General features: G+C 68.8%; 50 protein-coding genes and 2 tRNA genes. 35 read left to right on the top strand and 17 right to left on the bottom strand.

Features of this window, described 5'->3' with window-relative positions; all coding sequences use genetic code 11:
• Window positions 1–3: 3 nt before the first annotated feature.
• Both EZE58_RS17135 and EZE58_RS17130 read right to left on the bottom strand, forming a co-directional pair.
• Window positions 4–1,317 carry an ISL3 family transposase gene (locus tag EZE58_RS17135; RefSeq protein ID WP_167560186.1) on the bottom strand — a complete coding sequence of 438 codons (1,314 nt, stop codon included), beginning with the start codon at window positions 1,315–1,317 and terminating at the stop codon, window positions 4–6.
• Between the two features lie 674 nt (window positions 1,318–1,991).
• Entirely contained in the window at window positions 1,992–2,669 is a 678-nt protein-coding gene (locus EZE58_RS17130; RefSeq protein WP_131247559.1) for a DUF998 domain-containing protein, read from the bottom strand.
• Between the two features lie 222 nt (window positions 2,670–2,891).
• Between EZE58_RS17130 and EZE58_RS17125 the strand changes: the two genes are divergently transcribed.
• On the top strand, window positions 2,892–3,296 hold the full coding sequence (locus EZE58_RS17125) for a hypothetical protein (protein ID WP_167560974.1): 405 nt from the start codon (window positions 2,892–2,894) through the stop codon (window positions 3,294–3,296).
• 251 nt (window positions 3,297–3,547) lie between these two features.
• Here the strand turns inward: EZE58_RS17125 and EZE58_RS17120 are convergent, their stop codons facing one another.
• Window positions 3,548–4,081, bottom strand: a complete 534-nt coding sequence (locus tag EZE58_RS17120) for a YdeI/OmpD-associated family protein (RefSeq protein WP_131247561.1) — start codon at window positions 4,079–4,081, stop codon at window positions 3,548–3,550.
• 212 nt (window positions 4,082–4,293) lie between these two features.
• On the opposite strand from EZE58_RS17120, the gene bioB reads away from it, so the two are divergent.
• From bioB to bioD, 4 genes are read left to right on the top strand one after another with little or no spacing between them, the layout of a single operon-like run.
• Window positions 4,294–5,487 carry a biotin synthase BioB gene (bioB, locus tag EZE58_RS17115; RefSeq protein WP_131247563.1) on the top strand — a complete coding sequence of 398 codons (1,194 nt, stop codon included), beginning with the start codon at window positions 4,294–4,296 and terminating at the stop codon, window positions 5,485–5,487.
• On the top strand, window positions 5,480–6,802 hold the full coding sequence (locus tag EZE58_RS17110; protein ID WP_131247565.1) for an adenosylmethionine--8-amino-7-oxononanoate transaminase: 1,323 nt from the start codon (window positions 5,480–5,482) through the stop codon (window positions 6,800–6,802). The genes bioB and EZE58_RS17110 overlap by 8 nt, the downstream gene beginning before the upstream one ends.
• Window positions 6,799–7,968 carry an 8-amino-7-oxononanoate synthase gene (locus EZE58_RS17105; protein WP_131247567.1) on the top strand — a complete coding sequence of 390 codons (1,170 nt, stop codon included), beginning with the start codon at window positions 6,799–6,801 and terminating at the stop codon, window positions 7,966–7,968. The genes EZE58_RS17110 and EZE58_RS17105 overlap by 4 nt, the downstream gene beginning before the upstream one ends.
• Window positions 7,965–8,777 (top strand): ATP-dependent dethiobiotin synthetase BioD, encoded by an 813-nt coding sequence (bioD, locus tag EZE58_RS17100; RefSeq protein WP_131247569.1) that lies wholly within the window; start codon window positions 7,965–7,967, stop codon window positions 8,775–8,777. The genes EZE58_RS17105 and bioD overlap by 4 nt, the downstream gene beginning before the upstream one ends.
• A 31-nt stretch (window positions 8,778–8,808) precedes the next feature.
• Here the strand turns inward: bioD and EZE58_RS17790 are convergent, their stop codons facing one another.
• The 3 genes from EZE58_RS17790 to EZE58_RS17085 are packed head-to-tail and all read right to left on the bottom strand — an operon-like array spanning window position 8,809 to window position 12,065.
• Window positions 8,809–10,287: a 3-hydroxyacyl-CoA dehydrogenase NAD-binding domain-containing protein gene (locus EZE58_RS17790; protein WP_131247571.1), complete on the bottom strand. Its 1,479-nt coding sequence runs from the start codon at window positions 10,285–10,287 to the stop codon at window positions 8,809–8,811.
• A complete protein-coding gene (locus EZE58_RS17090; RefSeq protein WP_131247573.1) occupies window positions 10,284–11,195 on the bottom strand; it encodes a 3-keto-5-aminohexanoate cleavage protein in 912 nt (303 codons plus the stop codon). Before EZE58_RS17090 ends, EZE58_RS17790 begins: the two co-directional genes overlap by 4 nt.
• 12 nt (window positions 11,196–11,207) lie before the next feature.
• Window positions 11,208–12,065, bottom strand: coding sequence for a TetR family transcriptional regulator (locus EZE58_RS17085; RefSeq protein ID WP_009375514.1), 858 nt, complete (start codon window positions 12,063–12,065; stop codon window positions 11,208–11,210).
• Between the two features lie 166 nt (window positions 12,066–12,231).
• Here EZE58_RS17085 and EZE58_RS17080 point away from each other — a divergent pair, with 166 nt between their 5' ends.
• A complete protein-coding gene (locus EZE58_RS17080; RefSeq protein ID WP_040340985.1) occupies window positions 12,232–13,638 on the top strand; it encodes an aminotransferase class V-fold PLP-dependent enzyme in 1,407 nt (468 codons plus the stop codon).
• 77 nt (window positions 13,639–13,715) lie between these two features.
• Here the strand turns inward: EZE58_RS17080 and EZE58_RS17075 are convergent, their stop codons facing one another.
• The gene (locus tag EZE58_RS17075) at window positions 13,716–14,393 is read right to left on the bottom strand and encodes a hypothetical protein (RefSeq protein WP_063250621.1); all 678 of its coding nucleotides are present in this window, start codon (window positions 14,391–14,393) and stop codon (window positions 13,716–13,718) included.
• Window positions 14,394–14,486: 93 nt separating this feature from the next.
• On the opposite strand from EZE58_RS17075, the gene EZE58_RS17070 reads away from it, so the two are divergent.
• The 4 genes from EZE58_RS17070 (at window position 14,487) to EZE58_RS17055 (ending at window position 18,998) form a co-directional block, all read left to right on the top strand.
• The gene (locus tag EZE58_RS17070) at window positions 14,487–15,932 is read left to right on the top strand and encodes a PLP-dependent aminotransferase family protein (protein ID WP_227007049.1); all 1,446 of its coding nucleotides are present in this window, start codon (window positions 14,487–14,489) and stop codon (window positions 15,930–15,932) included.
• Window positions 15,929–16,918 carry a bile acid:sodium symporter gene (locus EZE58_RS17065; RefSeq protein ID WP_063250622.1) on the top strand — a complete coding sequence of 330 codons (990 nt, stop codon included), beginning with the start codon at window positions 15,929–15,931 and terminating at the stop codon, window positions 16,916–16,918. Before EZE58_RS17070 ends, EZE58_RS17065 begins: the two co-directional genes overlap by 4 nt.
• A 32-nt stretch (window positions 16,919–16,950) precedes the next feature.
• Window positions 16,951–18,387, top strand: coding sequence for an Ada metal-binding domain-containing protein (locus EZE58_RS17060; RefSeq protein WP_063250623.1), 1,437 nt, complete (start codon window positions 16,951–16,953; stop codon window positions 18,385–18,387).
• Between the two features lie 80 nt (window positions 18,388–18,467).
• Entirely contained in the window at window positions 18,468–18,998 is a 531-nt protein-coding gene (locus EZE58_RS17055) for a methylated-DNA--[protein]-cysteine S-methyltransferase (RefSeq protein WP_131247575.1), read from the top strand.
• A gap of 206 nt (window positions 18,999–19,204) precedes the next feature.
• Here the strand turns inward: EZE58_RS17055 and EZE58_RS17050 are convergent.
• Window positions 19,205–19,277, bottom strand: a tRNA-Ala gene (locus EZE58_RS17050).
• A gap of 80 nt (window positions 19,278–19,357) precedes the next feature.
• Window positions 19,358–19,582 carry a hypothetical protein gene (locus tag EZE58_RS17045; RefSeq protein WP_162909017.1) on the bottom strand — a complete coding sequence of 75 codons (225 nt, stop codon included), beginning with the start codon at window positions 19,580–19,582 and terminating at the stop codon, window positions 19,358–19,360.
• A gap of 656 nt (window positions 19,583–20,238) precedes the next feature.
• Between EZE58_RS17045 and EZE58_RS17040 the strand changes: the two genes are divergently transcribed.
• Together EZE58_RS17040 and EZE58_RS17035 are read left to right on the top strand one after the other, a co-directional pair.
• Entirely contained in the window at window positions 20,239–21,198 is a 960-nt protein-coding gene (locus EZE58_RS17040; RefSeq protein ID WP_009375530.1) for a universal stress protein, read from the top strand.
• Between the two features lie 2 nt (window positions 21,199–21,200).
• A complete protein-coding gene (locus tag EZE58_RS17035) occupies window positions 21,201–22,064 on the top strand; it encodes an alpha/beta hydrolase (protein WP_009375531.1) in 864 nt (287 codons plus the stop codon).
• A gap of 75 nt (window positions 22,065–22,139) precedes the next feature.
• Here EZE58_RS17035 and EZE58_RS17030 read toward each other — a convergent pair whose 3' ends face one another.
• The gene (locus EZE58_RS17030; RefSeq protein ID WP_167560970.1) at window positions 22,140–22,367 is read right to left on the bottom strand and encodes a hypothetical protein; all 228 of its coding nucleotides are present in this window, start codon (window positions 22,365–22,367) and stop codon (window positions 22,140–22,142) included.
• 97 nt (window positions 22,368–22,464) lie between these two features.
• On the bottom strand, window positions 22,465–22,878 hold the full coding sequence (locus tag EZE58_RS17025; RefSeq protein ID WP_063250628.1) for a phage holin family protein: 414 nt from the start codon (window positions 22,876–22,878) through the stop codon (window positions 22,465–22,467).
• 251 nt (window positions 22,879–23,129) lie between these two features.
• Between EZE58_RS17025 and EZE58_RS17020 the strand changes: the two genes are divergently transcribed.
• Both EZE58_RS17020 and EZE58_RS17015 read left to right on the top strand, forming a co-directional pair.
• A complete protein-coding gene (locus EZE58_RS17020; RefSeq protein ID WP_167560968.1) occupies window positions 23,130–24,461 on the top strand; it encodes an MFS transporter in 1,332 nt (443 codons plus the stop codon).
• A gap of 137 nt (window positions 24,462–24,598) precedes the next feature.
• Window positions 24,599–26,068 carry an oligopeptide:H+ symporter gene (locus tag EZE58_RS17015; RefSeq protein WP_063250630.1) on the top strand — a complete coding sequence of 490 codons (1,470 nt, stop codon included), beginning with the start codon at window positions 24,599–24,601 and terminating at the stop codon, window positions 26,066–26,068.
• A 63-nt stretch (window positions 26,069–26,131) separates the two neighbouring features.
• Here the strand turns inward: EZE58_RS17015 and EZE58_RS17010 are convergent, their stop codons facing one another.
• Window positions 26,132–26,890 carry a winged helix-turn-helix domain-containing protein gene (locus EZE58_RS17010; protein ID WP_082835002.1) on the bottom strand — a complete coding sequence of 253 codons (759 nt, stop codon included), beginning with the start codon at window positions 26,888–26,890 and terminating at the stop codon, window positions 26,132–26,134.
• A 135-nt stretch (window positions 26,891–27,025) separates the two neighbouring features.
• On the opposite strand from EZE58_RS17010, the gene EZE58_RS17005 reads away from it, so the two are divergent.
• Entirely contained in the window at window positions 27,026–28,138 is a 1,113-nt protein-coding gene (locus EZE58_RS17005) for an MFS transporter (RefSeq protein WP_236586986.1), read from the top strand.
• 6 nt (window positions 28,139–28,144) lie between these two features.
• On the opposite strand, the gene EZE58_RS17000 is transcribed toward EZE58_RS17005, so the two are convergent.
• Window positions 28,145–28,990 carry a CPBP family intramembrane glutamic endopeptidase gene (locus tag EZE58_RS17000; RefSeq protein WP_167560964.1) on the bottom strand — a complete coding sequence of 282 codons (846 nt, stop codon included), beginning with the start codon at window positions 28,988–28,990 and terminating at the stop codon, window positions 28,145–28,147.
• A gap of 92 nt (window positions 28,991–29,082) precedes the next feature.
• Between EZE58_RS17000 and EZE58_RS17785 the strand changes: the two genes are divergently transcribed.
• Window positions 29,083–30,264 carry a molybdopterin molybdotransferase MoeA gene (locus tag EZE58_RS17785; RefSeq protein ID WP_009375541.1) on the top strand — a complete coding sequence of 394 codons (1,182 nt, stop codon included), beginning with the start codon at window positions 29,083–29,085 and terminating at the stop codon, window positions 30,262–30,264.
• A gap of 10 nt (window positions 30,265–30,274) precedes the next feature.
• Window positions 30,275–31,390, top strand: a complete 1,116-nt coding sequence (locus EZE58_RS16990) for a ThiF family adenylyltransferase (RefSeq protein ID WP_009375543.1) — start codon at window positions 30,275–30,277, stop codon at window positions 31,388–31,390.
• 13 nt (window positions 31,391–31,403) lie between these two features.
• On the opposite strand, the gene EZE58_RS16985 is transcribed toward EZE58_RS16990, so the two are convergent.
• Entirely contained in the window at window positions 31,404–31,649 is a 246-nt protein-coding gene (locus EZE58_RS16985) for a MoaD/ThiS family protein (RefSeq protein ID WP_009375545.1), read from the bottom strand.
• A gap of 8 nt (window positions 31,650–31,657) precedes the next feature.
• Window positions 31,658–32,746 carry a GTP 3',8-cyclase MoaA gene (gene moaA / locus EZE58_RS16980; RefSeq protein ID WP_009375547.1) on the bottom strand — a complete coding sequence of 363 codons (1,089 nt, stop codon included), beginning with the start codon at window positions 32,744–32,746 and terminating at the stop codon, window positions 31,658–31,660.
• 38 nt (window positions 32,747–32,784) lie between these two features.
• Between moaA and EZE58_RS16975 the strand changes: the two genes are divergently transcribed.
• From EZE58_RS16975 to gluQRS, 13 genes are all read left to right on the top strand, one after another.
• Window positions 32,785–33,999: a molybdopterin molybdotransferase MoeA gene (locus EZE58_RS16975; RefSeq protein WP_009375549.1), complete on the top strand. Its 1,215-nt coding sequence runs from the start codon at window positions 32,785–32,787 to the stop codon at window positions 33,997–33,999.
• The gene (gene moaC, locus EZE58_RS16970; RefSeq protein WP_009375553.1) at window positions 33,984–34,466 is read left to right on the top strand and encodes a cyclic pyranopterin monophosphate synthase MoaC; all 483 of its coding nucleotides are present in this window, start codon (window positions 33,984–33,986) and stop codon (window positions 34,464–34,466) included. The genes EZE58_RS16975 and moaC overlap by 16 nt, the downstream gene beginning before the upstream one ends.
• Window positions 34,463–34,885, top strand: coding sequence for a molybdenum cofactor biosynthesis protein MoaE (locus tag EZE58_RS16965; protein WP_009375554.1), 423 nt, complete (start codon window positions 34,463–34,465; stop codon window positions 34,883–34,885). Before moaC ends, EZE58_RS16965 begins: the two co-directional genes overlap by 4 nt.
• The gene (locus EZE58_RS16960) at window positions 34,882–35,283 is read left to right on the top strand and encodes a TOBE domain-containing protein (RefSeq protein WP_009375555.1); all 402 of its coding nucleotides are present in this window, start codon (window positions 34,882–34,884) and stop codon (window positions 35,281–35,283) included. Before EZE58_RS16965 ends, EZE58_RS16960 begins: the two co-directional genes overlap by 4 nt.
• Window positions 35,284–35,355: 72 nt before the next feature.
• Window positions 35,356–36,117, top strand: a complete 762-nt coding sequence (modA, locus tag EZE58_RS16955; protein WP_009375556.1) for a molybdate ABC transporter substrate-binding protein — start codon at window positions 35,356–35,358, stop codon at window positions 36,115–36,117.
• Window positions 36,114–37,796 (top strand): ABC transporter permease, encoded by a 1,683-nt coding sequence (locus EZE58_RS16950; RefSeq protein WP_009375557.1) that lies wholly within the window; start codon window positions 36,114–36,116, stop codon window positions 37,794–37,796. The genes modA and EZE58_RS16950 overlap by 4 nt, the downstream gene beginning before the upstream one ends.
• Window positions 37,797–37,820: 24 nt before the next feature.
• On the top strand, window positions 37,821–39,506 hold the full coding sequence (locus EZE58_RS16945; RefSeq protein ID WP_009375559.1) for an AMP-binding protein: 1,686 nt from the start codon (window positions 37,821–37,823) through the stop codon (window positions 39,504–39,506).
• A 99-nt stretch (window positions 39,507–39,605) separates the two neighbouring features.
• Window positions 39,606–40,334 carry an amino acid ABC transporter ATP-binding protein gene (locus EZE58_RS16940; protein ID WP_009375560.1) on the top strand — a complete coding sequence of 243 codons (729 nt, stop codon included), beginning with the start codon at window positions 39,606–39,608 and terminating at the stop codon, window positions 40,332–40,334.
• Window positions 40,335–40,370: 36 nt separating this feature from the next.
• Entirely contained in the window at window positions 40,371–41,267 is an 897-nt protein-coding gene (locus EZE58_RS16935) for a glutamate ABC transporter substrate-binding protein (protein ID WP_009375561.1), read from the top strand.
• A gap of 67 nt (window positions 41,268–41,334) precedes the next feature.
• A complete protein-coding gene (locus EZE58_RS16930; protein WP_009375562.1) occupies window positions 41,335–41,997 on the top strand; it encodes an amino acid ABC transporter permease in 663 nt (220 codons plus the stop codon).
• Window positions 41,994–42,836, top strand: a complete 843-nt coding sequence (locus EZE58_RS16925) for an amino acid ABC transporter permease (protein ID WP_009375563.1) — start codon at window positions 41,994–41,996, stop codon at window positions 42,834–42,836. The genes EZE58_RS16930 and EZE58_RS16925 overlap by 4 nt, the downstream gene beginning before the upstream one ends.
• A gap of 13 nt (window positions 42,837–42,849) precedes the next feature.
• Window positions 42,850–43,164, top strand: a complete 315-nt coding sequence (locus EZE58_RS16920) for a GNAT family N-acetyltransferase (RefSeq protein WP_009375564.1) — start codon at window positions 42,850–42,852, stop codon at window positions 43,162–43,164.
• Window positions 43,161–44,132, top strand: coding sequence for a tRNA glutamyl-Q(34) synthetase GluQRS (gluQRS, locus tag EZE58_RS16915; RefSeq protein WP_009375565.1), 972 nt, complete (start codon window positions 43,161–43,163; stop codon window positions 44,130–44,132). The genes EZE58_RS16920 and gluQRS overlap by 4 nt, the downstream gene beginning before the upstream one ends.
• 33 nt (window positions 44,133–44,165) lie before the next feature.
• Here gluQRS and EZE58_RS16910 read toward each other — a convergent pair whose 3' ends face one another.
• Together EZE58_RS16910 and EZE58_RS16905 are read right to left on the bottom strand one after the other, a co-directional pair.
• Entirely contained in the window at window positions 44,166–45,338 is a 1,173-nt protein-coding gene (locus EZE58_RS16910; protein WP_259824173.1) for a glycosyltransferase, read from the bottom strand.
• A gap of 42 nt (window positions 45,339–45,380) precedes the next feature.
• The gene (locus EZE58_RS16905) at window positions 45,381–46,292 is read right to left on the bottom strand and encodes a DMT family transporter (RefSeq protein WP_223289865.1); all 912 of its coding nucleotides are present in this window, start codon (window positions 46,290–46,292) and stop codon (window positions 45,381–45,383) included.
• Between the two features lie 267 nt (window positions 46,293–46,559).
• Between EZE58_RS16905 and EZE58_RS16900 the strand changes: the two genes are divergently transcribed.
• The 5 genes from EZE58_RS16900 (at window position 46,560) to EZE58_RS16880 (ending at window position 49,130) form a co-directional block, all read left to right on the top strand.
• Window positions 46,560–46,632, top strand: a tRNA-Asn gene (locus EZE58_RS16900).
• A 118-nt stretch (window positions 46,633–46,750) separates the two neighbouring features.
• Window positions 46,751–47,041 (top strand): LLM class flavin-dependent oxidoreductase, encoded by a 291-nt coding sequence (locus EZE58_RS16895; RefSeq protein WP_009375570.1) that lies wholly within the window; start codon window positions 46,751–46,753, stop codon window positions 47,039–47,041.
• A 10-nt stretch (window positions 47,042–47,051) separates the two neighbouring features.
• A complete protein-coding gene (locus tag EZE58_RS16890; protein ID WP_006358979.1) occupies window positions 47,052–48,488 on the top strand; it encodes a recombinase family protein in 1,437 nt (478 codons plus the stop codon).
• Window positions 48,489–48,669: 181 nt separating this feature from the next.
• Window positions 48,670–48,882 (top strand): hypothetical protein, encoded by a 213-nt coding sequence (locus EZE58_RS16885; RefSeq protein ID WP_006215449.1) that lies wholly within the window; start codon window positions 48,670–48,672, stop codon window positions 48,880–48,882.
• Window positions 48,882–49,130: a hypothetical protein gene (locus tag EZE58_RS16880; protein ID WP_006215448.1), complete on the top strand. Its 249-nt coding sequence runs from the start codon at window positions 48,882–48,884 to the stop codon at window positions 49,128–49,130. Before EZE58_RS16885 ends, EZE58_RS16880 begins: the two co-directional genes overlap by 1 nt.
• Window positions 49,131–49,292: the final 162 nt, after the last annotated feature.

The following is a 49,292-nucleotide window of genomic DNA, read 5'->3' as shown; positions in this document are numbered from 1 at the left end:
GGCTCATCGTGTTTGAGGGTGTAGTAGTGGCCTGAATCCGCCGGTCTCGAGCAAGCTTCTCGCGATGTAGTGGGTCAGGTTCCTGAAGCCCAGGGCAGACCCGCGGAGGTGCTCGAGGCGGCCGTTGATGGCCTCCGATGGCCCGTTGGACGTGCCGGGGCGGTCGAAGAACGCGAGGATGTCGGCCGCGCGGCGCTTGATCGTCCGGCCGAGGGTGATCAGCTCGGGCAGATCCTTGGGGACGCCTGCGGAGAGTTCCGCGATCACGCGTTCGAAGATCTTCCTCCCGCGGGCGGGATCCTTGTGTCGGTAGGCGGCGACCGCGCGCTGGTAGACGTCCCAGGTGACCTCGACGGCGACATGATCGGGATGCTGGTCGAACACTGCCTCGAGCGTCGCGAGTTGGTGCTGCTTCAACAGTCCGAGCCCCGTCCTGAGCAGACGGCGGCAGCCGTAGAGCGGGTCGCCGGTCCGGCCGCGATGCCCGAGAGTCTCCTGCTGGACGCGCTGCCTGGTCTTGTCGAGCGCATCGCCGAACAGCTGAACGACATGGAAGGGATCCATCACGGCCGTCGCGTCGGGGATCTCTTCGCCGGCGGCGGTCTTGTAGCCGGTGAAGCCGTCCATCGCGACGACATCGATGCCATCGCGCCAGGCCTTGGGGCGTCCGGCGAGCCAGGTCTTGAAGGCGTGCTTCGAGCGGCCTGGGACCATGTCGAGCAGCCGGGCGGGGCCGGTCTTCTCGCGGGCCGGGGTGAGGTCGATGATCACGGTCACGTATTTGTCGCCGAGGCGCGTGTGGCGCCAGACGTGTTCGTCGACGCCGATCGTGGTCACCCCGTCGAACCTGCGGGGGTTGTCGATCAGGACGCGCCGGCCCTCGACGAGCACGGCGTCGTTGGCGGCATGCCAGGACACGTCGAGGGACTCCGCGACCCGCGCGACGGGCAGGTGCTGGCAGACGACAGCTTCCAGGGCCCACCGGATCGCGGCGCGAGTGAGTTTCCCCCGCGGCTCGGCCGCCGCCGTGGTGTCCTCGCGCCAGATCGTCCCACAGTCGGAGCATGCGAAGCGGCGGACGCGGACGAGGAGCGTCGTCGGCCGCCAACCCAGCGGGACATGCGCCAGCCGGCGGGCCTGTGTCCCGCGGGCGATGCCTTCGGCGCCGCAACCGCGACAGAACGGGTCGCGGTCAGTGACGCGGCATTCGAGTACCGCCTTGTCAGGATCGATCTGCTGGCCCGTGACGGTGAGGCCGTGCTCATCGAGGAGGCAGAACGCAGACAGGTCAGGGGCGGCGAAGGTACCGTGGAACATCGTCGAGGTCTTCCTGATGGACAGCGTGAGAACTTCCATCATCGGAAGGCCTCGACCTCGTCTCCGCGACCGCCACGCCGCCGGCTCGTCAACCGACGGCTACACCCTCATCCGCGAAGAGCCATGTAATCGCCCAACCTAATACCAAGGGTTACCAGCAGGGCGAATGGTGCCACCGGAGGCGATTACGGCCGACCGCGCAACGTCGTAGCTGATCCGCGAGTGCTGGGCGACGTGAGCAGACGACGTCCCCACCATGGAGAGACGACTCATCTGCTGATGCACCTCGTCTCCGCATTGTCTTTCTCAATACCGGGAGCCGTGGTAGCCTCCCAGATCGTCGTACGATGGATTCCGAACCGGTCCGCTAGCACTTGATTAGTCACTCCAGCGGCGTATTTGGCGAGCAGTCCAGCCCGATTGGAGGCGTTCAAACGGGTTTGAGACTGAAAAGAATTCTTCGGAACCGAGCCACGCTCATCGCGTCTGGTAGAGCCGGTGGGCGACCCGAAGGGTGGCGAGACCTCTTGAGAACACAGGAAAGCAGCGATTTGAGCGGTCGCCGGAAATTTAGAAAGCACGTCCTTAGTCCACCCCTACGAAGGCGCCGCGCGACCGCGGCGTTTTTCGCTTGTCTGCAGCGTCAAAGTGGCCCAAGCCCCGGCGTGCAAGTCTCAATGATGTCCACCCGATTCGGTGTGCTCTCGACGAGAATCGGTGAGACCGCGACCAGCGAGAACGGCGACGCCCACCGCGACGGTCCATACGGTCAGTGTGTCGAAGGAGAGGCGTTCGGCGATGCCGAAGCTCAGACCCGGAATCGCGGCCCCGTCGAGCGCGAGAAGGAACGCTGCGAACCCGATGACGGAGATGATGACGGTCGCGATCGTCAGCCCCCTGAAGAGTCCGCGGCCGGCCGAGACGGCGAGGAGGATCATCGCCACCCACTGCGCCAGGGCCTGGACAGCGGCAGCACTGTCGTGGAGGCCCGGCTGAAGATCCCACGGGGCGAATCCGACGACCACGACGCAGACACCGACGACGGCCATGAGGATCGTCCCTGCGCGACCGGACCGGTTGGACCAGCGTCCGTGGAGGAGCACGGCGCCGAGCGCCGTGAGGACACCGGAGACGACCATGCCGATGTTGAACACGGCGAACCACGGTGAGCACACCTCCCGAGGCTGGCCGCCTTCGGTGAACAGGCCGCAGACGGTGACTCCGAGATCGCTGATCGCATTCGCCGTCACGGAGTAGCCCTGTGGCCACTGCACGGCGACGACGAGCTGGATCGGCAGAAGCACGGCACTGGCCACCCACAGTGCGGCTCCGATGCGCCATCGCTGAGTCATCACGTCCCACCCTTCCGCCGGAGCATCCGAACCATCGCGCCGTGCTCGCCGGTGCGGCCCGACTGACCGTGGGGCTCCAAAGGGTTCATCGTAGGACACCGATCGGCAGCGGCACCCTTCCGACGCAGCCGGTGCGTGTCGTGTGGTGTCCGGTTCCGGCAAGGTGACTCGCCGGCGGGGAGGAGCGCGGAACATCGGCGGATCTCGGGCACAATCGTGTCCATGACCTTTTCACCAGGCAAGCGAGCGCGCGGCTCCTCGGCGACTCCGCGCACCCTCTTCATGAGCGGTCTTCTCGGCTTCGCCGGGACCATGCACTTCATCCGGCCGAAGACCTTCGATTCGATCGTGCCGCCCAGCCTCGGCAACCGGCGCGCCTGGACCTATGCCAGCGGCGTCGCCGAGATCGGCTGCGCGGCACTCCTGGCCGTTCCCGCCACGCGGCGCATCGGGGGCGCGGCGACGGCGGCACTCATGGTCGCTGTGTACCCGGCCAACATCTACACCGTGGTCAAACACTGGAAGTCACCGAAGGGCCGCGCGTTCGCGCTGGCCAGGCTGCCCCTGCAGATCCCGCTCGTGCAGATGTCGTGGGCGATCGCCCAAGGAGCAGATTCGCGCAGCTGAGCCCGAGGTGCCGTGGCTCGATGACACAGTGTGAACAGGCGCGTACTCGTGTGAACACACAGCACCAGGGCCGCCGATCACGGTGATAGGCATGAGGTCATGGATGTCGAGATCATCGCCGAGGACGCGGACATCGTGTGTGCCCAGCGCAATGTCATCGGCCGATTCCGGTTCGAATGCTGGGGCGAGCGGGACGGCAGGCGTCCGTGATCTCCGTGTACTGAGCCCCTGCGTACTGCCCTGCCGCGGGCTCAGCTCAGACCGATGAGCTTCCCGCTCTTCGACAGCTCGGGATCCGTGCAGGACGACAGGTCGAAGCAGCACGGCCGACGCTTCCCGTTCTCGAGCTTGTCGATGGCAACGCCGACCCGCTTGGCGCGGGTCGCCTCGCTCTTCGTCGCCTTGATCCAGCGGACCCACTCCCAGCGGGCCATCGGGGTGAGGCTCTCCCAGGTCTCATCGAGATCGCCGGCCTCATCGAGCGCCGACCGCAGATCCTCGGGAACGACGACCTCCGGCCATACCTTGGTCGGGGTGAGCGAGACGTGCACGGACTGACCGTCGCTCAGCCCCGTCCGGTCGCCGAGGTTGAGCCAGTGCCCCCTCATCCCATCGGGTTCGACGACGGTGGGGAACTCCGCCCCGTCGACGACCGCCTCGGCGGCCACCTGACCGCGTGAGGGCAGCTCCTGGCTGGCCTCGGCCGGCAAGCGGACGAGGGTGCGGTCGCCGAGGGTCTCCACCTCGGCGTCGAACGTGATCTCTGCCTGCTTCGTCGTCGTCATGACTCTCCTCATCCTGGACCGGACACGGGGATCAGCCACCCGAAAGCGGGCGGCCCTGTGGACTCCAGGATAGCCTCGGCGGATCAGCGGGGACTTCTCGATTCCTGACGGATGCGGTCGGGCGCACGAGTGGTCGGGCCGGGGCGCGGCAACGGCATCGGAGGCGCGAACGGTGAATTGACTTTTCCTGAACACTGTTCAATGATCTGGGCATGACGATGATGACGACTCTGGCCGAACGCGCCTGTGCCGGTGACCCTGCGACCGCCGAGGAAGCTCTGACGATCCTCCGCTCCGCCGACGACGAACTCCTCGACCTCGTCGCCGCCGCCGGTCGGGTCCGAAGGCACTTCTTCGGCCGATCGGTCAAGGTCAACTACCTCGTCAACCTCAAGTCGGGGCTCTGCCCCGAGGACTGCGGCTACTGCTCGCAGCGTCTGGGCTCGGACACCGAGATCCTCAAGTACTCGTGGCTGCCGGGCGACGAAGCCCGCCGGCAGGCGGAGTTCGGGCTGGCCGGAGGCGCCTCCCGCGTCTGCCTCGTCGCCAGCGGCCGCGGCCCCTCGAACCGGGACGTCGACCGTGTCGCGGCGATGACCGAGGACATCAAGGCGAACAACCCCGACGTCGAGGTCTGTGCGTGCCTCGGCTTCCTCAAGGACGGTCAGGCCGAGCGCCTGCGCACCGCCGGGGTCGACGCCTACAACCACAACCTCAACACCGCCGAGTCGAACTACGCGGAGATCTGCTCGACCCACACCTTCGCCGACCGCGTCGACACCGTGCAGCAGGCGCGCACGGCCGGACTCTCCCCGTGCTCGGGACTCATCGTCGGGATGGGGGAGTCGGATGAGCAGATCGTCGAGGCGATCCTCGCCCTGCGCGACCTCGACGCCGATTCGATCCCCGTCAACTTCCTCATCCCCTTCGAAGGCACGCCGTTGGCCGGCACCTACGAGCTCACCCCGCAGCACTGCCTCCGCATCCTCTGCGCCGTGCGACTGATGTGCCCCGACAGCGAGCTGCGCATCGCCGGCGGTCGGGAGATGCACCTGCGCACCCTCCAGCCGCTCGCCCTCCACGTCGCGAACTCCCTCTTCCTCGGCGACTACCTCACGAGCGAGGGACAGGACGCCGAAGCCGACCTCGACATGATCGTCGACGGCGGATTCTCCATCATCGGACACGAGAGCGCCGAGGCGCTGCGCGACCGGGTGCGCGCCGAGAAGGCCGCGCACACCGCCGCCTTCGGCGCACCGGAGCCAGCCGACGGGGCCGCACCCGCCTCGACCCTGCCGTGCGGGAAGACCGTCCCGAGTGGAGCCTCCGACGACGGCCGGGAGAACGTCCTCGTCCCGACCATTCGCCGTCGCGGCGCCGGCACCACGGTCTCACCGAATGCGTGAGACCGAGGAGGCGGCGAGCCTGCACTCGCGAGAGCAGGGACTGCTCTGGCATCCATACGGGGCCCTGGCCGACGGGTCGCACTTCGCCGTCTCCGGTGCCTCCGGCCCCCGCGTCGACCTCGTCGACCGGGACGGGGCGACGCTCACTGCCCTCGACGGGATGAGCTCGTGGTGGTCCGTCGTCCACGGATACCGCAACCCGGTGATCGACGACGCCCTCGCCCGGCAGCTGCAGACCTTCTCCCATGTGATGTTCGGCGGGCTCACCCACGCCCCGGCCGTCGAACTCGCCGAACGCCTCGTCGCTGTCACCCCGAGCCGCCTCGACCACGTCTTCCTCGCCGACTCCGGTTCCGTGTCGATCGAGGTCGCCCTCAAACTCGCCGTCCAATATCAGCAGGCACGCGGTCGTGACCGCGGCCGCTTCCTCGCCCTGCGCGGGGCCTACCACGGCGACACCACCGGCGCGATGAGCGTGTGCGATCCCATCGCGAGCATGCACGCGGACTTCCATGCCATGCTCCGACCCCAGGTCTTCGCCCCGCTGCCTCCGGCACCCGGCGCCGACGATGCCGAGGTCGACCAGTGGTGCGCGGCCGTCGACGCCCTCTGCGACAGGCACGGCGACGAACTCGCCGGGGTCATCGTCGAACCTCTGTTCCAAGGGGCCGGCGGGATGCGGCCCTACCATGTCCGTGCCCTCCAGCATCTCCACGCCCGGGCCCGCGACCTCGGCGCGGTCTTCATCGCCGACGAGATCGCGACGGGATTCGGGCGCACCGGGACCGCGTTCGCGTGCGATCGGGCAGGGATCACCCCGGACATCATGTGCCTGGGCAAGGCCCTCACCGGCGGATACATGACCCTCGCTGCGCTCATGTGCACCGGGGAGGTCGCCGAGGTGATCTCGGAGTCGAGCCGGCGCGCCCTCATGCACGGTCCGACCTTCATGGCCAACCCTCTGGCGTGCACCGCGGCCAGCGCCTCCCTCGACCTCCTCTTCGGCGAGAACGAGGACGGTGAGCCCGCGTGGGCGCAGGCGATCGCCCGCCTCAACGAGGGGTTGCGCACCCATCTGCGCCCCGCCGAGGCGTTGCCCGGGGTCGCCGATGTGCGCGTCGTCGGCGGCATCGGAGTCCTCGAGATGCACGAGCCCGTCGACATCGACACGGTCACCCGCACCGCCGCCGCCCACGGGGTGTGGCTTCGGCCCTTCCGCACGCACATCTACACGATGCCGCCCTACATCGCGACGAGCGCCGACGTCGCACAGATCGGCGCCGCGATGGTCGCCGCCGCAGGAGGCCGCCCATGACCGCAGCCCCGACCGTCACCGTCCCCACCGGCACCGCCCCCTCGGACAACCGGATCCTCGACCGTCTGCGCGAGCAGTCCGCGCAGCGCCGTGCTCAGGGCCTCGACCGCATCGACGCCGGCCCGTGCGGTCTCGACCTCGCCTCGAACGACTACCTCGGCCTCGCCGACCATCCCCGGGTCCGCACCGCCGCCCACGAGGCGATCACCGCGCTCGGCACCTCGGCGCGGGCCTCCCGGCTCGTCACCGGAACCACGCAGGCCCACCGCGACGCCGAGGCGGCACTGGCCGAGCTCACGGGCCGCGAGTCCGGGCTCGTCCTCTCCTCCGGATATGCGGCCAACCTCGCCGCCGTCACGGCGCTCAGCGGCCCCGACTGCCTCATCGTCTCCGACGCCCACAACCACGCCTCCCTCATCGACGCGTGCCGCCTCTCCCGGGCGTCCGTCCACCGGACACCGCATCTCGACCTGGCATCGACCGAACGGGCACTTGCGGAACGGTCCTGCCCCGAGGCGATCGTCCTCGTCGAATCCGTCTACTCCGTCCTCGGCGACGCCCCCGACCTCCCCGCACTCCTCGAACTGTGTCGGACCCACGACGCCCTCCTCATCATCGACGAGGCGCACGGCCTCGGCGTCGTCGGCGAGGGACGCGGCGCTTCCCGGTCGCTCGGCGAGGACGATCGCGTCATCGTCACGGCCACCCTGTCGAAGGCGCTCGGATCCCAGGGCGGAGCGGTGCTCGGACCCGCGACCGTGCGCGACGCGCTCGTCAACACCGCGCGGACGTTCATCTTCGACACCGGACTCGCCCCGGCGGCCGCGGCCGCCGCGACGGCGGCGCTCCGCCTCATCGCTGCGGGCGAGGCTCCGGTCGAGGGCCTGGCCGAGAACCGGCGCCGGCTCACCGCAGCCCTGGGAATCGCCGAACCGGTCGGAGCGGTCGCCTCCCTGCCGATGCCGTCGGCATCGACCGCCGTCGCTGCCCGAGACGAGCTCGCCCGCCGCGATGTCAGCGTCGGCTGCTTCCGGCCCCCATCCGTGCCCGACGGCATCTCCCGGCTGCGCATCACGTGCCGGGGAGACCTGAGCACGGAGCAGATCGATGACGCGGCTGCCCTCATCCGCACCGTCGCCGACGCCGCGGCAGCAGAACCCCGATGAACCGCTACGTCGTCGTCACCGGCACCGACACTGGGGTGGGCAAGACCGTGGCCACCGCCGCCCTCGCGGTGCGTCTGCGCCGGGCCGGACACCGGGTGCACATCCGCAAACCCGCCCAGACCGGACTCGTCGCCGACACCGATCCGCGCCGCAGTGCCCTCGAAGCCTCGTACACCGACGTCGTCACCCAGGGGGACGCCGAGATCGCCGGACGCCTCTCCGGAACACCGTCGTCGACGGCGGTGAGCCTCACCCTGCCCATGGCTCCTGCGGCGGCCGCGGAGCACGAAGGCGTGGACTTGCCGACGCCGCGAGCCCACGCCGAGGCGATCGTCGCGCTCGCACACCGGATGACCGAGGAGGCGGAGGTGGGGGAGACCGTTTCAGGGGCGGCTGCCGTCGTGTCCGGACGGCCCGAGCCATCCGTGCCCGGGGACAGCGTCATTCTCGTCGAAGGGGCCGGAGGTCTGCTCGTCGACCTCGGCGGGGGAGGCACCCTGGCCGACATCGCCGCAGAACTCGCCGACCTCGACCCGGCGTCGGGCCTGGCCGTCATCGTCGTCGTCCGGTCGGGACTCGGCACCCTCAACCACACGGCGCTCACCTGTGAGGCGCTGCGCACCCGGGGCCTGCCCGTGAGCGGCATCGTCCTCGGCGCCTGGCCGGGGGATCCCACCCCGGTCGAGGTCGACAACCGGCGTCGACTCGGCGAGTGCGGGCCGGTCGTCGGCGCCGTCCCGGAAGGCGCGGGCACTCTCGACCCGGAGACGTTCGCCGCCGCGGCCCCGGCCTGGACGGCGTTCGACTGACCGTCACCGGCCGGTCGAACGCCGTCACCGGTCAGCCGACGCTGCGCCCGCTCCACTCCGGGGTGGAGCGGGCCACCTCGGCGATGCGCTCAGCGATCTCCGTCGGGAACCCGACGGCCCGGTCCGCGTTCTGATCGACGTGGAGGGCGAGGATCTCCTCGGTCGCGACGACCCGGTCGTCGACGAGCATCTCGTAGGCGAGGTGGAGCTTCTTGGACCCCGCGGACACGAGCCGCGGACGCACGGTCAGCGTCGCCCCGAGCGAGACCTCGTCGAGGTAGCGGACATGCGACTCGACGGTGTAGAGGGAGCAGCCGCTCGCCGCACGATAGGCGGCGTCGAGACCGAGCTCGTCCATGACCTGATCGGTCGCGAAGCCGAAGACGAGGACGTAGAACGCCTCGGAGAGGTGCCCGTTGTAGTCGATCCACTCCTCACGCACCGGCGTCGAATAGTCGGCGAGCTGCCGGCCCTCCGCCGTCGCCGAGGCGGCGGGTGCAGAGGCCGTCGCAGAGGCCGTCGCTGAGGATTCGTCTGCCGACTGCGGGGTCGCGTCACCGGCGAGGGAGGCCGTAAGCCTGCGCAGGGCGACGATGCCGGCATCCCGTTCGGCGACGAGATCGGCGATCGAGCGCCCGTCCGCCTCGTCCTCGCAACCGGCGACGACGGCATCGCGCAGATCCGTCGTCAGCTCCGGGGCCTCGAGGCGGGTCCAGGGGGACTTGAGCGAGGGCCCGAAGTGATCGAGCATATGCCCCATCCCGCCGGGCCCGCCGGCGAGGTGGAAGGTGAGCATCGGCCCGTGGAAGGGCCAGCGCAGGCCCGGTCCGTCCGTGATCGACCGGTCGATCTGCTCGACGCTCGCCTCACCCTCGGCGACCATGTGCAGGGCCTCGCGCCACTGCGCCTCCTGGAGGCGGTTGGCGATGAACCCGGGCACCTCACGGTCCATGCGGATGACGGACTTCCCAATGAGGTCGTAGAACTCCGCGGCCCAGTCGACGGCCGCCGGCGCGGTCGCCTCCCCGCCGACCACCTCGACGAGGGGGATGAGATAGGGCGGATTGAACGGATGCCCGACGACGAAGCGTTCGGGGCGGGCCACCTCGGTGGCCATCTCCGTCATCGCGTACCCCGACGTTGAGGAGCCGACGACCACCGAGGCGGGGGTGAGGGCGTCGATGTCGGTCAGCAGCTGCCGTTTGAGGTCGAGGTTCTCCGGGGCCGACTCCTGGACGAAGTCGGTGCCGGCCAGCGCCTCGGCGAGGTCGGTGTGGATCGTCCATGCCGCCTTGTCGGCGCCGTCGACCATATCGAGTTCGGCCAGGGCGGGCCAGGCGGCGTTGATGAGCTGGGTGAGCCTGACCCCGGCGTTCGGGTCGGGGTCCCACACCTTGACAGTGAAGCCGCGGGCGAGGAAGTACGCGGCCCACCCGCCGCCGATCGTGCCCGCTCCGATGCATGTGATCGTGCGGACGGAGCCCGGGTCGGGGAAGGAGGTGTCAGTCACAGATCGGCTCCCTTCGCGGTCGGGGTCTGCACACGGAGATCGAGGATCTCGCGCGCCTCGGCGGGGGTGGCGACCTCGGCCCCGAGGTCCTCGATGATCGAGACGGCACGGTCGGTGAGCGCCTCGTTCGTCGCCTTGACGCCCTTGGAGATGTAGAGGTTGTCCTCGAGGCCGACGCGGGCGTGACCGCCGGCGAGGACGGACTGCGCGACCCACGGAAGCTGGTTGCGTCCGATTGCGAACGACGTGAACTCGGCCCCCTTGGGCAGGAGGTGGACCATCGCCTGGAGGAGGCCGGCATCGACCGGGGCGCCGTAGGGGATGCCCATGCACAGCTGGTAGAGCGGCGGCGGATCGATGAGCCCCTCCTCGACGAGGACGTTGGCGAACCAGAGGTTGCCGGTATCGAAGATCTCGAGCTCGGGGCGGACGCCGAGCGTCTGGATCTTCTTCGACCCCTCGCGAAGCATGTCGGGGGTCGAGACGTAGATGTTCGAGCCCTCACCGAAGTTGAGCGAACCGCAGTCGAGGGTGCAGATCTCGGGCAGGAGCTCCTCGACGTGGGGGAGACGCTCGAGGGCATTGACGAGATCGGTGCCGGGCATGTGCGTCGTCGGATCCTGCGGGTCGATGACGAGGTCACCGCCCATGCCGGCGGTGAGGTTGATGACCGGGTCGACGTCGGAGGCGCGGATGAGGCGGACGACCTCCCGGTAGTAGGCGACCTCCCGCGAGCCCTGCTTGGTCTCGAGGTCGCGGACGTGGATGTGGACGACCGACGCGCCCGCGCGGGCGGCGGCGATCGCATCGGCGGCGATCTCCTCGGGGGTGACCGGCACGTGCTCACTCTTGCCCGTCGTATCGCCGGCGCCGGTGACGGCGCACGTGAGGATGACCTTGCGATTCATGATGACTCCTCGTCAGTCGGTGGATGGGTCGGTTGTGCCGGGCGCGATGATCGCCCGCTGTACGTAGTCCTCGAGACGGTCACGGAACGTCGGGACGTCCATGATCCCGGTGACGACCTTGATGCCGAGTCCGTCGAGGACGGAGGTGAGCTCGTCGGTCATCGGTCCGGAGTCTCCGGGACGGAACACTCCGCGGGCCTGGCCGTCCTCGATCGTCGCCCGCACCGTGCGCGACCACCGGTCGTAGCCGGCCGGATAGGCCGATTCGTCGGGATCCTCGACGGCGAGGCGACTCCACGTCTGGATCCAGATCGACCACTCGCTGCGGGCGCGGGGACCGATCGGGGACTGCAGCTCGAGGAGCCGCTCGAGGCGACGCCTGGGGGAGACGATCTCATCGAGCCACGCGACCTGCCGGTCGAAGGCGAGCTTGACCGAGAACTCGAGGGTGGCGTCGAAGAGTTCGGACTTGCCGTCGAAGTGGTAGTGCACGGCCGCGCTCGAGACTCCGGCCGCCTCGGCGATGTCGGCGATGCGCACCGCGTCGTAGCCGCGGCGGGCGAAGAGATCCCAGGCGGTTTCGACGATGAGACGCCGCGGCGAATCCGGATCGACGGCGGCGGCCGGGGCCGCGTCGCGCAGCCCGGTCGGCACGGCCGAGACCGTCGATTCGTCTCCGAGCAGCCAGCGCACCGTCACCCCGGTCGCCGTGGCGAGGCCGAGGAGCTCTTCGGCGGTGAACCTGCGCCGACCCGAGAGCGACTTCGACAGCTTCGTCTCGTCGATGCCGATGACTCGAGCGAGATGACGCTGGGACAGTCCGCTCTCGGCGACGGACTCCCGTGCTCGAGCGGCGATCGTGGCAGCCATGCTTCGAACCTACCCGAGCCCCTGCGGGAATCGCAAGCATATGTGATGAGAAGTCAGAACTTGCGATCGGTGGATTCGGGAATCGCCGGGCGGTCGCGGTCCGGTGGTCGGTCGTTCCGGGTTGCGTTCGCCCCGCCGACCTCCCGCAGCGGATATCCTCGAACGGATGAACACCACGCACTCACCCTCGGAGGCACCCATGGACACCGATCTCCACTCCCGCATGCACGTCGTCTCCGATGAGACCCAGAACCTCGTCAACCTCGTCCTCGACTACTCCCGACGCCGGACCCTGTCCGTCGACACCCCGCTCGACCATCCGATGAAGGATTCCGAGCTCACCCGCCTCGCCGGTCCGACGATCAGCGAGGAGGGCGTGGGATCGGCGCGGGCGCTGGCGATCTTCGAGCACATCTTCGCTCCTGCCTGCATCACCACCGACCACCCGAAGTACCTCTCCTTCATCCCCAGCGCACCGACGAAGGCCGCTGTCGCCTTCGACCTGGTCGTCTCCGCCAGTGCCCTCTACGGCGGCTCGTGGCTCGAGGGCGCGGGAGTCGTCCACGCCGAGAACGAGGTCCTCTCGTGGCTCGCCGCCGAGTTCGGTCTGCCGAAGACGGCAGGCGGCGTCTTCGTCCAGGGCGGGACGATCGGCAATCTCTCCGCCCTCGTGGCCGCCCGTGAGGCCCAGAAGGCGAAACTCGGGGACAAGCGCCCCGGCCGCTGGGTCATCGTCTGCAGCGCCGAGGCGCATTCCTCCGTCGCCTCGGCCGCCGCCGTCATGGACGTCGACGTCGCCCCCGTTCCCACCGACGACGACGGCATCCTCCGTCCCGACGGGGTGCGTGCGGCCCTCGAGGAGCACGGCGACGCCGTCATCGCCGTCGTCGCGACCTCGGGCACGACGAACTTCGGCACGATCGACGACATCGCCGGGATTGCCGCCTTGAAGAAGGAGTTCGACTTCTGGCTCCACATCGACGGCGCCTACGGCCTCGCGGCGATGCTCTCTCCGCTGGCCAAGCACAAGTTCGCCGGCGTCGAGGATGCCGACTCGGTCATCGTCGACCCGCACAAGTGGCTCTTCGCCCCCTTCGATGCCTGTGCGCTCATCTACCGCGACCCGCGCAACGGGCGCCGTGCGCACACCCAGCACGCTGAGTACCTCGACACGCTCACCGAATCCGACGAGTGGAGCCCCTCGGACTACGCGATCCAGCTCACCCGCCGGCCCCGCGGCCTGCCGCTGTGGTTCTCCCTGGCCAGTTACGGGGCGGAGACCTACCGGGCGGCGATCAGCCATTCGATCGAGCTTGCCCGCGAGATCAGCACCGAGATCAGGAAGCGGCCCAACCTCCGCCTCGTCCGCGACCCCGAGCTCTCGGTCGTCGTCTTCGAACGCGTCGGCTGGGAGCGCGCGGACTACGACGCGTGGTCGGACCGGCTTCTCGAAGAGCAGCGGGCCTTCGTCGTGCCCAGCTCGCACAAGGGCAAGCCGAATGCGCGGTTTGCGATCGTCAATCCGCTGACAACCTTCGACGACCTCGTCGACATCCTCGACACGATGGAATGAGGCTCATCGGCACCGTGCGTGCCCGATGACGACGGCGACCGGCCGGGTGCCCGCAACGGGCACCCGGCCGGTGCCGTTCACTCGTCGGGCGAGGCCGTGCGGCGGGGGCGGAGTGCGACGGTGAAGAAGGGCAGCAGCGCCTGGGTGATCGGTCCGATGCTCACGGCGTAGAGGGCGGTGCCGATGCCGACGACGCCGCCGAGCGCCCAGCCGACGGCGACGACGGTGACCTCGATGAGTGTGCGCACGAGGCGGATCGAGCGTCCCGTGACACGGGAGAGGCCGGTCATAAGCCCGTCGCGGGGTCCGGGCCCGAGCTGTGAGCCGATGTACATCGCCGAGGCGACGCCGTTGAGGACGACGCCTGCGACGAGGAGGACGATGTTCCACCCCAGCGCCTCTGGGCGGGGGAGGAAGAGGAGCGTGAGGTCGAGCGCGGGACCGATGCTCAGCGCATTGAGCACGGTGCCGAGCCCCGGCTGCTGTCGCAGCGGGATCCAGGCGAGGAGGACGAGCACCGAGGTGATCGTGATGATCGTGCCGAAGGTGAGCGGGACGTGGCGGAGGATCCCCGAGTGGAGGACGTCCCAGGGGATCATGCCGAGACCGGAGACGACGACCATCGCCATCGACGCGCCGTAGAGGTAGAGGCCGACGACGAGCTGGAGAAGCCGGCGGGGGAGTCGGCCGCCTCGGAGCTGTTCGAGGGGACCGGCGTTCGCCAGTTCCCGGCGCTGCGGTGGAGTCGTGGGCATGGAGTGCTCTTTCGGTGGGGTCTGTGTTGTCGTCACCCCATCATGGACCGGATTGGCATTGCGAAAAAGAGCCAATTGCAGGAAAGTGGTTCTATGACGACGATGAGCGCCCGACGACTCGCAGCCATCATCGGCACGGGACCGTGGCCCGCCCCGGCCTACGACTCCCTGGCCGGGACGATCGCCCACGCCATCACCGACGGCCGCGTTCCCGTCGGCGTGCGCCTGCCGAGCGAACGGGAACTCGCCGCAGCGCTCGGCCTGTCGCGGACGACGTCGACGCGGGCCTATGCGCAGCTGCGCGAACTCGGCTACGTGCGCACCCGCCGCGGTTCGGGCAGTCTCGTCGAACTGCCGCAGGTGCCCGGCGGCAGGATCGACCACCTCCTCTCACCGACCGGTCCCGCCGCCGACGGGATCGACCTCACGTGCACTGCCACCGTCGCCCCCATCGGACTCCTCGACGCCTATGAACGCGCGCTCTCCCAGCTCCACGCGTACCTTCCCGGCACGGGGTACTACCCCTCGGGGATCCCGCAGCTGCGCGAACTCATCGCCGACCGGTACACCCGTCGCGGACTGCCCACCCGTCCCGACGACATCCTCATCACCTCCGGGGCGCTCGGTGGTGCCGCCATCGGCATCCGCGCGCTGCTCAACGGCAGCGGCGGCGTGCTCGTCGAGAGTCCGAGCTACCCGAATGCGATCGCGACGATCGCCGCCGCCGGCGCCCGCATCGTGCCCTATCCGCTCGAGATCACCGAGGCGGGACACCACTGGGACGTCGCGGCGATGGGGCAGACGATGCGCGAAGGGCGAGTGCGCGCCGCCTATCTCATCCCCGACTTCCACAACCCCACCGGTGCCCTCATGCCGACCGAACAGCGCGTCGAACTCGCCGAGGAGCTCACCCGCTCCTCCGTCGTGCCTGTCATCGACGAATCCCTCGTCGACCTCGGGCTCGACGGGATTGCACCGCAGACCCCACTCGGTGCATTCGCGCCCGACGCGATCTCCGTGGGGAGCATGAGCAAGGTCTTCTGGGGCGGCGTGCGCATCGGCTGGATGCGGGTGCCCGCGTCCCGAATGGACGACGCCGCGGCCGTGCGCCTCACCCTCGACCTCGGGGCACCGGTGCTCGAACAGCTCGTCGCCGCCGAGCTCCTCGCCGCCGACGACGCGATCCTCATGCAGATGCGCGCCCGCCTTGCCGTCGCCCGTGACCGACTCGTCGACGACCTCCGGGCGCTCCTGCCGAGCTGGCACGTCGTCGTGCCGTCCGGGGGCATGGCCCTGTGGGTGCGCCTGCCCGAGGAGCGCTCCGGAGCCCTCGTCTCCGCTGCGCTCGCGCATGGGCTCACGCTCGCCTCAGGGCCGAACTTCGCCCCCGCCGGTGGTCTCGACCGCTGGATCCGCGTGCCCTTCACGGTCGCCGAGGCGGAGCTTGCCGACGTCGCCCCCCGCCTGGCCGCGGCGTGGGAGGATGCACAGGCGATGTCCGATCCGCGCCCAGCCGATCGCGCGCGGATCGTCGCATGAGCACCGGCGCGGCTGCCGTCTCGGAGTGGCTGACCCGGCATACGGCGCCGGCCTGTCTCGGTGCCATCGTCATCGGCGTGCTGCTCGGCACGCTCGTCCCCGGTCCCGGCGAGGCGGCCTCAGTCCTCGTCACACCGGCCCTCGTCGTCCTCCTCGTCACGACGTTCACCGAGATCCCGCTCGAACGGCTCACCGGGATGCGCGGTGGGGGACGCTTCGCCGTCACCGTCCTCGTGCTCAACTTCGTCCTCGTCCCCCTCGTCGTCGCGGGCCTCCACTGGGCGATCCCGCTGGCGAGCACGATCGTCGTCGCCGTCCTCATCGTCCTCCTCGCCCCGTGCATCGACTACGTCATCGTCTTCACCGGCCTCGCCGGCGGCGCAAGCGCACGCCTGCTCGCGCTCACCCCCGTCCTCATGGTCGTCCAGATCGTCCTCCTTCCGGTCTGGCTGCGCCTCATCCTCGGTGAGCGTGCGACCGTGCTCATCACCCCGGGCCCGTTCCTCGCAGCCCTCGTCACCTTCATCGTCGTCCCCCTTCTCGCCGCGCTGGTCCTCCGTCTGCTCGCCCGCCGCTCGGCCTGTGCCCGACGCACCCTCAGCGTCAGCGAGCACGTGATGATGCCGGTCATGCTCCTCACGTTCATCGTCATCACCGCCGCCGAGGTGCGCACCGTCCTGCCGTACCTGCCCGACCTCGGACCGGCGGTCCTCGCCTGCGTGCTCTTCGCAGCCGTCATGGTCGGCCTCGGATGGGGCATCGGCCGGGTGGTGCTCGCCGACGGAGGAGAGAGGCGTGCGCTCGTCTTCACCGGGGTGACCCGCAACTCCCTCGTCGTGCTTCCGCTCGTCCGCGCCGTCGATCGTGAGGGACCCGGCACGGCCGCCGTCGTCACGCAGACTCTCGTCGAACTCGTCGTCATGGCTGTCCTCGTCTGGCTCGTCCCGCGGATAGTCCCCTCAACTGCGATGTCCGAAAACCGCTAGCACTGGTCTCCTGGGAGGAGCAGAATAGCCGTATGCTCACTTCGGACCAGTGCTATCAGGCGGTGACCGGACGCGACCGGCGCTTCGACGGAATGTTCTTCACCGCCGTGGCGACGACCCGGATCTTCTGCCGACCCTCGTGTCCGGCACGCACCCCGCTGCGGGAGAACGTCGACTTCTTTCCGACGGCTGCGGCCGCGGTCGAAGCAGGGTATCGGGCATGCAAGCGCTGCCGTCCCGATGTCAGCCCCGGTTCCCCGGACTGGGACGTCCGCGCCGATGTCAGCGCCCGGGCGTTCCGCCTCATCCGCGACGGTCTCGTCGACCGCGCCGGAGTCTCCGGGCTCGCGTCGGCGCTCGGATACAGCAGCCGCCAACTCGGTCGCGTCCTCCACGCCGAACTCGGTGCCGGCCCCCTGGCCCTGGCCCGCAGCGAACGAGTGCGCACTGCCCGGACCCTCGTCGAATCGACGGGGATGACGATGAGCGAGGTCGCCTTCGCCTCGGGATTCTCGAGCATCCGACAGTTCAACGACACGTTCAAGGACACGTACGGCATGGCCCCGGGTCGGCTGCGCACGGGTGCGGCTCCCGCCCGCGCCGACGACCTCGCGGTACGTCTGGCGTACCGTGCCCCCATCGACCTCGACCACCTCTTCGCCTACCTCGGGCTGCGCGAGATCCCCGGAGTCGAGGACGTCGGGGCCCATCACTACAGTCGTTCGCTGCGCCTCGCCCACGGGCCCGCCATCATCACGCTCACCCCCGGCGACGGCGACTTCGTCACCTGCCGACTGCGCCTGACCGACACCCGGGACCTCGGGGCAGCCGTGGCGCGGGCGCGACGCATCCTCGACCTCGATGCCGACCCCGCCGCGGTGCACTCGACCCTCACCGACGCCGGGCTCGGCGACCTCGTCGGCCGAATCCCGGGCATCCGCTCGCCCGGGCACGGGGAACCCGTCGAACTCGCCATCCGCACCGTCCTCGGACAGCAGATCTCCGTGCGCGCCGCCCAGACCCACCTGCGCCGACTCGTCGAGATCGCAGGGGAGAGCCTGCCCGAGGAGCTGCGTTGCGGCACCGTCGATCGGATCTTCCCCACCGCCGAGGCGATCACCGAGCTGACCGATGATGACTGGGCGCTGCCTCGGCGACGGATCGCGACCCTGCGCACATTGGCGCGAGCACTCGCGGACGGGACCATCGACCTCGGTCCGGGCACCGACCGGGATGAGGCGGCCCGAGCTCTGCTCGCCCTGCCAGGGATCGGACCGTGGAGCGTCGGCTATATCCGGATGGGCGCACTCGGCGACCCCGATGTCCTCCTCGCCTCCGACCTCGGAGTGAGGAAGGCTCTCGACGCCCTCCCGGTGCCGCTCACCGACGGGCAGCTCGCGGCTGCCCGACCGTGGCGGTCCTACCTCACCCACCTGCTGTGGGCAGCCCACGCGCGATCGGTGCCATGATGACGCCGACGCGCACCGGCCCAGCGCCGACCACACCAGACCAGACCATCCCAGCCGCGACATCCCAGAGAGGAACCGCCATGCGCTTCTCCGCACCGAACACCGACGTCCTGCACTTCACCTCCATCGACTCACCCGTCGGGGAGATCCTCCTCACCGCCGACGACGAGCACCTCACCGGGGTCTACCTCGACGGCTTCGAGGCCGTCCTCGAGCGGCTGTCCCTGCGCACCGGCGCCGAGGCGGTCGAGAGTCCCGACCTTCCCGTCCTCGTCTCAGCGTCTGCGCAGCTGGGGGAGTACTTCGCCGGACAGCGGACGACCTTCGAGCTGCCTCTTGCGCCGTCAGGCACCGACTTCCAGCTGCAGGTGTGGGAGGCGCTGACGACGATCCCGTTCGGCACCACAGCCGGCTACGGCGAACTCGCCGCGCGGATCGACCGTCCCAGGGCCTCGCGGGCGGTCGGTGCGGCGAATGGGAGGAATCCGATCAGCATCATCGTGCCCTGCCATCGGGTCATCGGCGCCAGCGGCGCGCTCACCGGCTACGCGTGGGGAGAGGAGCGCAAGCGCACGCTGCTCGACCTCGAAGGAGTGACGGCCCGCCGGTGATGACCGCGCGGTCTGGATCCGCATGGCATGGATCGATCCGTACCATGCGGACCGACACCGAGCGGTTGCCTCGGAGCGGTGCCGCAACTCACCTGGGAGAGAACGTTGCGCCGCAACTGACCCGGACGAGCACGCTGCGCTGCGGCACTGACCTGCGAGAACGACGAAGGCCCCGGACCGATCGGTCCGGGGCCTTCGCCCTGCGGTGGAGGTAAGGGGATTCGAACCCCTGACCTTCTCCATGCCATGGAGACGCGCTACCAACTGCGCCATACCCCCGCTTGCCTGATCAATATTACTCAGGCGGGGGCCACACGCCAAATCGACGGGAAGTGACGCTCGGCACAGTGGTGCACGGCTCAGGCGATCGGCCTCTGCGCGACGAAGAGGTCGAGGTCGCGGTTGCGCCGTGCCTCGAGCTCCTCACGACGGGCCTGGGCGCTGAGCTCGGCGATGCGGCGGTTGAGTGCGGCACGGGACGCCTGCGTCGCGTCGGCCTCGGGTCGTCTCGCCCAGGCAACGAGACGGAGACCGGCGGACAGGGCCACACGTCTGGGAAATGTGAATGCGAATGTAGTGGACACAATTGTTCCTTTGTGTTTTTCGGGCAGGGGGAATCCGCGGAAGACGGAAATGGCGAATACTGCTCCGAGGGCGCACAAATGCGCAGAACAGTGGTGGGAAATGCGTGCTGAGCTGAACTCGGATGCGCGGACGGGCTCGGCGATCTGCTGTGAGGCCGATGCGGTCGAAGCGCAGAGGAAAGCGCCGGTGTTCAGTCTGCCGGCGGAGAAGGAGGTGTCACACGGCTGTGATCAGCCGTCGAGTCCCAGTCCGCCGACCCAGCAGGCAGCGAGCGCACGGTTGCCTGTGCGAAGGTCCGTGAATGCGATGTCGAAGAGATTCATTGTGCTGCACTCCTTTCAGGGTCGTGGATCGTCGATGGGCCGCGTCGGAGCCCATTCGTGGAACTGTGCAATTGTCTGTGGGTGCGAATCCGTAATTGCACTGTCGAATTTATCACAGGCTGAGCAATTCGTGTGACTTCTGGTCATAGTTTCTGAACTTTTCTTTTCCGAATGCGGATTCACCCGCACAGGGGTTCCGATCGGGACCCGTCGTCGCGGTGTCCGCGGCGTCGGGCCGGGGTGCGTCGTCGTCCCCGCCCGGGCACCCCGGCAGGGTGGCCTCCTGACCACGTAGAATCACCTGGAGAGTCGCTACGAACCGGGAGAAGTCCATGACAGAGTCAGCTGCATCCGTTCCGCGCCTGGTCGTCGGATACATCGCCACCGATCGGGGTCGGGACGCCATCTCCCTGGCGATCTCCATCGCCCGGTCCGTCGAGATCGAGCTCGTCGTCACGATCGTCCGCCCGGAGTCCTCGACCTTCCACGCCGCGGGATCGATCCCCAAGGACGGGACCGGCATCGTCGCCCAGCAGCTCGACGAGTGGCTCGAAGAGGCACTGGCCCTCATCCCCGACGACATCGCTGCCCGCGGGGTCATCCACACCGCATCGAACGAGTCGAAGGGCCTCATGGAGGTCGCCTCCGACGAAGGAGCGGTGGCGATCGTCATCGGCGCCAGGGCGACGACGCTCATGCGCCAGTTCCGCATCGGCACCGTGGCGACCTCGCTGCTGCACTCCTCGGAGGTGCCCGTCGTCCTCGCGCCGGCCGGGCGCTCCGACATCGGTCCGGTCTCCCGGATCACGACGCTCTTCGGTGCCCGTCCCGGCGCCGCCGCTCTCATCGGCTCGGCGATCGAGGCCGCCACCGCCTTCGACGTCGACCTCCGCCTCGTCGCGCTCATCGAGAACGACGGCATGGCCGAGGACGAGATCGCCGAGGTCACGGAGTTCGCCGAGGAGTACGGGGGAGCAGTGCTCGCAGCACGAGCCTCTGACCTCTTCGCCTCAGGTCGGGCCACCGTCGTCTCCGAGGGGGGCGCCGACATCGAGGAGGCGGCCGAAAGCGTCGAATGGATCTCCGGCGAGCTCGCCTTCATCGGCTCGTCCCGCCTGGGACACGGTCGCGTCTTCATCGGAGCCCGCGCGCGCCGTCTGCTGCGCGTCCTGCCGGTGCCCGTCGTCGTCATCCCGCGCCGCACGCTCTCCCGCACCGACGACGCCACCGGAGCTGACACCTCGGCCCGAGCCGACGGCGATGCTCAGGCAGCCGCGGGCGAGCAGCGCTGAGCGTGGAGCCGGCCCACAGGCTCGACCTCGATGTCGCCGGTCACCCCACCCCGGTGTGGGTCCACCCCGGACGGGGGACCGGTCGACCGGTCCTCATCGTCCACGGCTTCCGCGGCGACCACCACGGACTCGACCGGATCGCGGCAGCGATGCGGCAGCGCACCGTCATCGTCCCCGATCTGCCGGGGTTCGGGGAGAATCCGCCCCTCAAGGACGGCCTGAGCCTCGAGTCCTATCTCGATCACCTCGAGGCCCTCATCGCCGAGGCGGCCGACCGCTGGGGTGCGCGCCCGATCGTCGTCGGGCACTCCTTCGGTTCGATCCTCGTCTCCCACCTCGCGGCGAGGCGGCCGACGACGGTCGACGAGCTCGTCCTCATCAATCCGATCACCTCGCCGGCTCTCGAGGGGTCGGCGCGCGTGCTCACCGCCCTCACCCGCCTCTACTACGCTCTCGGGGCGCGCCTGCCCGAATCGGCGGGGCGCGCCCTGCTCGGCCATCCGCTCATCGTGCGGCTGATGAGCGAGGTCATGGCGACGACCCGGGATCGCGGTCTGCGCCGCTACATCCACGACCAGCACGCGAGGTACTTCTCCACCTTCAGCGACCGGGCGTCCCTGGCCGAGGCCTTCGATGTCTCCGTCGCACACACCGTCACCGAGGTGGCCGACTCCCTGACGATGCCGCTGCTCGTCATCGCCGGCGACAGCGACGCGATCGCCCCGATCGAGGTCACCCGCGGGGTCGTTGCCGGCCTGCCCGACGTCCGCTTCGTTGAACTTCCCGGGGTGGGGCACCTCGTGCACTACGAGCGCCCTGATGAGGCCGCCTCGGCGATCGAGGAATTCGCCCGCGAATGCGACTGACCGCGCCGCGGACGGGCCACGGCGCGGTCAGGCGCGCAGTCGGGGAGCCGGGTCAGGACCGGCAGTCGACCCGGGTCAGGACCGGCGGTCGACGATCCAGTGGTAGATCATCGGCAGCATGAAGGCCACCGCCGCGGCGAGGAGACCGGCCCAGAAGACCACGAACTCCGTGCCGACAGGGGAGGAGAAGGCCGCGCCGAAGAGGTAGATGGAGAAGATGAAGAGCGCGAAGGCGACGATGAAGACGACGACGTCTGCGAAGTTCGCCTTGCTCTGGCTTCTCTGCGCGACAGGGTTGGACATATTCTCCTCCGAGCGGTGGAACGGGTGATGGTCGATCGGCCATCAGTCTACATGCCGTAGAGAGCGGACCCCGGCATTGAGAGCCGGACCCAGGCATTCAGTCGCGGTCGCGGCTGCTGTCCGGGGCGAGCCACCCGAGCAGTGCGGAGACGATCGAGACGATGATCGCTGCGAGGATCGCCTGGAAGAAGAACGAGTCGATCGTGAAGACGAAGGGCGTGAACCCGCTCAGCCAGCTTGTCAGGGCGAGCATCGCGGCGTTGATGACGATCGAGAACAGGCCCAGGGTCAGGCACGTGATCGGGGCGGAGAGGACGCTGAGGATGGGTTTGATGAACGCGTTGGCGAGTCCGAAGATGAGGCCGATGACGAGGTAGGAGACGATCGTCGCGGCGATCGGTCCGGTCTGCTCCTCGACGACGCTGTTGCCTTCGATGGCGACGCCGGGAAGGATCCATGCGGCAACCCAGATCGCGAACGCATTGATGCCGACTCGGAAGAGGAAGTTCATGCTCGTATCCTCGCAGACTGGTCTGCGTCCTTTCTGAGTCGGGCGTGGGAAACCCGTGTCCGGACCGACCGTTTCTGTGACAGGGGTCCGTGACAGGTTTCCGTGACAGAGATCAATGCCCCATGTCGGCCGTCACCGGGTAGGGTGGTGGGCGAACCCCACTTCGACGTGCATCTACCGAGTGCTGTGCAGCAGTCCACCACGGCGGCACCGATCCTCGCCGATGGGGCGAGGCAGAAATGACGATTGCCATGCCGCACACCGATCCGCTCCGACCGCAGTCCCCGACCGCAGGTCTCCCGGCCCCGAACTCGGGCCCCGCCGAATCCGAGGGCACCGCCGAATCCGCGGGCCCGGCCACATCGCCCACCCTCCTCTCCGCGGTGGGCCTCGGCTACTTCCCGCTCGCCTTCCTCGCCCGACTGCCCTATGCGATGGTCGTCGTCGGCGTCCTCACCCTCGTCGTCGCCGGTCGCGAATTGCTGAGCCTCGGCGGACTCAACTCCGCCATGGTCGGGCTCGGCACCGCGATCTTCGGCTCCTTCATCGGCGCCGCCGCCGACCGGTGGGGGCAGCGCCCAGTCCTCCTCGTCGTCGGCACCCTCAACAGCCTCGCCCTGATCTTCCTCGCGTGGGTCGTCTTCTCACCGCTTCCCGACGCCGTCGTCCTCATCGCCTCCTTCGCGATCGGCGCCACCGCCCCACAGGTCTCACCGATGTCGCGCTCCCGCCTCGTCGACATCATCCTCGCCCGACTGCCCGGCGGACGGCAGGCGAAGGTCCTCAACGGCACCATGGCCTACGAGTCGGCCGCAGACGAGGTGGTCTTCGTCTTCGGCCCCTTCATCGTCGGGCTCCTCGCCACAGGGTTCTCTCCCGTGGCACCGATCATCGGTGCAGTCGTCATGACCGTCGTCTTCGTCTCCGGCTTCGCCCTCCACCCCAGCGGTCGCCTCGCCGCGAACGGCCGGAACCGCGCAGGCACCAAGGGACCCGTGCGCGGGCTCTTCACCTCGGGCATCGTCGTCGTCGTCGCCGGCGTCTTCGGCATCGGCCTCGTCTTCGGGTCGACCCTGACCTCGCTCACCTCGCTCATGAACGATCTCGGCCGGCCCGAACAGGCGGGACTCGTCTACGGCGTGCTCGGCATCGGCTCGGCGCTCCTCGCGATCTCCGTCGCCCTCTTCTCCCCGCGCTTCGCCCTCTGGGCACGCTGGCTCTGCTTCGCCCCGCTCCTGCTCGCCGGCACGATCGTCCTCGCCGTCTCGACGTCGATGCCCGCCGTCGTCGTCGGCCTCCTCCTCATGGGCACGGCGATCGGTCCCACGCTCGTCACCCTCTTCAGCCTCGCCGCCGAGCGCAGTCCCCGCGGCCGTTCGGCGACCGTGATGTCGATGGCCGGGTCCGCGATCATCGTCGGCCAGTCCGTGGCCTCCGCGGTCGGCGGAGTCCTCGCCGAGGAGGCCGGAACGGAGACGGCCATCATCGTCCCCATCGCTGCCGCCCTCGTCGTCCTCAGCGCGGGTCTGGCCAACCTCCTCGTGCGCTTCCGGACCCGGAAACGAGACGTGGTTCACACCTAGATTCCGCTTGTTGGGACGCCGTGTCCCAGAGTGGCCGAAGTGTGCTCTGAGCCATGTCGTGGGAGTAGGATGACCGACTGTTCAGAGTGAATCACGCCTCAGAATGCGTGATGACATGACACAACGGAAAGCACGATATGTCTTCTAGCACAAGGACGACTGAGGTCGTCTCGAGCGATACGCGGTTCTTCGGACACCCGCTGCCGCTCATGCAGCTCTTCAGCCTCGAACTGTGGGAGCGCTTCTCCTACTACGGCATGAACGGCATCCTGGCCCTGTACCTGTACTTCAAGGTCACCGACGGCGGACTCGGTCTTCCGCAGGCCACAGCGGTCGGTATCGTCGGCGCCTACGGCGGTGCCGTCTTCCTCGCCACGATCCTCGGCGCGTGGGTCGCCGACCGCCTGCTCGGGGCGGAGAAGGTCCTCTTCTCCTCGGCCATCATCATCATGGCCGGTCACATCGCCCTCGCGCTCGTTCCCGGCTTCGGCGGCGTCGCCGTGGGCCTCATCCTCGTCGCCCTCGGTTCGGGTGGACTCAAGGCCAACGCCTCGGCGCTCGTCGGAGAGCTCTACGAGGAGAAGGACCCGCGTCGTGACGCCGGCTTCACGATCTTCTACATGGGCGTCAACATCGGCGCCCTGCTCGGACCGCTCATCACCGGTCTCCTCCAGCAGAACATCGGCTTCCACTACGGCTTCGGCGCAGCCGCCGTCGGCATGGCCCTCGGTCTCATCATCTACGCGACAGGCCGGAAGAACCTCCCCGCCGAGTCGCGGGTCGCTGTCAATCCGCTGCCGAAGTCGAAGGTCTACCTCTTCGTCCTCGCCGTCGTCGCCGCCGTCGTCCTCGCAGCGCTGCTGTGGATGACCGGCCTCATCACCCCGGAGAACCTCGACTGGTGGATCGCCGGCATCTCCGCCGGAGCCGCTGCGTGCTACGTCATCGTCATGTGCACCTCGCCGCAGACGAACGCCGACGAGCGCTCGCGTGTCCTCGCCTTCATCCCGTTCTTCCTCACATGTGTCGTGTTCTGGTCGATGTACCAGCAGATCTTCGGAGTGCTCACCGTCTACTCCGACGGTCAGCTCAACCGTTCGATCTTCGGCTGGGAGATGCCGATCAACTGGATCCAGCTCATCCCGGCGTTCTTCGTCATCGTGCTTGCCCCAGTGCTCGCGTCGCTGTGGATGAAGCTCGGCACCCGGCAGCCCTCGACGCCGATCAAGGCCGGACTCTCGCTCATCCTCATCGGCATCGGCTTCCTCATGTTCCTGCCGTTCTCGGATGCGCCGGCGAACTCGACGCCGCTGCTCTGGGTCGTGCTCATCCTCATCGTCTTCGTCCTCGGTGAGCTGCTCATCTCCCCGGTGGGCCTGTCGTTCTCGACGAAGGTCGCCCCGAAGGTGTTCCAGTCGCAGATGATCGCGGTCTTCTTCCTTGCCTCCGGTGTCGGCACCGCGCTCTCGGGTGTCCTCGGCGGTTACTTCGATCCCGCGAACCAGGTTCCCTACTGGACGTCGATCGGCGGCACGTCTGTCGTCCTCGGACTCCTTGCGCTGACGCTGACGAAGCCGATGCTCAAGGCCCTGCGCGGCATCCGCTGACTCAGCGAACCGCACAGCGTTCGTCTGACGCCGTCCTCCCGGATCTCCGGGAGGGCGGCGTTCTCAGTTCGGTGTGTGGGGGTGCGCGGGCGCTCCGGTGAGCCAGTTCGCGATCGCCTCGGGTGCGAGGACACGGAGGTCTCGTCTGCCGGCTCGTCGGGCGATCCAGCCCAGGCCGGTCATGCGGGTCATGATCTCGGCTCCGAGTCCCCCGGCGAGGTGGTGGCGCTGTTCCGACCAGTCCATGCACACCCGGATCAACGGTCGCCGCCGAGCATGGAGAGAGGCGAGGTCGATGCCGATCCGGCCGAACATCGCCTCGGCGGCAGGACCCAGCGCGTACGGTGCGGTCGCGACCCGGCTGCTCAGCTGATCGGCGGCCGCGGGCGCGGGGCCGTCGACGCCGTCGCCGCGGGTGAGAGCGTCCTGTTCGAGGAGACCTGCGAGCAGGTCGATTCCGAGGCCTCCCGCGAGATGGTCGTAGCACGATCGTGCGACCCGCAGTCGCTGCCATCTGTCCACGGTGGCCAGACCGACCGGGCGCTCGGTCTTCGCGAGCGGAAGGAGAGCTTCGATCGCGGCGACGACACGCAGATCGGTGATGCGATAGCGCCGAGTCCGCCCGGACGCCTCGACGGTGACGAACTCAGCGGCCTCCAGGCGGGCCAGGTGCGAGCTCGCCGTCGATGCGGATACTCCGGCGATCCGTGCGAGGTGACCGGCAGGTCGCGCGGCGCCGTCGACGAGCTCGATGAGCATCCGGGCGCGAGAGCGATCCGCGAACAGTTCCGCGACCCCGGCGAGATCGGGCTGTGCTTCCATGCCCACCAGTATCCCTCCGCCATCGTTCGATCGCCGTCGAACGATCCCTGTCCGAGGATGGGGTCCATGAAGCCATGCCCACCGACACAGTCGACAAGCGGGAGTCCGCTGCTGCTGACAGTGCTGTGCGTGCCGATGTTCCTCGTCCTGCTCGACGTGCTGTCGATGAACGTCGCCCAACCCAGCCTGGGTCGCGCGTTCGACATTCCCAGGAGCCAGTGGTCGCTCCTCGTCGATGCCTACACGGTGCCGCTCGCGCTCGGGCTGCTCCCGGCCGGGTGGCTCGTCGATCGCCTCGGGCCGCTCCGCGTGCTCTTCTGGGGCCTGGTCGTCTTCGCAACGGCCTCCGGGCTCGGGGCAATCGGATGGTCGTGGGGGACGGTGCTCGGTGCCCGCGGCGCGCAGGGCATCGCGGCAGCGGCGATGCTGCCGGCCGGGCTGGCCGCACTGACGACCACGTGGGCGGAACCGGCACCGCGAGCAAGAGCACTGGGGATATGGTCAGGGGTGAGTGCGGTGGCGACCGCGATCGGACCAGGCGTCGGCGGGCTGCTCGTCGCGGCCCTGGACTGGCGGGCGGTGTTCTGGGTCAACGTGCCTCTCGTCCTCACGGCGCTCTTAGGCACCGCACGGCTGCTCCCCGCCGGCGATGCGGCCGACGAGCGCGGGCGACCGGAGAGTCTGCGCTCACTGGTCGTCTCGGTCATCGTCGCCGCGGTCATGACCAGCGGCGCCAATGGAACGCTCCAGGTCGTCACTGTCCACCTCCAGGACGAGCTGCACCTCGCAGCCGGCCCCGCAGGAGCGATCCTGCTGCTGGCGACCGCGCCGTTCGTCATCCTCGGACCGGCCTCCGGCAGACTCGTCACTCGTTGCGGCCGCCGCGCCGTCGCCTGCAGTGGCCTGCTCATCGGCGGGGTCGGTCTCCTCACCCTGGGCCGGGTGCCCGGCGTGCCCGGCCTCATCCCCGGTCTGCTCGGGATCGGCATCGGCCTGGGCCTGATGACCGCCGCCATCGTCGGTGAGACCATGGCCGCCTGGCCGAACCGCCCAGGACTCGCCGGTGGTCTCAACAACGCGTTCCGGCAGTTCGGCACCAGCGTGGGTGTCGCCGTCGGCGGCATCGCGACACTGCACACGACGGGCGGCCCGCTCCTCGAACGCACCGGGATGACCGCCGGACTCTGGTGGATCGCCGGAGCCGTCCTCGTCTTCATCGGCTTCGGACGGAACCGGTGGCGTCGTTGAGGCCGGTCAGACCCCGATGAAGATCGGCAGCGCTTCGGGGTGGTGGGCGGAGACGATCGTGAGGAAGACGATCGCGTCGAAGAGGAGGTGGACGGTGACCGTGTACGGCAGCGACTTCGTCCGGGTGAAGATCACCGCCTGGACGAGGGCGAAGGGGATCGTCAGCAGCGGGCCGATCGACTGGTAGCCGAGCTCCCAGAGGAACGAGACGAAGATGATGCTCATGAGCACGTTCGCCGTCCAGAAGTCGAAGTGCCGCCGCAGCAGCGCGAAGACCGTGCAGATGAAGAAGAGCTCGTCCCAGAGCCCGACGGCGTTGACGCCGATGAAGAGGCGGAGGATCTCATGCCATTCGGTCACCGGCGGCCAGTTGAGGTAGACGCCGGTGCGGATGAAGTACTGGGGGAGGACCGCCCACGCGACGACGACGACGAAGACGAGCCACGCCCATTCGAGCTTCGTCCACGGCACCCCGTGCCGGCGGGGGTAGACGATGCTCCTCTCCTTGAAGCAGTACCGGGTGATGAGGAAGGGGATGACGACGACGGCGGAGAGCACGAGACCCATCCGCAGGATGTTGCCCCACGAGATGTCGGCTTCGACGGAGATCGCGGAGATGAGGGCGAGCGCCCCGGCGATGACGGTGAGGTCGCGGGCGAAGCTCACCGTCGTCGTCCACGCGAGCCCGACGCCGGCGAGCATGGGCGCATACCCCCACGCCTTGAACTCGGGCAGATCGGTGCCGATGCCGAAGAGGACGACCGCGGAGACCGCGATGAGTGCGGCCGCGAGACCCGGCCAGGAGACGACGCTCCACCGCTGCTCCTCGGTCTCGTCCGCCACGTCGTCCACGTCGCCCACTCTAGTGGAGACGCCGACCCGGGCCGGGCATTCGTCGCCGGCCCCGCCCAGGTCTTAGGATCATCGGAGACGAAAGGACGCGTGTGGAACCCGAGGACTACTCCCGACTCATCGCCAGGGACCTGCCCGCGAGTGCGGAGACCGTTCCCCTCGCCGAGGCGGTCGGTCGGATCCTCGCCCGCGACGTCCCCGCACCGGCCCCGATCCCCGGGTTCGCCACCTCGGCGATGGACGGCTTCGCCCTCGACGCGCCCGCCCTCGATCGGGCACGGACGGGGGAGCCGGTGCCTGTGGCCGGCGACATTCCGGCCGGTCACGCGCCGGTGCCCATCCCGAGCGGCTGCGCGGTGCGGGTGATGACCGGCGCCGAGGTCCCCGACTCCGCTGCGGCAGTGGTGCCCGTCGAGCTCACCGACGCCGAGCGCACCGGAGTTGTCCCCGCATCGATCACCGTCACCGGCCTGCCCGACCCGGTCGTGCCCGGCTGGAACATCCGCGACGTGGGGGAGGACACCGCGGCCGGCGACGTCGTCGTCCTCGGCGGTCAGCGCCTGGGCGCCGCAGGGATCGGGACGCTCGCGATGCTCGGCATCGAGGCCGTCGACGTCGCCCGGCCGCTGCGGGTCGGACTCGTCGTCACCGGCGACGAACTCCAACCCGGTGAGGGCGCCCCGCGGATCCCGAACTCGAACCTGCCTATGCTCGCCTCCGCGCTCGGATCGCACGGCTTTACGGTGCTGCCGGCGACGAGCAGCGATGACCCGGTCGAATTCCTCGCCGTCCTCGACGACCTGCTGCCCGAGGTCGATCTCGTCATCACCACCGGAGGCATCAGCGCAGGCGCCTACGAGGTCGTCCGCGCCGCCCTCGAAGGGGAGTGCTCGGAGTTCCTCCGCGTGGGGCAGCGTCCCGGGGGACCGCAGGGGCACGGGGAGCGGGCGGGCACACCGCTGCTCCATTTCCCGGGCACCCCGGCCGGCGCGTACCTCTCCTTCCACCTCTTCGCCCTGCCCCTGCTCACCGGCACCGTGCTCGCGCAGCGCTGGCGTCGCGGCCTCTACGAGGGACCGGCCCTGCAGGGACACCGCCGGGGTGTCTCGCTCGTGCCCGCGACGATCGCCGTCGATGGGCGCGTCGTCCCGGCGGCGCGGGCGCGGCTGCGCGACTTCGCCGGTGCCGACGCGATCCTCAGGGTGCCCGCGGCTCCCGGTGGCATCGCGGACGGAGACGGCGTCGACATCCTGCCGACGGGGCCCGGGATCTAGACTGGATGCCATGGACCTCTCCCGCTACACCCGCCAGATCCGGCTGCGCGGATTCGGTGCCGAGGCACAGGAACGACTCGTCGACGCGCACGTCGTCGTCATCGGCGCGGGCGGTCTCGGTGCCCCCGTCCTCACCTACCTCGCAGCGGCCGGGGTCGGCCGCCTCGACATCGTCGACCCCGATGTCGTCGAACTGAGCAACCTCCACCGGCAGTTCATTCACGCCGAGGACGGCGTGGGTGCGCGCAAGGTCGATTCGGCGGCCGCGCGCCTGCGGGGGCTGAACTCGACGATTGAGATCGTCACCCATCCCGTCCTGCTCACCGCCGACAACGCCATGGACATCCTTACCGGCGCCGACATCGTCGTCGACGGCAGCGACAACTTCGCGACCCGCTACCTTGCCAACGATGCGTGCGAGATCCTCGGCATCCCGCTCGTGTGGGGGACGATCCTCGGCTTCGACGGACAGGTCGCGGTCTTCGACGCCCGGCACGGTGCGACCCTGCGCGACCTCTTCCCCGACGTGCCCGCACCCGGTTCGGTGCCCGACTGTGCGACCGCCGGCGTCATCGGCGCCCTGTGCGGAAGCATCGGCTCGGCCATGGCGATGGAGACGATCAAGGTGCTCACGGGCATCGGGACGCCGCTGCGCGATGCGGTGGCGATCCACAGCAGCCTCGACGCCTCGTGGGAGACGATCCCCGTCGCCCGCGACCCGCAGCGCGAGCCCGTGACGAGCCTCGACGCCCACCGTGCGGCACTGGCCGGTGCACCCACACCCGAGGTGCCAGTTCCGACCGACGACGCGGAGGCCGCGGCGATCGGATGGGACGAGGTCGGGCCGCAGGATCGCCTCATCGACATCCGTGAGGACGCCGAGGTCTCCGCCGGTGCCGTCGCCGGCGCGCGGCACATCCCCATGGAGGCCCTGCTCGCCGACCCCGCGAAACTCCTCGGGTCCGGGGACGAGATGAAGACCGGACGGATCGCCCTCTACTGCCGCTCGGGAGTGCGCTCGGCGCGCGCTGCCACCGAGCTGCGCGGCCGCGGCTTCGACGTCGTCACCGTCACCGGCGGCTACCTCGCCTACCTCTCCCGCACCGACGCCTCGCCGGTGGCCTGAGCAGGCGTTCAGGCTAGCCGCCGGCGAACGGCGGGAGCACGTCGACGGTGTCCCCGTCGTGCAGCGCCTCGGCGCGGTCCCGGCGGGCGACGGCGTTGACGAGGAACGACGACCGGGAGAGCACGGTGACCGCCTCGGCGGAGGCACCATCGGCGAGCACCGCGACGAGCTCGTCGAGGGTGGCGGCCTCGACGGTGGACTGACGGGTGCCGAAGGCCTCGCGGGCAGCGGCGAAGAAGCGGACGTTGACTGCGGTCACGGGTGCTCTCATCCTCCGATGGCGCTCATCGGCCGCTGCGGCTGGGTGAAGTCCGCGGAGTCCATGCCGTGTCCGGCGAGCTTCGCCCAGTGAGCGCCCTTCCACAGGTTGGCGATCTCCTCATCGCTCGCCCCTGCCCGCAGGGCCGCGAGCAGGTCGACCTCGGTGCGGGAGAACAGGCACGTGCGCACCCGACCCTCCGCGGTCAGCCGTGTCCGGGTGCAGTCGGCGCAGAACGGGCGGGTGACCGAGGCGATGATGCCAACGTCGCCGAGGATCGTCTCCGGGTCCTCGCGGGCGGCGACGCGGAACTTCTCCGCCGGTGCCCCGCCGCGTGGGGCGGAGTCGGGGGTGAGGACGAACCGCGGTTCGAGGAGGGCGAAGACGTCGGCGGCGGTGATCATCGTCGAGCGCTGCCACGAATGTCCCGCGTCGAGGGGCATCTGCTCGATGAACCGCAGGGAGAGGTCGTTCTCGAGGCACCACTGGAGCAGGTCGGGAGCCTGATGGTCGTTGACACCGGGCAGGAGCACGGCGTTGATCTTCACCGGGTTGAGGCCGGCGGCCTTCGCCCCCTCGATGCCGGCGAGGACCCGGTCGAGGAAGGGGCGGCGGGTGATCTCGGCGAACGTGTCCGGGTCGACGGTGTCAAGCGAGACGTTGATCCGGTCGAGGCCGGCGTCGCGCAGCCGCTGGGCGCGGTTGTCGAGCCCGATCGCGTTCGTCGTCAGGGCGATGTTCGGCCGCGGCCGCAGGGCGGCGACCCCGGCGATGATGTCGGTGATGTCGTGGCGGGTGAGGGGTTCGCCGCCGGTGAACCGGATCTGGTCGACGCCGAAGCGTTCGACGCCGATGCGGGCGAAGCGGACGATCTCCTCGGCGCTCATCGCGGCATCGCGGGGCATGAACTCCACGCCCTCGGCGGGCATGCAGTAGCTGCAGCGGAGGTTGCAGAAGTCGGTGAGGGAGATGCGCAGGTCGCGGGCACGCCGACCGAAGGTGTCGAGCAGCGAATCCTCCGCGTGCCCCGTGAACGTCGTTCCCGGATCGAGAGTCGGAGTCCTCAGGACCGGGGTCGGGAGACTGACCTTCCGCATTCGTCCTCCTTGTTCTTTCCCTTCGCTATCATCGTCCCATGACCAGCGCCATCATGCATCGTCGTCGCGTCGCTGAGACGATCTCTCCGCTGCTTGGGACCGAGACCCGGCCGTTGGCCGACCTCCTCGCCGTGCCGCGGCGCCTCGCCGCCGACGTCGTCTCCGGCATCGACGTCCCCGGCTTCGACAATTCGAGCATGGACGGCTTCGCGATCGCCGCCGACACGTTGCGGACCGCCTCCGGTCGCCCCATCCCCGTCACCGGTCAGGTCGCCGCGGGCGCGCACGGGCACCCGGTCGCCCCCGGCACCGCGGTCGAGATCATGACCGGGGCCCCGGTGCCGCCGGGGGCGGACACGATCGTCCCCATCGAGGCGACGTCCCCGGGACGCTTCGGTGCTCCCGAGATCACCGTCGACCTCCCCGCCGAGGCGGTCGAACCCGGCGCGTTCGTCCGCCGCCGCGGCAGCGACGTCGACGTCGGAACCACCGTGCTCACCGCGGGTGCCGAGCTCACCCCCGCCCGCCTCGGCGTGGCCGCCGCCTGCGGGGTGGACGCCCTCGACGTCGTCACGCTGCCGCGCATCCTCGTCCTCTCCACCGGCGACGAGGTCGCCGCAGGCGCTGAGGCGGGCATCCACGACGCCAACGGGGTCACCCTCACCGCCGGCCTGCTCCGCCTCGGCGCCGAGGTCGAGACCCTGCACGTGCCCGACGATCCGCGTCTTCTCCTTGAGGCCGTTGCCGCCACCGACGCCGACCTCGTCGTCTCCACCGGCGGGATCTCGAAGGGCGCACGCGAAGTCGTCCGGCTCGCCGCGGACCTCGACCCGGACTCGGCAATGGTCTTCGAACCCATCGCCATGCAGCCGGGCGGGCCCCAAGGGTGCGGTCGGCTGGCCGGACGGGCTTGGGTGGCCCTGCCCGGCAACCCGGTGAGCGCGCTCATCAGCTTCGAGATGTTCCTCCGACCGGCTCTCCTCGGCCTCGATGCCGAAGCGGACGCCCGTCCCGCCGCCCACCACCAGCTGGCGGCCGGACTCGACGAGACCCCGCCGGCGGGCAAACTCCAGGTCCGGCGCGCCCGCCTCACCGACGACGGCATCGTCTTCGTCGGCGGCTCCCGCTCCCACCTGCTCCACAGCTATGCGGAGAGCACCCACCTCGTCTTCCTCCCTCCCGTCGACGCACCCGAGTCCGACAGGCTCTTCGCGCCCGCGGGGGATAGGCTGAAGACGTGGACAATCGACTGAACCTCACGCACATCGACGAGACCGGGGCCGCCCACATGGTCGACGTCGGGGACAAGGACGTGACGAAGCGCCGCGCCGTGGCGACGGCGCTCATCACGACGCGCCCCGAGGTCATCGCCCTCATCACCGAGGCGGGACTGCCCAAGGGCGACGCCCTGCCGGTCGCGCGCATCGCCGCTGTCATGGGTGCCAAGCGCACGAGCGACCTCATCCCCCTCTGCCACCCGCTGCCCCTGACCGGAGTCGACGTCGACTTCACCCTCGACGAGACGAGCGTGCGGATCACTGCGGCGGTCAAGACCGTCTCGAAGACGGGCGTCGAGATGGAGGCGCTCACTGCGGCATCGGTGGCGGCCCTGACGATCTTCGACATGATCAAAGCCGTCGACAACCAGGCGGTCATCGGCGACATCAAGGTGATCGAGAAGTCCGGGGGCCGCAGCGGAGACTGGAGGCGGTCGGCATGAGCGTGATCCGCACCGGAATCGTCGAGACCCCGATCAGCACCGACGAGCTTGCTCCCGAGGTCGTCACCGCGGCGTCCGGAGCATCCGTGACCTTCTCCGGCATCATCCGCGACCACGACTCGGGCAGGGGAGTCGAACGACTCGTCTACGAATCCCATCCGCTCGCCGACCAGCAGCTCGCCGAGGCGGCCGCCGCCGTTGCCAGAGCCCACCCGGAGGTGCGGATCTCCGTCGTCCACCGGGTCGGGGAGCTTCGCATCGGCGACGTGGCGCTGGCCGCCGTCGTCGCCTCCGCCCACCGCCGGGAGGCGTTCGCCGCGTGTGCAGAGCTCATCGACGAGGTCAAGGACAAGGTTGCGATCTGGAAGCACCAGTACTTCTCCGACGGCGACGACGAATGGGTGGGAGCGCTCGAATGACCCGGCTGCGCATCAGCGACGCCGCCCGCTTCCTCGGCGTCAGCGACGACACCATCCGCCGGTGGATCAGCGACGGGCGCCTGCGTCAGCACAAGGACGCCTCGAACCGCTCGGTCGTCGACGGCGCCGAACTCGCCGCGCTCGCCCAGGACTCCGCCGGAGCCCTCGACGATCCCACCCATGTGCGCAGCTCGGCCCGCAACCGCTTCACCGGACTCGTCACCGACGTCGTCATCGACGGCGTGATGGCCCAGGTCAGCCTCCAGTGCGGTCCCTTCCGCGTCGTCTCCCTCATGTCCGCCGAGGCGTGCCGTCAGCTCGAGCTCGAACCCGGCAGCCTCGCCACGGCCGCGGTCAAGGCGACGATGGTCTGGATCGACACCGTCGGCGAGGAGTGAATGATCGGGAACGAAATCTCAGATACTGACAGAATGTGGTGAAAACTCCGCATCTGCGGGTATGAATGGGTTATGAAGAGACTTGCCACCGCAGCGGGCATCGTCGCCCTGCTCACTCTCTCCGCCTGTTCCACCGGTGCCTCGGGCGAGGACCGGGCCGAGGAGCCGACCACGCTCACTGTCTTCGCCGCCGCCTCCCTCACCGAGGTCTTCGAGGAGATCGCGACCGAATACGAGAGGACCGCGCCGAACACCGACGTGACGTTCTCCTTCGCCGGATCCTCCGACCTCGTCGCCCAGATCAGCGAGGGCGCTCCGGCCGATGTCATCGCCACCGCCGATGAGAAGACGATGGACACCCTCGCAGGCGACGATCTGCTCACCGGAACGCCGGAGATCTTCGCCTCGAACACCCTCGCCCTCGCCGTCGCTCCCGGCAACCCGAAGCGGATCGCCGACTCGCAGGACCTCGCCGGCACAGACCTCGTCGTCTGCGCACCCCAGGTGCCGTGCGGGGCGGCGACGGAGAAGTGGGCGCAGCAGAACGGCGTCACCCTCGACCCGGCGAGCGAGGAGAACTCGGTGACCGATGTCCTCGGCAAGGTGAGCTCCGGCCAGGCCGACGCGGGCATCGTCTACGTCACCGACGTCGCCCGCGCAGACGGCGACGTCGACCAGGTTGACCTCGACGGGGCCGAGAAGGTCGTCAACCGGTACCCGGCGGCCACGGTGAGGGCGAGCGAGAACCAGGAGCAGGCGGACGCGTTCGTCAGCTACCTCCGGTCGCCTGAGGCTGTGAAGCTGCTCGAGGACGCCGGGTTCTCCACCCCGTGAGCCGTCCCACCCGCCGTCATTCGGCGGCGCCGAGGTGGCTGTGGATCCCCGCAGCCCTCGGCGTCGCCTTCCTCCTCGTGCCCATCATCGGGATGGTCGCACGCATCGACCTCGGCCACCTCGGCGAGGTCGTCACCGCGCCGGAATCCCTGCTGGCGATGGGACTCTCCCTTCTCACCTCGACGATCGCGGCACTCGTCAGCCTCCTCATCGGCTTCCCGCTCGGTTACCTGCTCGCGACGACGCGCTTCCGCGGACAGAGGCTCCTGCGCACCCTCATCCTCCTGCCCCTCGTCCTGCCCCCGGTCGTCAGCGGCCTCGCCCTGCTCTACACGTGGGGGCGGTCGGCCTATCTCGGGTCGCTGCTCACCGAGGCGGGCATCGGCCTCGCCTACACGACCGCAGCCGTCGTGTTCGCGCAGATCTTCGTCTCCCTGCCGTTCATGGTCATGTCCGTCGAGACCGCGGTCGCCGCCCGCGGGCAGCGGTGGGAGCTCGCGGCGGCCGAACTCGGTGCGACGCCGGCCCGAGTGTTCGCGACGATCACCGTCCCGATGCTTCGGGGCGGCATCCTCACCGGTACCGTGCTCTGCTTCGCCCGGTCGCTCGGGGAGTTCGGGGCGACCCTGACCTTCGCCGGTTCCCTGTCGGGGGTGACGCGGACGATGCCGCTGCAGATCTATCTCGTCCGTGAGTCCGATCCGCAGTCGGCGATCGCCCTCTCGCTCCTCCTCGTCGCCGCGGCCCTCATCATCATCGTCCTCGCCTACCGTTCGCCGCATGCGCCGCGGCTGCGCCGGCGCGCAGCCGCCCGGACGGACGCCGCCGCGCCCGAGAGCGCCGGTGCTCGCAGCGCAGCCCCGGCGGACCTGCCCGCCGCAGATGACTCCGACCATGCGTCGAGCGTGCGGGACCACCCCCCGACTGACCGCGGTACGCTCAGCCTCCGGGCGGTCCTGCCCGAGCGCGGCCTCGATGTCGCCGTCGACGTGCCCGCCGGGTCGACGACGGCGGTCATCGGCCGCAACGGCGCCGGCAAGACGAGTCTCTTCGAGATCCTCATCGGGGCGCTCCCGGCCGCTGCGGGTTCTCTGCGGATCGGCGGGACCACCGTCTTCGACGTCGCGGCGGGCCTGTGGCCGCCCATCCACGCCCGCGGCATCGTCCATCTCGCCCAGAACCCGCTGCTCTTCCCCCACCTCAGCGTGCTCGACAACGTCGCCTACGGACTGCGCGCCCGCGGTGAACCGGCCGCGCTGGCACGGCGACACGCCGCGGATATGCTCGACCGCCTCGGCGTCGGGGAATGCGCGAGCCGGCAACCCGATGCTGTGTCCGGGGGGCAGGCCGCCCGCATCGCCCTCGCCCGCGCCCTCGTCGTCGATCCTGCCCTCCTCCTCCTCGACGAACCCCTGGCCGCCCTCGACGTCGACGTGCGCATCGAGACGCGCCGCGTCCTCAAGGAGGTGCTGCGTGGGCGCAGCGCACTGCTCATCACCCACGATGTCGCCGACGTCACGAGCCTCGCCGAGACCCTCGTCCTCATCGACTCCGGGCGTGTGGACACTGTGGGAGCGGTCGGGGAGATCGGCCACGGCGACGACACGAGCGGCCGGGATTTCCTCCTCAGCTTTTGCGAGACGGACGGAGAGGGAATACTGTGCAGTGGATCACACTAGACCCCTGCGAAGGAGCACACCGACGTGACCGCACTCTCCTACTCCTCCGGCCCCTCGAACGCCCCCCTGCTCGGCGAGACGATCCCTGCGAACTTCCGCCGCACGGCTGCTGAACACCCCGAGGCGATCGCCCTCGTCGACCGCGGCTCCGATCGCCGCTGGACGTACGCCGAATTCGACAAGGACACCGATGCCCTCGCCGCGGCGCTGCTTGAGCGCGGCGTGCGCAAGGGCGACCGGGTGGGCATCTGGGCGCAGAACGTCGGGGAGTGGGCGCTCGTCCAGTATGCGACGGCGAAGATCGGCGCGATCCTCGTCAACGTCAACCCCTCCTATCGGGCGCACGAGCTCGAATACGTCGTCAGGCAGTCGGGGATGACGCTGCTCATCTCACAGATCCTCAACCCGCCTCACACGGACTTCCACGCGCTGGCCACCGAGGTCTCCGGCACCGTCCCCGACCTCGACCTCGTCTTCATCGACACCGTTCCGGCCGCGCTGATCGGAGACACGGCGGTGGGGGAGCGCGAGTCGTTCGCGCGCCTGCTCGACGAGGGCCGAAGCCTCCTGGAGGATCCCGGCGCGAAGTACGCGGTGCGCCTCGAGCAGGCAGCCGGCGAGCTCTCGGCCGACGATCCGATCAACATCCAGTACACCTCGGGGACGACGGGCTTTCCCAAGGGGGTCACCCTCTCCCACCACAACATCCTCAACAACGGGTACTTCATCGCCGAGCTGCTCTCCTACACCCCCGACGACTCGGTCGTCCTCTCCGTGCCCTACTACCACTGCTTCGGCATGGTCATGGGCAACCTCGCCGCGCTCAGCCACGGCGCCTCGATCGTCCTGCCCTCACCCGGATTCGACCCGGCGGCGAGCCTCACTGCCGTCGCCGAGGAGAAGGCGACCTCCCTCTACGGAGTGCCGACGATGTTCATCGCCGAGCTCGGCCTGCCGGACTTCTCCGACTTCGACCTCTCATCGCTGCGGACCGGGATCATGGCCGGCTCCCCCTGCCCGGTCGAGGTCATGCGCCACGTCATCCACGACATGAACATGTCCGAGGTCGCCATCTGCTACGGGATGACCGAGACCTCCCCGGTCTCGACGATGACCCGCGTCGACGATTCGCTCGAGGCCCGCACGGAGACCGTCGGCAGGGTGATGCCGCACGTCGAGGTGAAGATCGTCGACCCGGTGACGGGCCAGACCATGCCCCGCGGGCAGAAGGGCGAACTGTGCACCCGCGGCTACTCGGTCATGCTCGGGTACTGGGAGGAACCGGAGAAGACCGCCGAGGCGATCGACAGCGCCCGGTGGATGCACACCGGGGACCTCGCGATCATGGACGACGACGGCTACGTCGACATCTCCGGGCGGATCAAGGACATGGTCATCCGCGGCGGCGAGAACGTCTACCCGCGCGAGATCGAGGAGTTCCTCTACCAGCATCCGGCGATCAGCGACGTCCAGGTCATCGGCGTCTCCGACGAGAAGTACGGTGAGGAGCTCATGGCATGGGTGATCCTCAAGGACGGCTACGACACGCTCACCGCCGAGGACGTCAGGGAGTTCGCGGCCGGGCGTCTCGCCCACTTCAAGATCCCTCGCTACGTCGAAGTCCGCGACTCCTTCCCGATGACGGTGTCGGGCAAGATCCGCAAGGTCGAACTCCGCGAGGAGGGCGAGCGCATCGTCCATGCGAGCTAGGTCACAAGTCGGTTGCAGTTCCCCTGTGAACACCCGGGGATTATCTTGTGAGCTGGTCTTTCACTAAGATCGGTGGTCATGAGAGCTGAATCACAGCCGTTGGTCTCGATGACGGACGTCGAGAAGCACTACGGAGACTTCCATGCGCTGAAGCACATCGACCTCGACATCCACGAGGGCGAGGTCGTCGTCGTCATCGGACCCTCCGGTTCGGGCAAGTCGACCCTGTGCCGGACGATCAACCGACTCGAGACCATCACCTCGGGGTCGATCACGATCGAGGGCGAGGAGCTCCCGGCCGAGGGAGCCGAGCTCGCCCAGCTGCGCTCGGACGTCGGCATGGTGTTCCAGTCCTTCAACCTCTTCGCCCACAAGACGATCCTCGAGAACGTCACGCTCGGACCGATCAAGGTCCGCAAGCTCAAGAAGTCCGAGGCCGACAAGCAGGCGATGGCGCTGCTCGAGCGCGTCGGCGTCGCCCATCAGGCCGACAAGTACCCCGCTCAGCTCTCCGGCGGTCAGCAGCAGCGTGTCGCGATCGCCCGGGCATTGGCGATGAAGCCGAAGGTCATGCTCTTCGACGAGCCCACTTCGGCCCTCGACCCGGAGATGATCAACGAGGTCCTCGACGTCATGGTCGAACTCGCCAAGGAGGGGATGACGATGGTCGTCGTCACCCACGAGATGGGATTCGCCCGCAAGGCCGGCAACCGGGTGGTCTTCATGGCCGACGGCGAGATCGTCGAGGTCGCCGACCCCGAGGAGTTCTTCACCAACCCGCAGAGTGCCCGCGCGCAGGACTTCCTCTCGAAGATCCTCACCAACTGACCCCGCAGTCCCGCACGAGAACCACAAGGAGAAACCATGAAGAAGCTCAGAGTGTCCATCGCCGCCGTCGCGGTCGGCCTGCTCGCCCTCAGCGGCTGCGGTCAGGGCGGAACCCCCGATGCCCCCGCCGAGGGCGGTTCGCAGGCGGCGGCCCCCGAGTACCCCGTCAACGAGAACGCCGACGTCAAGGACTCGAAGACCTGGCAGGCCGCGAAGGACGCGGGCACGCTCAAGGTCGGCGTCAAGTTCGACCAGCCCGGGCTCGGCAACGTCAAGGCCGGGTCGGACGTCCCGGAGGGCTTCGACATCGAGATCGCGAAGATGGTCGGTGCGCAGCTCGGCTTCGCCCCCGATCAGCTCGACTTCGTCGAGACGGTGTCGGCCAACCGTGAGCCCTTCCTCCAGCAGGGCAACGTCGACATGGTCGTGGCGACCTACACGATCAACGACGAGCGCAAGAAGGTCGTCGACTTCGCCGGACCGTACTACGTCGCCGGTCAGGACCTGCTCGTCAAGGCCGACTCCGACATCGCCGGACCCGAGGACCTCGCGGGCAAGAAGGTCTGCTCCGTCGACGGGTCGACGCCGGCCCAGAACATCCAGGACAAGTACACGGACGCCGAGCTCGTCACGTACGACACCTACTCGAAGTGCGTCACCGACCTCCAGTCGGGCGCGGTCGATGCGGTGACGACCGATGACGCGATCCTCCGCGGCTATGCCGCCCAGAACGAGGGCGAGCTCAAGGTCGTCGGAAAGCCGTTCAGCGAGGAGCCCTACGGCATCGGCCTGCCCAAGGGCGATACGGCGCTGCGCAACGCGGTCAACGACGCCGTGGAGAAGAGCATGGAGGACGGCGACTGGAAGAAGGGCTTCGAATACACTCTCGGTTCGTCCGAGGGAGTGCAGATGCCTGAGGTCGACCGTTACTGACCTGTCCGCTTGATGATGCGATGCGAGGGCGCCTGAGGGTGCCCTCGCATCGATTAAGGAACCCGGGATGGATTTCGTCCAGCTCCTCGAGCTCTTCGGCTCCGGCGTGTGGGGCACGGTCAAGCTCTTCACCGTCGCCCTGGTCGGCTCACTCGTGCTCGGAACGATACTGGCAGCGATGCGGGTCTCGCCGACACCGGTGCTTCGGATCGCGGCCTCGACGTACATCAACGTCGTGAGGAACACGCCGCTGACGCTGGTGATGTTCTTCTGCGCCTTCGGCCTGCCCTTCCTCGACATCCGCTTCGGCAGCTCGAGCTCGTTCAACTCCTTCGTCTACGCGACGATCGCGCTCACCGCCTACACCGCGTGCTTCGTCGCCGAGACGCTCAAGGCCGGCATCGCCACCATCCCGGTCGGTCAGGCCGAAGCCGCACGGGCGATCGGACTGACCTTCAACCAGACGCTGAGCGAGGTCATCCTCCCGCAGGCGTTCCGCACCGTCATCCCGCCGCTCGGCAGCGTCGTCATCGCGATGCTCAAGAACACCTCGATCGCCTCGGCGTTCAACAACCGCGAGCTCATCTCGGCGATGCGCAACGCGATCGAGCTGCGCGGGGACCTCGTCATCCCCATCCTCTTCGGCACGGCCGTCGCCTACCTCGTCCTGGCCCTCATCCTCGGCCGCATCTTCTCCTACCTCGAGCGGAAGCTGGTGATCCTGCGATGAGCGCACCGACAGCGGTCCTCTTCGACGCGCCCGGCCCCAAGGCCCGCCGCAACAACATCGTCCTCTCCATCGTCTCGACGATCGTGCTTGCCGGCATCGTCGCGTTCGTCATCTGGAAGTTCGCGGACGCCGGACAGCTCGAAGCCGACAAGTGGTACCCGTTCACGTTCGCGCAGATCCAGCTCGTCCTCCTCGAGGGCATGCTCGCGACCCTCAAGGTCGCCGTCGTCGCCTCGGTGCTGGCGCTGGCCGTCGGAGTCGTCTTCGCCCTCCTGCGGCTCTCACCCAAGCGCATCATCTCCGTGCCTGCGACGATCGTCCTCGAGTTCTTCCGCGGCGTGCCCGTCCTCCTCCTCATCTTCGCGACCTTCCTCCTCTTTGGGAACACGATCGGTCCGTTCTGGTCCGTCGTCATCGGCCTCACCCTCTACAACGGCATGGTGCTCGCGGAGATCATCCGCGCCGGCATCCTCGCTGTGCCCAAGGGCCAGCGGGAGGCGGCGATGGCCATCGGTCTGCGTCCCGGCCAGGTGATGAGCCTCGTCCTCATGCCGCAGGCGCTGCGGGCGATGATGCCGACGATCATCGCCCAGGTCGTCGTCCTCCTCAAGGACTCCGCACTCGGCTTCATCGTCACCTATCAGGACCTCCTCTACCAGGTCAACCTCATCGGCCGAGAGTACAATAACCTCCTGCCGACGTTCATCGTCGGTGCCGCCCTCTTCATCGTCATCAACATGATCGTCGCCGGCTTCGCTCGGTGGCTGGAGAGACGGCTGCAGCGCAAGACCACGGCCGACGTCGAGGGCGAAGGGCTCACGACTGCGCCCGTGCGATGATGAGGAAGTGCAGATGGAACCCGAACTGAGCACCACCCCGGTGACGATGCGACGCAACCGCGACCGGGACCGCTTCGAACTCTTCACCTCTGACGACGAGGCGTTCGTGGGGTTCCTCGCCTACCGCGTCGTCGATGGGACGACCCTCGAGCTGCAGCACACGATCATCTCCGAGGACTTCTCCCGTCGCGGATTCGCCCGCACCCTGGTCACCCACGCCCTCGACGAGATCCGCGCCGAGGGCGGGCGGATCGTGCCCACGTGCACCTACGTCATCGACTACCTTCAGCGGTTCCCGCAGTACGCCGACCTCGTGTCTGCGAAGTGAGGGGCGCCGGCCGGTTCGCACCGAGCCCGAGCGGCGACCTCCACCTCGGCAACATCCGCACCGGACTCCTCGCCTACGCGCGGGCCAGGCAGACGGGACGGCGGTTCCTCTGGCGCATCGAGGACCTCGATAGGGTCCGGGCAGGGGCGGCCGCCTCGCAGCTGCAGGTCTTCAGGGAACTCGGCGTCGTCCCCGATGAGACCCCGCTCGTCCAGTCCGAGAGGCTCGACGTCTACGCTGACGCGATCGGCAGCCTCGCCGAGGCGGGGCTCGTCTACGAGTGCTACTGCTCGCGCCGGGACATCCAGCAGGCGGCCTCGGCTCCGCACGCCCCGCCGGGGGCGTACCCGGGAACGTGCCGCCGCCTCGGCGAGGGGGACCGGGAGCGTCGACGCGCGGAACTTGCCGCCGCAGGCCGGCAGCCGGCGCTGCGGCTGCGCACGGAGAATACGGAGATCACGGTCCCCGACGGACTCCTCGGGACGATCACCGCGCCCGTCGACGACTTCGTCCTGCGCCGGGGTGACGGAGTCTTCGCCTACAACCTCACCGTCGTCGTCGACGATGCGGCCAGCGGCGTCGACGAGGTCCTCCGCGGTGACGACCTTGCCTCTTCGGCACCGCGGCAGGCACATCTCGGGCGCCTCCTCGGTGCAGGCGAGCAGTCGTGGCTCCACGTCCCCCTCGTCCTCGGGGAATCGGGGGCCAGGCTGGCCAAGCGCGACGGAGCAGTGACGTATGAGCAGCTCTCGGCCCTCGGCTGGAAGCCCGCGGATGTCTTCGAATGGGTGTGGCACTCCCTCGGCGGGGACTCCGCCGGGGGAGAGGTTCTCGGGCAACGGCCCTGGTCGTCGCTTGACGACCTCGTCGACGGCATCGACTTCGCGCACCTGCGCCGGGAGCCGAGCGTGTTCCTTCCGCCGACGGATGCGGCGACGGTGCCGACCGGGAGCGCGCCTGACCTCTGAGCCGCTGCGCTGTGCCTGCAGTCGGCCGTGCCCTCAGGCCGCTGAGTCGACCGTGCCGTCGATGACGTCGGCGTAGATCGATTCGAACGTGTCGAGGGTGTATTCGATGTCGTGGACGGCGACGACGTCGAGGGAGGCCCGGGACATCGCCTCCCGTTCCGCCTCCGACTGCGTGCACAGGCGGGTGAAGCGGTCGGCGAGGGCGTCGATGTCGCGCGGTGGGAAGAGGTAGCCGTTGACGCCGTCGCGCACGAGGTGGGGCAGGGCCACGGCGTCGGCGAGGACGACGGGTTTGCGTGAGGCAAGCGCCTCAAGGGTCGCGATCGACTGGAGTTCCGCGGTCGAGGGCATGCAGAAGAACGTGCAGCGGGCGTAGGCGTCCATGAGCTCTGCGTCGCTGACCTTGCCGAGGACGTGGATGCGATCGGCGATGCCGAGTTCGGCGGCAAGCGCCTTGAGTGGCTCCTCCTGGTCACCGCCGCCGACGATGTCGGCTTCGAGTCCGAGGGCGGGGTCGGTCTTCGCCACGGCCCGGACGATGTCGTCGGCGTGCTTCTCCGCGGAGAGGCGGCCGACGAAGAGGACGCGAGGAGCGTCGCCGTCGCCGATGCCCGGTGCGTGGTCCTCCTCCTGGAGGTGGGAGAAGCGTTCGAGGTCGATGCCGCAGGACACGGCGCGGATGGGGGAGGTGAATCCGTTCTGCGTGAGGAGGTCTGCCGCGAGCTGGGTGGGCACGGTGATGAAGTCAGCGGACTGGAACTTCCGGCGCAGATCCCACCAGGCCATGGCGGTGCCGCCGTCGACGAGGGGTCTGGGCACGCGGAGGTAGGGGCGGACGTTCTCCGGCATGAAGTGGTTGGTCGCGACGACGGGGATGCCGCGGCGGATCGATTCGGAGAACGCGTAGCGTCCGATGACGAAGTGCGCCTGCGTGTGGACGACGTCGGGGCGGAGGGTGTCGAGGAGGCGGGCGATCTCGGGTTTCGTCTCCCACGGCATGCAGATCGTCCACGTGGGGTGGAGCATCCACCTGTGGGAGGTGAGGCGGTGGACCGTGACGCCGTTCTCGACGCTCACCGACGGGGTTCCGGTGGCCGACGGGCAGGCGACGTGGACGTCGTTGCCGCGTGCGGCCAGGCCCGCTGCCAGTCGTTCGGCGAACTTCGCCGCTCCGTTGACCTCAGGAGCATAGGTCTCTGTGGGGATGAGGATGCGGCGCGCGGGGGCGGTCGATTGTGCGGACAGGGTTCAACTCTCCTCGGTGTCGTCCAGGTTCAGTACTTCGCGGGCCTGCCGGCGCGCGTTCTCGCGATCTCTGACATCGGGATGATACCGAGACAATACAACGACCCCGAGACACGCGACCAATCCGGTGATCGTGATGATGATGAGCAGCCACAAGGGAGCTTCCTTCGCCTCGCCGAGGACGACGGAGCCGAGGATGACAGCGGCGATCGGGTCGACGACTGTGAGCCCGGCGATGACCATCTCCGGGGGACCGGCCGCGTACGAGTTCTGGACGAACCACGAGCCCAGGGCCGCGGCGGCGACGAGTGCTGCGATGTTCTGCCACGTGACGTTCTCGATCCCCGCCCGCAGATACTGGACGCTGACGAGGTGGGCGTTCGTCGCCACACAGGCGAAGAGGAGACCGGCGGCGGTGATGAGGACGAGCTGCGGGGCCCGCCTGAAGGCGACCATGATGATGAGTCCGAGGACGACGATGACCCCGGTGATCCACACCAACGGCATCGCATCCGCGCCGAGGTGGACCTGCGTGCGCGCGGTCGTGGCCGAGAGCGCGACGAAGACGGTGACGCCGAGCGTGCACCACACGACCGCCTGGACGAGGCGGCGGTTGACCTTGAGACCGCGATAGCGCACGCCGAGGAGGACGGAGACGATGAGGGAGAACGCGCCGATGGGCTGGACGACCATGACCGGGGCGAGAGCGAGGGCGAGGAAGTTCCCGAGCGTGCCGAGGCCGAGGATGAAGAGACCGAGCAGCCACTTCCGATTGCTCAGGAGCTCCTTGAAATGCGCCCAGCTCAGACCGTCGTGCGAATTGTCCTGATCGGCGACGGCGTCGTGCTGGTAGAGGGCCCCGAACGCGAGGGCCACGGCTGCCAGCACGGCGAGGGCGATGGCCACAATGGTCACGTGTTCTGCTTCCGTCGGATTCGGGCTCGGAGTCTCTCCCGCGACGCGTCGGGGGATCACCCCCGATGTTACAGGGCGGTAGTCGGCCGAGCCCTCAGGTGGAGGTGAATGTACGGTTTCCCCTCCCGTCGAGGTGGGGTGAGCCGGAGGCGCACACAGCTCGGTCCGGTCGCCGACGAGCATGTGAGCCAATGCACAGTCGCCCGCTTTGCTCAGCCGGGACGACCTTTGCTATGCTGTTTTCTCGTGCGCAGGTCACTGCCACATTCCTCCGTAGCTCAGTTGGCAGAGCATTCGACTGTTAATCGAAGGGTCGCTGGTTCGAGCCCAGCCGGGGGAGCAGGAGAAGGCCCCGTCGTCCGCGACGGGGCCTTCGTCGTACCCGGCGACCGTGCGACTCCTCTGGGTGGGCTGGCGGTCCGATGCGCCGGAATAATTGATCTCTCAACCAGGTTGCCATGAGCATGAAGGCATTCGGATTCCTCAGTTTCGGCCACTACGGACCAGGTGCGGCCCCCGGCGACTACGGCGCGAAGGAAGCGCTCCAGCAGGCCGTCGAGATCGGCGTCGGCGCCGATGAGATCGGCGTCAACGGCGCATACTTCCGCGTCCATCATTTCGCGAAGCAGGCGGCCGCCCCGATTCCGGTCCTCAGCGCAATCGCCGCGAAGACGAAGCACATCGAGGTCGGCACCGGCGTCATCGACATGCGGTACCGCATATCGTGGTTGCAACGCCCGTTCACGTAAGCTTGGTTGCATGGTCGAACTGGTAGCGCTGAGGAAGACGAACGAGGTGGCCGCGTACGTCCGCGCCTCCATGGACCGCAAGGGCGACCGCTGGACGGTCGATACGCAGCTGAGGAAGATCAGGGCGCTGGCCGAGGCCAAGGACTGGAACGTCGTCGAGGTCTACGAGGACAACGCGGTGTCGGCGACGAAGAAGCGCCGCGCTGGCACCCGGTGGGCCGAGATGCTGGACGACGCCCGCGCGGGCCGGTTCTCGATGGTGGTCGCCGTGGACATGGACCGGCTCCTGCGCAGCACGAAGGACCTGAACACGCTGATCGACCTCGGTCTGCGCGTCGTCACCGTGGACGGCGAGATCGATCTCTCGACGGCGGACGGCGAGTTCCGGGCGACGATGCTCGCCGCTCTCGCCCGGTTCGAGGCGCGTCGCAAGGCCGAGCGACAGATCAGGTCGAACGAGCGCCGACGTGCCGAGGGCATCCCCACGTCCGCCTGGAAGGCGTTCGGATGGTCGAGGGAGGGTGAGCTGATCGAGGAAGAGGCCGACGCGGTTCGGCGGGCCTTCGATGCGTTCCTCGGCGAGCCGTCGCTGTCGATCCGGCGCATCCGCGAGGACCTGAACAGCGCTGGTCACCTCACCGCCCGCGGCTCGGAATTCTCCGTCGATGCCGTGCGCTACCTGCTCGCGAACCCGCTTTACTGTGGCTACATCAAGCACTACGCATCCGGCGAGCTGTACCCGGTGCAGGGCGAGGCGTTCCCGCCCATCGTCAGCGAGCAGACGTGGCGGACCGCGGTGGCGAAGCTGGAGGACAACGTGCGGAGGTCGGCCAGGCAGGGCAACCAGCCGAAATACCTCCTGTCGACGATCGGGCTGTGCGGGAAGTGCGGTGCGACGCTCGTCTCGGGGACGAACAGCCGCAAGCAGCCGACGTATCGCTGCGGCGAGCAGTTCCACCTCACCCGCCAACGCGAGCCCGTCGATGCGATGGTCACCGAGGCAGTGCTCACCCGCCTGTCGTCGGTGGACGTGCACGACCTCGTGATGCCGCAGGAGGACGACGGGCCGGACCGCGAGGAGCTGCTGACCGAGCGGAACGCCCTGGTCGAGCGCGTAAAGGAGCTGAGCCCGCTGCTGCGCGACATCCATCAGCCGGTCCTGGAGATCACCGCGGCGATCAACGACGTGAAGGTCCGCATCGACGAGATCGACGCGGAGCTGCTCGACCGCTCGGTATCCGTGGCGGCGAAGCTGCTGGCAGACGTGGAGGAGGCGGTCGGCACCGCGGAGCGTCGCGAGGTTGTCGAGTCGAAGTGGAAGGCGTTGGACATAGACCGCCGCCGGATGCTCGTGGACGAGCTGGTGACTGTGACCATCGAGCCCATCGCGCCCGGTCACGTGAAGTTCGACCCCGACCTCATTCGCATAGAGCCGCGTCGCGACTGACTCATGAGTCAACTCGTCATTGCAATGGTGAGTCGACTCGTGGGAGAGTGGTTGCAGACAAGAAGATCCCACCGGGGCCGCGACTTAGAAGCGCGGGGTTCTGCTCCCGGATGAGTAGCCGGTCAAACAGCCCAACTACCGTGGCGGGGAACCGGAAGATACTCATATCTGAGGACTTCCGATGTCTGTCGTTATCGACGTTCCCCGCGCATCCGCGCTTGACTGCCCTGCTCTCGATCAGGACTCGTCTCCCGTTCCGCATGCTGATGGGCTCGATCCCGTCATCGCCGCCGCCCGCGCCGCCGGTCGCCGAGCCGGTGAGCGCCTGGCACTCACTCCGCTGACGCCGCGACAGCGCGCCGCCGTCGCCGCCGTGATGGGCGGTGGTCGCTGATGAGCGCGAACTCCGCCGCCTTCGATCACCTGACCAGCTTCCGCTGGCGACAGGGCGACCCGTCCCTCGCCGATGGCGAGGCCCAGCTCTACGACCTCGGCGTGCTCCGCTCCGTGCTGGAGGAGGCCGTCGAGATCGCCGTCGCCGACGCCCGCGCCGACGGGGTGACCTGGGCCAGGATCGGCGACGCCCTCGGCGTCACGCATCAGGCTGTCATCAAGCGCTACGGCCGGGGCGGTGGTCGCTGATGCACGCCGACGCACGCAACCTCAGCACCGCACCCGCCGACCTGACCCCGCCCGGAGGGCCTGGCCTGGCACCCGCCGAAGGCGGGCTGCCCATCGCCGTGATGACGGTCCGCAGCCGTGCTTCGCACTCCAAGAGTTTCGGGGGCCTCATTCGTTCCTACG

Source organism: Brevibacterium sp. LS14, assembly GCF_012027885.1.
Taxonomy (GTDB): Bacteria; Actinomycetota; Actinomycetes; order Actinomycetales; family Brevibacteriaceae; genus Brevibacterium; species Brevibacterium casei.
Note: the sequence above shows the minus strand (reverse complement) of the source record. Positions and strands in the feature narration are given on the sequence as shown.

Coding starts and splice junctions, on each gene's coding strand:
- EZE58_RS17010 (WP_082835002.1), bottom strand. CDS start 26,890: ATGGAAGCACAGCCCGATCTCGCCGGGGTCGCGGAACTGTTCGCGGAT.
- EZE58_RS17120 (WP_131247561.1), bottom strand. CDS start 4,081: ATGACGACGACGAAGCAGGCAGAGATCACGTTCGACGCCGAGGTGGAG.
- EZE58_RS17055 (WP_131247575.1), top strand. CDS start 18,468: ATGCGCTTCTCCGCACCGAACACCGACGTCCTGCACTTCACCTCCATC.
- bioD (WP_131247569.1), top strand. CDS start 7,965: ATGAACCGCTACGTCGTCGTCACCGGCACCGACACTGGGGTGGGCAAG.
- EZE58_RS17080 (WP_040340985.1), top strand. CDS start 12,232: ATGAACACCACGCACTCACCCTCGGAGGCACCCATGGACACCGATCTC.
- EZE58_RS16925 (WP_009375563.1), top strand. CDS start 41,994: ATGAGCGCACCGACAGCGGTCCTCTTCGACGCGCCCGGCCCCAAGGCC.
- modA (WP_009375556.1), top strand. CDS start 35,356: ATGAAGAGACTTGCCACCGCAGCGGGCATCGTCGCCCTGCTCACTCTC.
- EZE58_RS16960 (WP_009375555.1), top strand. CDS start 34,882: ATGACCCGGCTGCGCATCAGCGACGCCGCCCGCTTCCTCGGCGTCAGC.
- EZE58_RS17135 (WP_167560186.1), bottom strand. CDS start 1,317: ATGTTCCACGGTACCTTCGCCGCCCCTGACCTGTCTGCGTTCTGCCTC.
- EZE58_RS16965 (WP_009375554.1), top strand. CDS start 34,463: ATGAGCGTGATCCGCACCGGAATCGTCGAGACCCCGATCAGCACCGAC.
- EZE58_RS17090 (WP_131247573.1), bottom strand. CDS start 11,195: ATGAATCGCAAGGTCATCCTCACGTGCGCCGTCACCGGCGCCGGCGAT.
- EZE58_RS16990 (WP_009375543.1), top strand. CDS start 30,275: ATGGACCTCTCCCGCTACACCCGCCAGATCCGGCTGCGCGGATTCGGT.
- EZE58_RS17005 (WP_236586986.1), top strand. CDS start 27,026: ATGTTCCTCGTCCTGCTCGACGTGCTGTCGATGAACGTCGCCCAACCC.
- EZE58_RS17085 (WP_009375514.1), bottom strand. CDS start 12,065: ATGGCTGCCACGATCGCCGCTCGAGCACGGGAGTCCGTCGCCGAGAGC.
- EZE58_RS17065 (WP_063250622.1), top strand. CDS start 15,929: ATGAGCACCGGCGCGGCTGCCGTCTCGGAGTGGCTGACCCGGCATACG.
- moaA (WP_009375547.1), bottom strand. CDS start 32,746: ATGCGGAAGGTCAGTCTCCCGACCCCGGTCCTGAGGACTCCGACTCTC.
- bioB (WP_131247563.1), top strand. CDS start 4,294: ATGACGATGATGACGACTCTGGCCGAACGCGCCTGTGCCGGTGACCCT.
- EZE58_RS17015 (WP_063250630.1), top strand. CDS start 24,599: ATGTCTTCTAGCACAAGGACGACTGAGGTCGTCTCGAGCGATACGCGG.
- EZE58_RS16930 (WP_009375562.1), top strand. CDS start 41,335: ATGGATTTCGTCCAGCTCCTCGAGCTCTTCGGCTCCGGCGTGTGGGGC.
- EZE58_RS16975 (WP_009375549.1), top strand. CDS start 32,785: ATGACCAGCGCCATCATGCATCGTCGTCGCGTCGCTGAGACGATCTCT.
- EZE58_RS17130 (WP_131247559.1), bottom strand. CDS start 2,669: ATGACTCAGCGATGGCGCATCGGAGCCGCACTGTGGGTGGCCAGTGCC.
- EZE58_RS17040 (WP_009375530.1), top strand. CDS start 20,239: ATGACAGAGTCAGCTGCATCCGTTCCGCGCCTGGTCGTCGGATACATC.
- EZE58_RS16890 (WP_006358979.1), top strand. CDS start 47,052: ATGGTCGAACTGGTAGCGCTGAGGAAGACGAACGAGGTGGCCGCGTAC.
- EZE58_RS16895 (WP_009375570.1), top strand. CDS start 46,751: ATGAGCATGAAGGCATTCGGATTCCTCAGTTTCGGCCACTACGGACCA.
- EZE58_RS16880 (WP_006215448.1), top strand. CDS start 48,882: ATGAGCGCGAACTCCGCCGCCTTCGATCACCTGACCAGCTTCCGCTGG.
- EZE58_RS16885 (WP_006215449.1), top strand. CDS start 48,670: ATGTCTGTCGTTATCGACGTTCCCCGCGCATCCGCGCTTGACTGCCCT.
- EZE58_RS17030 (WP_167560970.1), bottom strand. CDS start 22,367: ATGTCCAACCCTGTCGCGCAGAGAAGCCAGAGCAAGGCGAACTTCGCA.
- EZE58_RS17020 (WP_167560968.1), top strand. CDS start 23,130: ATGCCGCACACCGATCCGCTCCGACCGCAGTCCCCGACCGCAGGTCTC.
- EZE58_RS17060 (WP_063250623.1), top strand. CDS start 16,951: ATGCTCACTTCGGACCAGTGCTATCAGGCGGTGACCGGACGCGACCGG.
- EZE58_RS17105 (WP_131247567.1), top strand. CDS start 6,799: ATGACCGCAGCCCCGACCGTCACCGTCCCCACCGGCACCGCCCCCTCG.
- EZE58_RS17070 (WP_227007049.1), top strand. CDS start 14,487: ATGACGACGATGAGCGCCCGACGACTCGCAGCCATCATCGGCACGGGA.
- EZE58_RS16920 (WP_009375564.1), top strand. CDS start 42,850: ATGGAACCCGAACTGAGCACCACCCCGGTGACGATGCGACGCAACCGC.
- EZE58_RS17075 (WP_063250621.1), bottom strand. CDS start 14,393: ATGCCCACGACTCCACCGCAGCGCCGGGAACTGGCGAACGCCGGTCCC.
- EZE58_RS17110 (WP_131247565.1), top strand. CDS start 5,480: ATGCGTGAGACCGAGGAGGCGGCGAGCCTGCACTCGCGAGAGCAGGGA.
- EZE58_RS16935 (WP_009375561.1), top strand. CDS start 40,371: ATGAAGAAGCTCAGAGTGTCCATCGCCGCCGTCGCGGTCGGCCTGCTC.
- EZE58_RS17125 (WP_167560974.1), top strand. CDS start 2,892: ATGACCTTTTCACCAGGCAAGCGAGCGCGCGGCTCCTCGGCGACTCCG.
- EZE58_RS17025 (WP_063250628.1), bottom strand. CDS start 22,878: ATGAACTTCCTCTTCCGAGTCGGCATCAATGCGTTCGCGATCTGGGTT.